Below are 57,671 nucleotides of genomic sequence, written 5' to 3'. Positions count from 1 at the left end.
AACCAAAGTGAGGTTTTTGCACTCGGGCTTTCTAAGTCATTGAAAATCAATGTAAAAAGGCGTTTGGTACGAGTCAAATTTACTGATACTCAGACTAATAAATCCAGAATTGAGAGATTGGAAAATGTGGAAGAAGTTTTTGCTTTGGCTGAGAATTTTCCGGTTTCAGGCCTGAGAATTCTTCTCGTGGATGATGTGATCACCACAGGCGCGACACTTTGTGCTTGCGCAAATGTGCTTTGGGCCAATGGGGCAAAAAACGTAGATTTGGCTACCATCGCTGCGGGTGGTCAATAAATTAATCCCATGAACATTGACATCGAATTTTTGAAATATCCCATCGGGAAATTTCAAGTACCTAATGAAATTAAGGCTGAGGCAATTCAAGAAGCTGTAGAAACGATTAAATCTTTTCCCAAAAACCTTTTTACCGCAGTCAGCCCTATGACTGCTGAGCAATTGGATACACCATACCGTCCTGGGGGATGGACTGTCAGACAATTAGTTCATCATTGTGCCGACAGCCATATGAATGCCTTTGTTCGGTTTAAATTGGCTTTAACTGAGTCTAACCCGACAATCAAACCTTATGAAGAAGCTGAATGGGCTAAATTGGCGGACTATTCCCTCCCAGTTGAGCCAGCATTGGCATTGATCGTAGCGATTCACCTGAAATTGGGAATATTGATGGATTCCATGAGTGAAGGTGACTTCTTAAAGACCTACTACCACCCAGAAAGCAAGCGCAGCCAAAGTCTGGGAGAAGTAACGCTGATGTATGCCTGGCATTCTCAGCACCATCTGGCACATATTCAGCATCTGGCTCTGCGTAATTATGATCAATAAAAACCCACAAACATGAATATTTCACTCAAAAACCAAAGAATTCTGGTCACAGGTGCCTCGAGAGGAATCGGAAGAGCAATAGCGAGACAATTGTCTGAATCGGGTGCAGAAGTGATTATTCATTACAATTCCAATAAAACTGAGGCTGAAAGTTTGTTTAGCCAATTGAAAAATCCAGCCCATTTGGAAGCCTGTGATCTTTCGCAAACCGCCGAGGTGGTGGGCTTTATTCCCAGATTGGTGGAAAAATACGGTCCACTGACTGCTTTGGTAAACAATGCCGGAATTGCCATTTCAGCCTCAGATCAGCTTCCAACAGGAGATTGGCTGAAAATCTGGGAAAAAACCATGACCATTAATGCCACCGCAGTGGGAATTCTGAGCAAGGAGTTTGTCGATCAAGCAAGGCCTCAGGAAAATGGAAGAATTATCATGATTTCTTCCAGGGCTGCTTTCCGAGGCGATACCCCGGATTATTTGGCTTATGCAGCCTCCAAAGGTGCATTGGTCAGTTTAACCCGCTCCATTGCCAGACATTATGGAAAGGAAGGAATCAAGGCATTTTTGATAGCTCCGGGATTTACGCGGACAGATATGGCTGAAGAAATTCTGTCAGAGTATGGAGAGGATTTTGCCCTAAAAGATATTGCCTTGAAGGAATTAACTCTTCCAGAGGATATTGCTCCAATGGTGACTTTGCTTTGTTCTGGTCTTGCCGATCATGCTACAGGTACCTCCATCGATATCAATGCGGGCTCTTATGTAAGGTAATTTTTCTAACAAAAACCTTTCAAAGAGGTATAGAAAGTATGGCCTCTCAAGATAAAGTTCTGACTCCCGAATTGGTGAGGATTCTCAAGATCTTCCTTTTCTCCTCTTTTGGGCTAGTTCTGATATTTTCCTTTTTCAATTCCTATCGGGCAAACAACACTCAAAAAGACAGGACTTTCTTGGTTTCTGATTCAGATAGGCTGTTTTTTCTGAATTTAAGGGCGATTTATTACGACAGGGAAATCCGTCGGGATGCAGGAATGACTCTTTTCCGACACTCTCAACGTTTACAGTCAGCATTAAATCCAAGTTTGGATCCGGCGATTATCCTCAATCCAGTCAAAGAGGAGGCATATATCCTTTGGGAATTGAGAAATGCTGATTTTCCGATTGAAATTGTAGCCACCAAAGATGGGGAATCCCTCCTCTTTCCGTTTTCCAACGGGAATAACCTTGATCATTATGGCCTTTTCCAGCAATTAAAGCCCTTAATTATGGAGGATTATTCCTTCGAGATCCTTGCAAATGGAGAAAGGTCGCCGATTTGGGCGAATGAGAAAGAAAAGGAAATTTTGAAAACTTTAGTGGAAGACTATCTTCGTCTCCTCAATCAACTTGAATAGCTTTTATGGAAAAAAAACCCAGTCCTCAGCTTCTATATTTTAAATCCCAAATAGGGAAAGTCTTGGATAATACACCCTCCATGGCAGGGAATCACCTGGCAGGAGTGCTTTTGGAAGTGGAATCCAATTTTATCAAAGTACAATATACTGTGCGCAAGGAAATGTGTAACCCGGGAAGGATTCTCCATGGAGGCATGGCTTCGTTGATGATGGATGATGTAATCGGGATGGGAAATTTTGTGGCCGGATCAGAATATCTGATGACCAGCATCAACTTGAACGTGGATTTCTTGTCCTCTGCCCAAGTCGGGGAAAAATTGGAAGTCTCCGCAAATTTGGTTCGATTTGGATCTAATGTGAATCATTGGGAAGCCATTATTCGAAACGAGAAAGGAAAGATTGTAGCAAAAGCGAGCTCCAACCTGATCAAAACCCATGTTAAACTCTCTGACTTGGGCTTTTGAAGATTTTACAATTTAATTTTACCCAATTAAAAAAACCTGTCTGAAATCGTTTCAAACAGGTTTTTGTTTTTGGAGAGCTTGTTTATAGCTAAATCAACTTGATTTCTTGAGAAAGTTTGAGGAGTTAAAACTGCTTCATTTTGACCATCAAATCCCAAACAGCAATTCCCAAAGAGACAGAAATATTCAAAGAATGCTTGGTTCCTAACTGTGGGATTTCCAAGACCTTGTCGCATGCTTTCAAAACCTCCTCCTCTACTCCAAAAACCTCATTTCCGAAAATTAGGGCATATTTTTGATTGGACTCCGGGGAAAATTTATCCAGCATAATGGAGTTATCCACTTGTTCTAAGGCACAGATTTTATAGCCCTCCGTTTTAAGCTTATTGACTGCCTCCATGGTATTCAGGCAGTATTCCCATTCTACGGATTCAGTGGCTCCCAAGGCAGTTTTTTGAATATCCCGATGAGGTGGAGTTCCGGTGATTCCGCAAAGAAAAATCTTCTCTATTCGGAAAGCGTCACCTGTCCTAAAGGCAGAGCCAACATTATTTAGGCTCCGAACATTGTCCAGAACCAAGACAAGAGGGGACTTTTTTGTTTCCTTGAACTCTTCGACCGATAGCCGGTCCAATTCTTCCATGCTTAATTTCTTCATCTTTTTTGATCTCGTGCCCTAATCGGCTATTTTCAGGCCTAATTCCCAATTCAAAAGTACCATAATTCCCTTTTTATCCCCATGAGTAGATCCAAAGATGGTCAGGAAACTCCCTTGATGAAACAATACAATGCCATCAAGGCCAAGCATCCAGGAGCACTGTTGTTGTTTCGTGTAGGCGACTTCTATGAGACTTTTGGGGAAGATGCAGTCATTGCGAGCAAGGTTTTGGACATTGTTCTGACCAAAAGAGCCAATGGTGCTGCCTCTCATATCGAATTGGCTGGTTTCCCTCATCATTCTTTGGATAATTACCTTCCCAAACTGGTACGGGCAGGAAACAGAGTAGCCATTTGTGATCAATTGGAAGATCCCAAATCAGTCAAGGGGATTGTCAAAAGAGGTGTAACTGAACTGGTAACTCCGGGCCTTTCCTACAATGATCAAGTGTTGGATACCCGGAAAAACAATTACTTGGCTTCCATCCATTTTGGGAAAGAGAAGCATGGAATTGCCTTTTTGGATGTTTCCACGGGAGAATTCATGTGTGCTGAGGGCAATGCTTCTTATGTGGAAAAACTCCTCCAGAGCTTTGCCCCATCTGAAGTGATTTTTTCAAAAGCCGCCAAAAAAACCGCTGCTGAGCTCCTTAAATCCGAATTTATTACATTTCACTGCGAGGATTGGGTTTACCAATTTGACTTTACCTACGAAAAACTGAAGTCACATTTTGGCACAAATAATCTCAAGGGATTTGGTATTGAAGAATTGGAATCCGGCATAGTGGCCGCAGGAGCAATTCTCTATTATCTGGAGGAAACAGAGCACCGGGAGGTACAGCATATTGCTGCGATTTCGAGAATTGCTGAAGAAAAATACGTCTGGCTGGATAAGTTCACGATCCGAAATCTCGAGTTGGTTTTTCCACAACATGAAGGAGGCGTTCCTTTGATTCAGATTTTGGACCAGACGGTCACTCCTATGGGTTCCAGAATGATGAAAAAGTGGCTGGTATTGCCTTTGAAAGAAAAGCAGCCCATCGAAGAAAGGCTCAACGTGGTGGACTTTTTTCACCAAAAATCCACGTTGATTGAGGAAATAATCGGGCAGCTCAAGCACATCGGAGATTTGGAAAGGTTGATTTCCAAAGTAGTTGTAGGTCGAGCCAATCCCAGAGAAATTAACCAAATCAAGCGTGCCCTAAAATCTACGCTTCCTATCAAGGATTTGCTTAAAAACCAGCAAAATCCTACCCTCAAGCGACTTTCAGATCAGCTTTATCCCTGTGAGTTTTTACTCGAAAAGATCGAAAATGAACTTCAGGAGGATGCTCCCATGCTGATCCATCAGGGAGGAGTGATCAAGGATGGAGTGGACGCGGAATTGGACGAATATCGGGGTTTGGCCAACAAGGGAAAGGATTTTCTGGTCCAGATCCAGCAGCGGGAAATTCAAAATACCGGCATTACCTCTCTTAAAATCTCTTACAACAAGGTTTTTGGATATTATCTGGAGGTAACCCACGCCCACAAAGACAAGGTTCCACAGGAATGGATCCGAAAGCAGACCTTGGTCAATGCCGAACGATATATCACACCAGAGCTCAAGGAGTACGAGGAAAAAATTCTGAATGCTGAGGAACGAATGATCGCTCTAGAGCAGAAATATTTTCAGGAACTGGTGCAGGAAGCTGCTCAGTTTGTCACACAAATCCAGCAGAATGCCCGAGTGTTAGGCACCTTGGACGCCTTGCTTTCCTTCTCCAAAGTTGCACTTTCCAATGGCTATTGCAGACCCAAAATTTCGGATACTGAGACTTTGGAAATAAAGGACGGTCGACATCCAGTCATTGAAAAGCAGCTGCCAGTGGGTGAAAATTATGTCCCCAATGATATCTACCTGGATCATGACAGTCAGCAGATTATGATTATCACTGGCCCCAACATGGCCGGTAAATCTGCCTTGTTGAGACAGACAGCCCTGATTGTCTTAATGGCTCAAATGGGCAGCTTTGTTCCTGCATCTTTTGCAAGGATTGGGATTATTGACAAAGTCTTCACGCGAGTGGGAGCTTCGGATAACCTCTCCAAAGGGGAATCTACATTTATGGTGGAAATGACCGAGACTGCCAGCATTTTGAATAATCTATCCGACCGAAGTTTGGTATTGATGGACGAAATTGGCCGCGGTACTTCCACTTATGACGGAATCTCTATTGCTTGGTCAATCGTGGAATTTTTGCATAATCATCCAAATTTCAAAGCCAAGACACTTTTTGCGACTCATTATCATGAGCTGAATCAATTGACAGAAGATTTCCCAAGAATAAAAAATTTCAATGTTTCCGTAAAGGAAGTGGGAAACAAAGTAATCTTCATGAGGAAGCTGAAAGAGGGAGGAAGTGAGCATAGTTTCGGGATTCATGTGGCCCAAATGGCCGGCATGCCTAACCCAGTGGTGCTGAGAGCTGCAGAAATCATGAGCCATTTGGAAAAAGACAAAGCCCTGAAAGACAAAAAAGAAACCTTTAAATCTGTACCCAAGAATAACTTTCAGTTGAGTCTTTTTGAAATGGACCCTAAATTTACCGAAGCAAAAGCTTTGATTGATGAGATAGACATCAATACCATTTCGCCTATTGAAGCTCTATTGAAATTACATGAGATAAAGAAGAAGATAGAGTGAAAAAATATTAATTCTTAATATCTTCAAAATTGAACTTAACACACAGGGCCAATTTTTATGGATAAGGTATTATTGAAGGATTTAAAAAAGCAGGAAAAGTTTACCCGTTTTTTTAAAGAATGGAAAGAACAAAAATTTTCCGGGGACTTCGATGAACAAAAACTCAAGGATGAGCTGCTTATCCTTAGCAAAACTATTGGTATCCAGGAAGGGCTGGTAATTGCCTGTTTTGATTATCGAAATCTGAATCTTGCCTTTTTCACGGGAAATGTGGAAAAAATCTCAGGCTATCCAGAATCGATGTTTAGAGATAAAGGAATGGAAACTTCCTTTACCATGATCCATCCAGATGATAGACCAGAATTATTTCGCTTCCAAAAAATTGTCTTTGACACCTTTCATTCTTTAAGTATCCCTGAGCGACACACATTTGAATTTTCTTATACCACACGTTGGGTTCATCGAACGACCGGTGAGAGTATTTGGATGACTTCCAAGGTAAGACCCTATGTCATTGACAAAGAAGGAAACTTCATTATGGATCTTCACATCATTATCCAGCTTCCCAACCCTCCGAAGACGAAGAATTACGATTGGAATTATTCCTATATCAAGGACAACGGAACAAAGATTTTTGTAAGCAAAAACTCTCCAGATGACAAAATCGTGAACCTTACTCCCAAAGAGAAAGAGATCGTCAATCTTATTTTGGATGGAAAAGAGTCCAAAGAGATTGCCGAGATCCTGAATATTTCATTCAATACGGTTGCTACCCATCGAAAAAATATTTTGCGGAAGCTTGGAGCCAAAAATGTCGGAGAAATGGTGAAGTATCTTGTCTCTCATGAATTTTAAAATCCGCTGAAAATCAGCAAACTCAAATGTTTTCAAAAAAAATTCTTAAGAAGACTCTTGCATAAATATTTTCTGGACTTACCTTTGCATCCACAATTAGCCAAGACAACGGTCTGGTAAAACAAGCGAGAGTAGCTCAGTTGGTAGAGCACGACCTTGCCAAGGTCGGGGTCGCGAGTTCGAATCTCGTCTCTCGCTCGATTAAGCCCTTGCAAAAGGGCTTTGTTGTTTAAGAGCATTTTGCTCAAAAAGTCTTCCCTCTACTGTAAAGTAGAGCAAGCCGGGATGGTGGAATTGGTAGACACGCAAGACTTAAAATCTTGTGTCCATTTGGACGTGCGGGTTCAAGTCCCGCTCCTGGTACATAAGCCTCGCAGCAATGCGGGGCTTTTTGTTTATTTTTCAGCATGTTCACAGTCTATGCGATATCCAGTACGGTAAGGAAATATGTTTATGTTGGACTGACATCAGATTTAGAACGAAGAATTCATCGCCACAATTCTGGATATGAACGAACAACAAAGCCTTATCGACCATTTGTACTGATTTTCCAGAAAGACTTCCCAAATAGAGCTGAGGTAAGGGAATTTGAGAAGTATTTGAAGACGACTAATGGAAAAAGGGAAATATTGGGTTTATAAAATCTTGTGTCCATTTGGACGTGCGGGCCTGCCTGTTGCAGACAGGTTCAAGTCCCGCTCCTGGTACATAAGCCTCGCAGCAATGCGGGGCTTTTTTGTGGACTAAAAAAAATGCCTGCTGATCCAGCAGGCAGAAATTCTAAATTCATACAGTTTATTTTTCCAAAATCCCCTTTAAATCTGCCGGAGAATAATTTACTGACTTCAGCGTTTTGTGATCTCCCTCTCTGAATACCAGGTATAAATCCCCTTCTTTTTCATAAAAGCAAGGTGTGCCCTTTGCCTCATAATGGGCAACAGTGGCTTTTGCTTCCTCTTCAGTCTTGCAGGCCTTGCTCATATTGGAGCGTTGCACTTCGTCAAAGAGTTCTTTGAACTTTTCCCCCAACCCAAATTCAAGAATTGCTCCCGAGAGTACGTATTGGAGGTCACAAAGCGCATCCGCGATTTCTACTAGATCTTTGTTTTCAATTGCTTCTTCAAGTTCTTTCAATTCTTCAGAAAGCAAGGATACCCGCAGGTTACATCGGGTTTCGGAAGGAATTGTGGGACTTGGGAGTACCGGATGCTTAAAGGTCTGATGAAATAAGGCTACAGAAGTAAGAGACTTTGGATCTTGCATAGAAAGCTACATTGAAATTTGAGCTTTGAATTAAATGAAAAAGGCCGGAACTCCCGGCCTTTTTCTAATCTTATTTGATGGATTGTCTGTTTTTCAAGGAAACTGCAGATTCTAGATTGCTTTCGATTTTGTTAAACAACACTAAGTTGCCATCCGGACTGTTTGGGCTGATTTCAATCCTTCCATCCAGATTGGCGTCTAGAGCAGTATTGAAATCTACTCCAGCAAAAAGCTTATTCAATTCAAAGACCAACACCATCTCGGTATTGTTGTCCACCTCGACTCCAGTGGAGGCTTCTGACATCGCCCGTATTACTTTTTCACTCTCAGTCCAGAAGGTGGTCACCTTACCATTTACCTCTCCGGTAACTACCAAAGATTTCTGGAACAAGGGATTATTGGCGTTTCCTTCAGTGTTTTTGAAAAGCTTAAAGGTAACCTCCTTATAATTTCCTTCAGGTGTACTTCCCTCACCGATTGCTGAAAACTGTGCATTTCCTGAGGAAACCAAAGTGTGAGTTTTCTTGGTAGAAGAGGAAGATTGTAGCGCTGCGCTTGTATTGGATTTCAACTGGAGATTTCCCAAGTTGATACCTGCCAACAAATCAGCTTTTGCAAAATATTTCATTTCTACGCTTTGAGTGCCGACGTAGAAATTGGAAACAGTCATTCCACCTACCACAACTCTGGCGTTTTCTGCTCCTGCATTGGATCCGCTGGAAGCTGTGGTGCTTAATTTCGCTTGGGTCTGTGGATCAGTGATGGCTTGTTCGTCATCATTTGAGCAAGAGCTCAGCGCAATTCCCAATGCGAGCGCAAGGGAAAGTTTTCCAAATAGATTAGGATACTTTTTCATAAGGTGATTGATAATTGGTTTGTTCCGAAAAAGTCAAACCCAATGCCATGGCCCTAAACTTCTCCGGCCTTAGATTTCAAAAACATCTAAATTGACTCAAAAACAGGGTTTTATACAGGCTTCCCGATCAAAAAGAAGAAAAAAATAAGGAAGAGAAGCTCTTCCTTAGTGTTGACCTTTTACACAGCTTGTGAATATCGCTGTGAAATAATTCCCCAATCCAGCACATTCCAAAAGGCTGAAATATACTCTGGTCGTCTGTTTTGGTAATTCAAATAATAAGCATGTTCCCAAACATCTATTCCCATTAGCGGAATTCCTTTGAAATCGGAAATATCCATCAGTGGATTGTCTTGATTTGGTGTGGATCCTACGGCAAGTTTTTTATCTTCTCCAACCACTAACCATGCCCAACCTGAGCCGAATCGGGTTTTTGCGGCTGTTTCAAACTGTTCCACAAAGGCATCATAGCTTCCAAAAGAAGAATTGATAGCTTCTGCCAAAGCACCTTCCGGCATTCCTCCTCCCTGAGGGCTCATGATTTTCCAGAACAGCTCATGGTTATAGTGGCCACCGGCATTATTTCGCATTTTGGTTGAATACTTGGAAATTCCAGCCAAAACATCTTCCAATGGCTTATTGGTATCCACGCTTTCTTCTCCCACCGCCTCGCTCAGGTTTTTGGCATAGCCTGCAGCATGTTTGGTATAGTGAATTTCCATCGTCAAAGAATCGATGTTAGGCTCAAGTGCCGAAAAATCATAGGCTAATGGAGTTTGGGTAAAACTGGTTGCCAAAATCGCTTTGCCATCTCCTTTGGCATCGCCTGAGCAAGCGCTCAAAATTCCGGTACCCACTAGACCTACCGCAAAACTCGCTTTGGAAGTATTGGAGAGGAACTCTCTTCTGGATAATCCATTTTCTAGGCTTTTCATCGTGTAAATAGGATTAATAGTTTTTGATTCAAATTTGAAATTAGCCAATCTAGCGGGGATTAAAAATTGATAATCAGACAATCCGTCCGATTTCCTGACAACTTGGTTATGTTTGTATTGGAATTACTTCTTGGATAAGTTTTTGTCTGAGAATGAAAAATTTTTCCTTCATGGATTTTACTTTCTATAAATATCAAGGGACCGGAAATGACTTCATCATGATGGATGATCGTGTTCAGGCCTTTGATGAAAAAAACCTCGACTTAGTCCGCAAGCTATGCGACCGTAAATTTGGAATAGGCGCTGATGGCCTGATATTGATTCGTAATCATCCCGATTACGATTTTGAGATGGTTTATTTCAATTCCGACGGTAGTCAAAGTATGTGTGGAAACGGAGCGAGATGTGCCGTTGCATTTTCCTCATTTTTGGGAATAGTCTCCGACTCCACTCGCTTCCTGGCTATTGACGGACCTCATGAGGCAATTTTAAGAAATAACCAGGTCGAACTTTTGATGGGTGATGTGAAAGGTATCGAGGACAGACGCTCAGATTTCTTTGTCAATACCGGTTCTCCTCATCATATCCGATTTGTAGAAGAAATTAAAAGTTACCCGGTATTTGATGAGGGTAAATCTGTTCGATACGACAGCCAATATGCTCCCTCCGGGACCAATGTTAATTTCCTACAAGAACTGGCGACAGGAGAAGTATTTGTCAGAACCTACGAGCGTGGAGTTGAAAATGAAACGCTTTCCTGTGGTACTGGCGTGACTGCCGCGGCTTTGGTTTTTGGCTCTCAAAAAAACCTCAATGAGGTTAAAATCAAGACCCTAGGAGGCAATCTGTCCGTAAAATTTGAAGAAAACGGAAAAGGGGGCTATCAGAATATATGGTTGATAGGGCCTGCCGAACAGGTTTTTTCCGGGAAAATATCAATTAAAGAAAATCAACTTTAAGTCCAGAACCATTCCTCTGGTCGATTATCAATTCTAACAAAAAGGGCTTATTTTTAAGCCCCCAAAAAGGGATACAACATAAGTTTATGCTAGATTTTATTGCAAAAGGATTAGCCAAAGTTTTCGGCACCAAATCCGATAGAGATATCAAAGAACTCCTCCCGAAAGTCACTGAAATCAACAAGATTTTTGCGGGATTGAATTCACTTACCGATGATCAACTGAGGGAAAAAACTCAGGAAATCAGGACTAAAATCAACGAGCACCTTCAGTCCATCGATGAGAAAATCACGGAAATCAAGACTCAGATAGAAGCTCTTCCTGCTGATGCTATCCACGAAAAAGACCAGCTTTTCAATCAAATAGATGCCCTTGAAAAAGAAAGGGATTCCGAATTGGAAAAAGTCCTGGAGGAGGTGATGACCACGGCTTTCGCCATTGTCAAGGAAACAGCAAGGCGATTCAAAGAAAACGGAAAGCTGGAAGTCCAGGCAACTATTCGAGATCGTGAGCTTGCGGCGACCAAAGCAAATGTGGAGATCCTAGGAGAGACGGCAGTGTGGCATAACAAGTGGATGGCCGCGGGTACTGAAGTGGTTTGGGACATGGTTCATTACGATGTTCAGCTTATTGGGGGTATGGTCCTCCACAAGGGGAAAATTGCCGAAATGGCTACCGGCGAGGGTAAAACCCTTGTTTCCACCTTGCCTGCGTTTTTGAATGCTCTTTCTGGAAGAGGAGTACATGTCGTTACTGTCAATGATTACCTGGCAAAACGTGACTCTGAATGGAATGCTCCTTTGTTTGAATTTCACGGCCTGACTGTCGATTGTATTGACAAGTATCAGCCGAACTCTTTTGGAAGGAAAAAAGCCTACGGATGTGACATCGTCTATGGTACAAACAATGAGTTTGGCTTTGACTACCTACGGGACAACATGGCCCGGGAGGCCGGCGACTTGGTACAAGGAAAACACCATTTTGCCATGGTCGATGAGGTCGATTCCGTGTTGATTGATGATGCAAGGACTCCTTTGATCATTTCAGGCCCTGTGCCAAGAGGAGATGTGCATGAGTTCGACGAAATGAAGCCGCGCGTTGCTGGCCTAGTGGATGAGCAGCGAAAACTTGTTCAGGGATTTTTGGGCTCAGCCAAGAAATTGATTGCAGATGGAAATGAGAAAGAAGGTGGTTTGGCACTTTTTCGTGCCTTCCGAGGTATGCCAAAATACAAGCCTTTGATCAAATACCTTTCTGAGCCTGGAATTCGAGTAATTCTTCAGAAAACGGAGAACTATTACCTCCAAGACAATAAGCGGAATATGCCTGAGGCAGACGAACCGCTATTTTTTACTATCGATGAAAAAAGCAATGTAGTTGATCTTACTGACCGTGGCATCGAAGCCATGACTTCCAAAAATGAAGATCCGACATTCTTCATTCTTCCAGATATCGGTGTAGTGATCGCCGAATTGGAAAAAGATACTTCTATTGACGACAAGGAAAAATTAATCCGTAAGGAAGAAGTCATCAAGGATTACGGCGTAAAGGCTCAGCGAATCCACACCGTAAACCAGTTGCTCAAAGCTTATTGCATGTTTGAGCGGGATACGGAGTACATCATTGTGGATGGCAAAGTGAAAATCGTTGATGAGCAGACCGGTCGTGTAATGGAGGGAAGACGATATTCCGACGGACTTCATCAGGCGATTGAAGCTAAGGAAAATGTCAAAGTAGAGGATGCTACCCAGACCTACGCGACGATTACTCTTCAAAATTACTTCCGTATGTATCACAAGCTTGCCGGTATGACCGGTACAGCGGAAACGGAAGCCGGAGAATTCTGGGAAATCTACAAGTTGGATGTGGTGGTGATTCCTACCAATAAGCCTATCATCCGTGCAGATCGGGAGGACAAAGTGTACAAAACCGTCCGCGAGAAATTCAATGCCGTTACCGATGAAATCAATGAATTGGTTGCAGCAGGGAGACCGGTCTTGGTTGGTACTACTTCTGTGGAAATTTCCGAGGTATTGAGCAGAATGCTGACCTTGAAGAAGATCCCTCATCAGGTTTTGAATGCCAAGCAACATGCTCGTGAAGCAGAAATTGTTGCTGAGGCAGGAAAGCCAGGAACCGTGACAATTGCAACCAACATGGCGGGTCGAGGTACGGATATCAAACTAACCCCTGAATCCAGAAAAGCCGGTGGTCTGGCCATCATCGGTACAGAAAGACATGAATCCCGACGAGTGGATAGACAGCTTCGTGGTCGTTCTGGTCGACAAGGTGATGTGGGATCCTCTCAATTCTTTGTCTCTTTGGAAGATTCTCTGATGCGACTGTTTGGATCAGACCGAATCGCCAAATTGATGGATAGAATGGGACTGGAAGAAGGAGAAGTGATTCAGCACAGCATGATCACTAAATCCATCGAGAGAGCCCAGAAAAAAGTAGAAGAAAACAACTTCGGAACCCGTAAGCGACTCTTGGAATATGACGACGTCATGAATTCCCAAAGAGAGGTTGTTTATAAGCGAAGAAGAAATGCTCTAAAAGGTGAGCGTCTGGAATTGGATATACTCAATATCCTTTACGATGTATGTGAAAGCTTGATTGACATAGGCAAATCCACTGAAAATGCGGATGACCTACGGATGAATATCTTTACTTCTTTGGGTGTGGATTATCCTATTTCCGAAGGAGATTTGAAGTCAAAGGATGCTATGAAGCTCACTCAGGAGCTTTATGCTGCGGCCATGAACAGCTATAATCAGAAAAATGAGCTGATCTGCCAGACTGCCCTTCCGATTTTCAAAAGAGTATTTGAGGAAAGAGGTGCGACGGTGAAAGACATCATGGTGCCGATTACGGATGGTATCAAGCAGATTGGGGTGGTATGTAACCTCGAAAAAGCTATTGAATCAGAAGGCCGCGAGCTAATCCGATCCATTGAGAAAAATGTCACTTTGGCGATTATTGACCAAAACTGGAAAGAGCATCTCCGGGATATGGATGACTTGAAGCAGTCAGTTCAAAATGCGGTGTACGAACAAAAGGATCCTCTTTTGATTTACAAGTTTGAAGCCTTTGAAATGTTCAAGCGCTTCATCGGTAAGCTCAACGAGGACATGATTTCCTTCTTGACTAGAGCAGATTTACCAAAGCAGGATCCCTCTCAAGTTCAGCAGGCTCAGGCTCCGCGGGCATCTGAACCGAGAGTTCAGGCCTCCAAAGAGGAAGTTGGCTCTACCTTGAATCCTGGCGCAAATCGTGCTGCAGCTGCAGCCGCTGTAGCTGGCCGCCCCGCTCCTCCGCCGGTGGCCCCTAGAAAAACGGACAAAACCTATGGCAGAAATGACAAAGTATCCGTTCAGTACACCAATGGCACTACCAAAACAGACGTAAAATACAAAAGCGTTGAGCAGGATATTGCCGAAGGAAGATGTGTGATCATCGAACATTAACGATATGAACAGAATCTGGATAGCTCTGGTAATTTTGATCATTTGGGGATGTAAATCCACTGGAAGTGTAGTAGAAAGCGACGCCAATTCTTATGCTAACTACCAAGAAAACCTGATGGGCTCTTTGCCAGAATATCCGGATTTCCAGACTCGGGTTGATAACATTCCTTCTGAAGATTCGGAAGTCTCAGTTCAGGCTGTGGATTCACGGCTGGATGTTCTTCAGAGAGGATTATATGAAAAGAATAGATCTGAACTTTACTTCACTGGGTACACGGTTCTTGTTTATTCTGGAGTCAACCGAGACCAAGCCTTCAAAACCCAGAGCGATTTAGCTCAATATTTCCCGGAAATGGAAGCTGAAATGCAATACCAACAGCCGAGATACTTGGTGAAAGTCGGGAAATATGCCTATAAAATTGAAGCCCAAAGCGTGTTTTCGCAAATCAAAGGAGTCTTTCCTTCTGCCAGAATAATCCCCGATAGATTTCAGCGAAAAGAATACGTTTATTCTAACTCTTCAGACTCCAATGCTGAAAGCCAAAATTAAATCTCTAGCCCAAGAGTATAAGGAAGAAGTCATTGCCCTTCGTCGACACCTGCACGCCAATCCTGAACTTTCCTTTCAGGAATTCAAGACGGCAGAGTTTGTGGAGGCCAAACTCCGTGAAATCGGCATCACTGAGTTAGAGAAAAAAGCCACAACTGGCTGGTCTGCCTTAATCAAAGGAAAGAACCCGGACAAAAAAGTCATCGCCCTACGGGCAGACATGGATGCCCTTCCCATAGTAGAAGCCAATGAGGTTTCCTATAAATCCCAAAATCCCGGAGTCATGCATGCCTGCGGCCACGATGCACATACTGCATCTCTCCTTGGTGCGGCAAAAATCCTTCACGGGGTCAAGGATCAGTTTGAAGGGACCATCAAACTTATCTTTCAGCCAGGAGAAGAGCTTGTTCCGGGAGGAGCTTCTTTGATGATTAAAGACAAAGTCCTAGAAAACCCGCGTCCCAATGGAATCATCGGCCAGCATGTGATGCCTTTTATTCCAGCCGGAAAAGTTGGTTTTCGTCCTGGAATCTACATGGCCAGTACGGATGAGATTTATGTGACTGTCAAAGGAAAAGGCGGACACGGTGCCATGCCGGAGACTTTCATCGATCCGGTATTGATGGCTTCTCATATGATTGTGGCTTTGCAGCAGATTGTGAGTCGTGTTGCCAACCCTAAAATCCCCTCTGTTCTTTCCTTTGGAAGAGTGGAAGCTTTAGGAGCAACCAATGTGATCCCTAATGAGGTAAAAATCCAGGGAACTTTTAGGACCCTCGACGAGGAATGGCGAGCTGAGGCTCACCGAAGAATGCTTCAAATTGCCCATGGCATCGTTGAAGGAATGGGAGGACAACTCGATTTTGAGATCCGAAAAGGGTACCCTTTCCTAAAGAATGATCCGGAATTGACGGCTAGATCGATTGAAGCTGCTAAGGATTATTTGGGAGAGGAAAATGTCCTGGATCTGGATATTTGGATGGCCGCGGAAGATTTTGCCTTTTATTCTCAGGAAATTGACGGATGTTTCTATCGTCTTGGGACGCGGAATGAAGCCAAAGGGATCGTTTCCAGTGTGCATACACCCACCTTTGACATTGAAGAGGATGCACTTGAAATCGGCGCAGGCTTGTTGGCTTGGTTGGCGGTATCTGAACTTTCCAAAGCTTAAAATTTCCTTAACCTTCTATTACAAGCGGAGACTTATCTTCGCTTTTTTAGTATAACTCTATGAAAAAAACTTACCTACTGACGCTCACACTGCTTTTGAGCATGCAGGCTACCCAAGCCTTTGCTTGGGGACAACTTGGACACTACCTGATCGGGTATATGGCTGAGAAGCAAATGAAAAAATCCACCCGTAAGAAAGTCGAAAAGGTGCTTTTCCCGATGTCTTTGGGAAGAAGTGGGACTTGGATGGACGAAATACGTTCTGACAAAGCCTATGATTATGCGACCACCTGGCATTACCTGACCAGCAATGCGGGAGAATATGATCCGAGTATTCAGGAAAAAGGTGGCGATGCCTATGAAGCTATTCAGAGGATCAAGGAGGAATTAAAAAAAGGGGGTCTGGATCCTAAAACTGAGGCGGAAAAGCTGAAAATGCTGATCCATATGGTGGAGGACATCCATCAGCCCTTGCATGTCGGAACCGGAAATGACCGAGGAGGCAATGATGTAAAGCTGGAATTTTTTGGCCAACCGACCAACCTTCATGCAGTTTGGGATAGTGGAATGATTGATCGCCAAGGAATGAGCTATACCGAAATTGCCGATGAGTTGTACCGAAGACTTAACAAAGGAACGAAAGCTCAGTACCGTGCCGCAACCATGGAAAATTGGCTGCAGGAAGCGGTAAGTTTTAGACCAATGGTGTACAAACTTCCCGAAAATGGAAAGATAAGCTACCAATACATCTACGACAATTATTCCATTGCTGAGGAAAGAATGATCGCTGCCAGCGTACGATTGGCTCAAATTCTGGAAGAGATTTATTGATTCTTTCTCAATCTGGTGAAAACGGTTTTTTTCTCTTAGGATGAAGGAAGCCGTTTTTTTATTTTAAACATTCAAATCTAAGCCAGAAGATGAAGATCAAACTTGCCATCGCCGAGGACAACTCATTCTTGCTCAAAGCTATAAAGGATAAGTTGAGCCTTTTTGAAGATTTGGAAGTAAAATGGATCGCCGAAAATGGGCTGGATTTACTCGAAAAACTTGCGCAGGATTCCAATGTTCAGATCATTCTCATGGATATTGAGATGCCCAAAATGAACGGAATAGAGGCCGTGGAGCAAGTTTCCCAAAAGTACCCTCAGATCAAAACAATCATGCTGACTGTTTTTGATAATGACGAGAACATCTTTCGGGCTATTCAAGCCGGTGCCAATGGATATTTTTTGAAGGAGGTGGATCCTCCAACTTTGCATCAAGGGATTTTGGACACTTTGGAGGGGGGAGCCGCGATGACTCCAGCGATTGCTTTGAAGACACTAAAACTCCTTCGGAACCCACCAAATTTTGAAGAAACGAAAGAAGACCTTAGCCTTACTCCTCGGGAAATTGAGATTTTGGAGCAAACCGCGAAAGGCCTCAACTACAACCAAATCGGGGAAAACCTATTTATCTCTCCTAAAACGGTAAGGAAGCATCTTGAAAATATCTATGGAAAGCTTCAGGTTCACAATAAAATGGAGGCGGTACAAAAGGCCGTGAAAAACCGGATTATTGAAGGATAAGGGAGTTTAAAGTTGAAAATGAAGAGTTTAAACTTTCAATTTCTAGCTTTAAATTCATTTTTGGCTCCATCCAAAAACTCCACAAACGCTGGAATATTCGTTTCATATCCCCGAGGAGGAGCTAAAAGCTGCTCTTGATGATCCAGAATTACATAATAGGGCTGGGCATTGTTATTAAACCGGGTAATCTGAAAATCGGCGTTTTGCTTCCCCAAGGTCTTTTTTACTTTACCATCATATGAAGAGGTGTACCACTCACTTTCAGGGAGTTCCAGTCGCTCGTCGATGTATAATGCCACCATCACAAAGTCATTTTTCAACCGAGCCAACACCTGAGGATCTGACCAGACATTTTCTTCCATCTTTCGGCAATTGACACATCCATGTCCGGTGAAGTCAATTAACAGCGGTTTTCCCTCTTTTTTCGCCGCAGCAAGAGCTTCCTCATAATCGAAATATCCAGGAATGCCGTAAGGGATTTCCAGTAGATCTCCATATTTGACAGGTGCTCGATCCGATTCAGTGGTTGCGCTGACCTCACCGATTTTAAATTGCTGGGTGGTCAATGGAGGCAAATAACCGCTGAGATACTTGAGCGGAGCTCCAAATAGCCCAGGAATCATATAGACTACAAACATGAAGGTCAGCAAGGCCAAAAGTAATCTTGGCACGTTTATGCTTTCCACAGGACTGTCGTGTGGCAACCGGATTTTTCCTAGTAAATACAGCCCAAGAGCTCCGAAAATGACAATCCAGATGACCAAGAAAATATCCCGGTCCAAAAGACCCCAATGATACACCAAATCCGCGATGGAAAGGAATTTGAAAGCCAAGGCCAGTTCCAAAAATCCCAGAACTACTTTGACGGAATTCAGCCAACCTCCGGATTTAGGCAGGCGGTTCATCCATTCGGGAAAAATTGCAAAGAGAGTAAACGGGATGGCGAAGGCCAGACCAAAGGCAAACATTCCCAATACCGGCTTGACCAGTTCTCCTCCAGCAGAGGAAATCAGGATGGATCCCACGATTGGGCCAGTACAGGAAAAGGAGACCAAAACCAATGTGAAGGCCATGAAGAAAATCCCGGCAAGGCCTCCTTGTTCGGCTTTGGCATCCATTTTATTCACAAAGCTTGTAGGCAAATTGAGTTCAAACATTCCCAAAAAAGCCAAAGCAAAGAAGATAAATACACCAAAGAAAAATAGGTTGGGTACCCAGTGAGTGGCCAGCCAGTTGGCAAATTCCGGCCCTTGGATAGCAGCCACGGCAGTTCCAGCAACGGTATAAATAGCAATGATGGAAATTCCATAAATAAAGGCCTGCCGTATTCCCTGAGTTTTGGATTTGGCCCTTCCGGTAAAGAAGCTTACCGTCATCGGAATCATCGGGAAAACACAAGGTGTCAGCAATGCGGCCAAACCAGCCAAGAATGCCAAGACCATAAATCCCCAAAGTGATTCACCAGCCACCTCAGAAGTGAAAGTTTGGGGTTCATCTTCGGATGAACTGCCCACCTTTTCTTCTAGCTTCTCGACTTCCTCCGAAGTAGTGCTTAATGTGAAAGGGGATTCCTGAGTTACCGAGTCGGAGATTTTTTCAGTGTTATCTCCTAGGCTGGAATTGGAGGCTGCTTCTACGGGAGCTTCAGGGACAGGACCTTCCTTAGCAGTAAACTTAATCTCAATATCTTCTTCATAATTGATGCATTGACCGGTAAGGTCTGAACACATCTGATATTCCAAAGATGCTTTGAGAACACCTGAGGTTTTTTTAAGAATGACAGGCTGTTCAAATCGCCCTTTTCCCATGAAATAAGTCACCTCGCCTTTCCAAACTTCATCAAACTTTTTCTTGGGGTTTATCGCCTTCAGTTTGCCGGCTATGGAATAATCCTCTGAGGGAGCTGGTACAAATTCCGTCAGGAGAGGACCAAGATTCTTGTCAAAATCATTGGAATAAACATACCAACCCATGGGGATCTCCGCTTCCATTACCAAAATGGAAGTCTCTCCTGTCTGAAGGCTTTTGGGCTCCAGGGAATAGGTCCATTTCGGGGGTTTCACGAGCTGGGCCTGAGCGAGGAAAGAGATCAATAGAAAAGCCGGGATCAGAAATCTGCCGAACTTTTGGGCTTGGAATGTCATGTATAAACTGTATTTACGCTGACTCTATGGAATTTAGGAAAGAGGCCTGATTTATAATCTTTAAAGTTTGATTTTGGCAACAAGGATCATTTTTGGTTCAAGGCAGTAAAATGCCTGAAAAAGGCAGCAATGGTCTCGATACCGATGAAATAGTTTTTTACCCCATAATGTTCATTTGGAGAATGCAAAGCATCTGTATCTAAACCAAAACCAAATAGAATCGGGTCCGACCCTAGCTCCTTTTGAAACAAAGCAACAATGGGAATCGAACCTCCTTCACGGGTGGGGATCGGTCTTTTTCCAAAGGTCTCTTGCATGGCTGCCTCTGCTGCTTGGTAGCCTACTGAAGAATCAGACACTACCGCCGGAGCACCTCCGTGATGGGCTTTTACTTTCACCTTTACTCCTGCTGGGGCGATGGATTTGAAATGGTCTTCAAACAGCTTAGCAATTTCCTGCCAGTTTTGATCAGGCACCAGGCGCATGGAGATTTTTGCATAAGCCTTTGAAGGAAGGACTGTTTTAGCTCCTTCTCCGGTATATCCCCCCCAGATTCCATTGACATCCAAGGTTGGTCGGATCCCCACCCGCTCAATGGTGGTGTATCCCTTTTCACCGTGAACAGCCTCGATTTCCAATTTGTCCTGATATTCCTTCAGGTCAAAAGGAGCCTCGTTTAGCCGCTTTCTTTGCGCGTCACTTAATTCTTGGACTTTATCATAAAATCCCGGAATCGTGATATGCTCATTTTCATCTTTGAGTGAAGCGATCATTTTGCAAAGGACATTGATGGGATTTGCTACCGCTCCGCCATAAGTCCCGGAGTGTAGATCGCGGTTGGCTCCCGTCACTTCCACCTCCATGTAGGTCAGCCCTCTCAGTCCAACGGTGATGGACGGGTCTTTCATGGAGATCATGTGTGTATCGGATATTAAAATCACGTCAGACTTCAACTTTTCCTTGTTTGCCAGGACAAAGCCTTCCAAATTATCCGATCCGACTTCTTCTTCACCTTCGATCATGAATTTGACATTACAGGTGAGTTCTCCCGCAGCCATCATCGCTTCGAATGCTTTCACATGCATGTAAAATTGCCCCTTATCATCGGCTGATCCTCGGGCAAAAATTGCCCCTTCTGGATGAATAGCGGTATTTTTGATCACTGGCTCAAATGGAGGAGAGTCCCAAAGCTCATAGGGATCGGCCGGCTGAACATCGTAATGGCCATAGATCAGAACTGTCGGTAGAGAAGGGTCGATGATCTTTTCTCCATATACGATGGGATATCCCGGGGTTTCACAGATTTCGGCCACATCAGCCCCGGCTTTTTCCAAAGATCCTTTCACAAACTGGGCAGCTGCAAAAACATCATTTTTGAATTTTGGGTCTGCGCTCACGGAAGGAATTCGAAGGAGATCCAGGAGTTCGTTTAAAAATCGGTCTTTGTTTTTTTCGATAAATGCAGCTGCTGACATATTTGGGTAAGTTTAGATTCTAAAGGCCTCAAAATTATTCCATTCGGGATGATTTGCCTAGTTTGGAAATGGTTTTTATTGATAATTAAAGGATATACGGAAATGAAGGCGATAATATGCAATGAGTTTGGAATGCCTGAAAAATTGACTTTTGGTGATTTACCTGATCCTATCCCGGCATCCAATCAAGTTTTGATTGCCGTGGAGGCTTGTGGGGTTAATTTTCCCGATGTGTTGATCATCCAAAATAAATATCAGTTTAAGCCTGAACTTCCCTTTTCCCCCGGAGGAGAAGTTGCTGGAAAGATCATTGCCAAGGGAGACCAGGTTTCCCAATTTCGGATTGGGCAGGAAGTTTTGGCTCTTTGTGGTTGGGGAGGATTTGCAGAAAAAGTGGCCGTGGATGCCGACCGGGTATTCCCATTGCCGCCTGGATTGGCTCCCGAAATTGCAGCTACCACCCTTTACACCTATGGCACTTCCTATCATGCGCTGAAAGACCGGGCAAATCTTCAGCCGGGTGAAACCTTGCTTGTCTTGGGTGCCGCCGGAGGTGTGGGTTTAGCAGCCGTGGAACTTGGAAACCTGATGGGAGCAAAAATAATTGCCGCGGCTTCCTCTGAAGAAAAGCTCCAGCTTTGTCGAGAAAAAGGAGCCTCAGAAACCATCAATTACGAATCAGAGGACTTAAAAACACGAATCAAAGAATTGACGGGAGGGAAAGGCGTGAATGTGGTTTATGATCCAGTGGGAGGAAAATTCACCGAACCAGCTCTCCGGGGAATGGCTTGGAAGGGCCGATACTTGATAGTGGGCTTTGCCAATGGGGAAATCCCTCAAATCCCGATGAATCTACCCTTGCTCAAAGGCTGCTCCATCATGGGAGTTTTTTGGGGACAGTTTTCTAAGATGGAGGCCAAAAAAAGCTTCCAGAATATCCAGCAGTTAGTAGCTTGGATTCAGGAAGGAAAAATCCGTCAGCATATCGGGAGAAGTTATACTTTGGAAGATGCTCCGCAAGCCTTGCAGGCTATTTTGGAAAGAAAAATGCTGGGCAAAGGGGTGGTGGTGATTTGATGGTTTTATTTCCCGCAGATTTTCGCAGAAAAACACACAGAAATACGCGGATAAAATCTATGAAGATCAGCGAATCAAATCCGTGTCGATCAGTGGTGAATAGATTTTTTAAAAAAAATACCATGAAAACCGTAAATCAAACTTCCGATTTTCATGGTAAAACGAGAGGAAAATCTTCCCGACTTTGTGCCTTTGTTTATGATATAAAGTCAAATTAAAAAACCCTAAAGGCTATGGGATCCGGTGTAGCATCCTTGTCTCCGGTGACAAAACCTTCTCCTCGGACACCTCCTAATAACAACATCCCAGCTACATGAGGAGTAGCCATAGAAGTGCCGCTTTTGCTTCCATAGGCATCTCCAGGCATGGTGGATTTGACACTTCTTCCAGGTGCTGCAAAATCAATGGGTGGATTTCCAAAGTTTGAGAAGGAGGAAAGTGCGCCATTGCTATCCATAGAGGAAATAGTGTAAATATTGGTTCCATTTACTCGTGCCGGAGAGTACAAGTTTGCATCTGCTGCATTGTTTCCTGCAGCGATTACGAAGAAAATTCCCTTGTTGGCAGCATTTTTTACGGCCTCATCCTGAGCCAAGCTTGCAGAGCCACCCAAACTTAAATTGGCTACATCTCCGGGTTTACCAACGGCTGCCACATGGTCAATTCCTGCAATTACCCAAGATTTTTGACCACTGCCAGTTGGTCCGAGGACTTTGATTGGTACGACAGGAGCACCTGCTGCTACGCCAACTACCCCAAAAGTATTGTTAACAGCGGCAATGGTTCCAGCCACGTGAGTTCCATGGCTGTGCTCATCGTCTAGGGTGGTACTCACCTCATCCGGAACCCCTTTAAAGCCTAAAGCGGTATTCACATTCAAATCCACATGATCCAAATCGATACCGGTGTCTATGACAAAGGCAACGTTAGTTCCTCTGTAAGTTGAAAATCCACCGATTCTCTGGATTCCCCAAGGTACTTCCTGTGTTGGGGCGGAAGTTTCAGGCTCATAGGGAGTAGGTGAGGGATCAGGCGTAGGGTCTGGAGTTGGATCGGGCGTAGGATCTGGAGTTGGTTCAGGCGCAGGCTCGGGGTTTTTATTACCCCCTTTTCCATTTCCTTTTCCTCCTCCCCCATTTTCAGGCTTTCCAAGTGTAATGATTTCATCTTGTTCGATATAATATACTCTGGAGTCTTTTCGAAGCGCATCAACTTGTTCTGGACTCAGTTTGGCCGAAAACCCCTCTAGAGCTGCGGCATAGGTAAGTTGTATCTTGTCCGCAGAAATCTTGTGCGTTGCCAAAATATCTCCGGCAAATTTTCTCATCGAAGCCTGATCTGACGGATAATGATTTGTTTTTCTGAAGTTTAGCGTCAAGGGATTTAATCGGACAATGTATTCCCCTGGGATTGACTCAGAATAGAATTCCAAGGCATTATCCTGTTCTTCCAATACAGGGGACTCCAAATCCTGACAACCTATCAGGAACAAAAGCAGAAATGATCCTTTCAAGAACTTCTTTACCAAGTCAAATTGAGTAGTCGTATTTTTCATAAGACATTATAATTAGGTGATATACAGTTATTTGCTCTTTGATTTTAGAGATAAAAAAACCGCCTCCTTGGGAAGGGAGGCGGTCAATTCCGCGCTAAAAATGCCTGGAGTTTCACAGGCCATTTGAATTCGGACTATATGCATATTGGAGTGATAAACTGACCAAATGTATTTTTTGGAAAGAATAAATCAAAACAAAATTTTATAAATTTTTGAATAACAAAATATAATTCTTGATCTGCTTTTTTTCGTATATGAAAGTACCGACAATGATCGAATAGAAGCTCTATCCCAAGGAGATGACTTCTTCAAAAAGATCAAGGGATTATAAAAAGAGGAGATTCTATTGGTAAGCTATAAGAGTAAAAAAGTGGAATCTAAGGGATTCGAACCCATGACCTCTGCTCTGTCAAAGCAGCGCTCTAAACCAACTGAGCTAAGATTCCAAATTGTTTTGCGAATATAGATAACCCTCCAAGGGTTCGCAACCCTTGGAGGGTTTTTACTTATACAAAACTCTCCCGTAAATACTTCGCGGTGTAATTTCCCTCTTCCTTCGCCAAATCTTCCGGAGTTCCGGCAAAGGTCAAATACCCACCTTTATTTCCTCCTTCGGGACCTAAATCAATCACCCAATCGGCAGATTTGATGACCTCCGTATTGTGCTCGATAATGAGGACCGAGTGTCCTTGGTCAATCAGCGCATTGATGGAATGAAGCAATTTGCTGATGTCATGAAAGTGAAGGCCGGTGGTCGGCTCGTCGAAAATAAAAAGAATATGATCTCCGCTTTTCGTCCCACCTTTTCCCAGGAAGGAGGCCAATTTCACCCGTTGAGCTTCTCCTCCGGAAAGGGTATTCGAACTTTGACCCATGCCGATGTAACCCAATCCTACTTCCTGCAGAGGTTGCAGGCGGTTGATAATCTGGTTTTTTCCCTTGAAAAACTCCAAGGCCTCGTCAATGGTCATAGCCAACACTTCTGAAATATCCTTGTCCTTGTATTTGACCTCCAGAATTTCATTTTTAAATCGCTTGCCTTTGCAGGATTCGCAAGTCAAGTGGATATCAGCCATAAACTGCATTTCCACCGTGGTGGTACCCTCGCCCTGACATCCCTCGCAGCGCCCCCCATCCACATTGAAGGAGAAAAATGCAGGTTTGTACCCTCTTTGTTTACTCAATGGTTGTTCAGCAAATAGATTTCGGATAGCATCGTAGGCCTTGACATAGGTTACAGGATTGGAGCGGGAGGATTTCCCGATAGGATCCTGATCTACAAATTCTACCTGGGTAATTCGTTTGTAATCTCCTTCAATTCGGTCGTATTTTCCTCCTTCATCGATTACTGTTCCCAGCATTTTTCCCAAAGCAGGATAAAGTACCTTTTTGATCAAAGTGGACTTTCCTGAGCCTGATACACCAGTGACTACAGTTAGGGTATTGAGAGGAAATTGGACGGTCAGGTTTTTCAGGTTGTTTTCTCTGGCACCTTTCACGGTGATAGAGTCTTTCCATTTCCTGTTTCCGGATTTTTCAAAAATCTTCTCCTCTCCTCTCAGGTATTTGGCGGTATAAGTTTTTCCCGACAGGATTAAGTCTTCAATTTTACCTTGGAAAAGCAATTCACCTCCATGTATCCCTGCATCCGGACCGATGTCGATGATTTGGTCGGAAGCTTTCATGACTTTTTCCTCATGCTCTACCACAATGACGGTATTGCCGAGCTCTTTGAGACTTTTCAAGACACCTACTAATCTGTCGGTATCTCTTGGGTGAAGACCAATGCTGGGTTCGTCGAGAATATACATGGAGCCCACCAAGGCAGAGCCTAAGGAAGTGGCAAGTTTGATTCGTTGATACTCCCCTCCGGAAAGGGAGGAAGTAAGCCGATTCAGGGTCAAATAACCTAGACCCACCTGATCCATAAATTCCAATCGGCTCGTGATTTCTTTGAGCAGGCGATTGGCAACTTTGGCCTCGTGGGGTCTGAGTTGAAGATTGTTGAAAAAATCCAAGGCCTCTTCGATCGGCATCAATACCAAATCTGTGATTGACTTTTCGCTAATTTTCACGAAAGAGGCATCTTTTCGTAGCCTGGTTCCCCGGCAGTCCGGGCAGGTAGTTCTTCCCCGAAACCTGGAGAGCATCACCCGATATTGGATTTTATACGTTTTGGTTTCCAGATCTTCAAAGAATGCGTTGAGACCTTTGAAGTATTTATTACCAGTCCACAGCAGTTCCTGCTCTTTCTCGGTCAGTTCGTTGTAGGATCGATGTATCGGGAAATCGAACTCAATGCCTTTTTTCAACAAGGGTTCCAGCCATCCTTTGGCACTTTCTCCTCTCCATGGTGCAATGGCCCCTTCATATACCGAAAGATCCTTGTCTGGAATTACCAAGTCTTGATCTATCCCCAGCACATTTCCAAAACCCTCACATCGTTTGCAGGCTCCATAGGGATTGTTGAAGGAGAAGAAGTTTACCGATGGTAATTCAAAGCTAATTCCGTCTAGCTCAAATCGGTCCGAAAACGAACGTGTTTCCAGCTCGGGAATGGTGATTTTACAGTCTCCGTGTCCTTCAAATAGGGCTGTTTGCACAGAATCCGCGATTCGAAACTGGTTGTCTTCGTCGTCTTTTCTTACCGAAGCGCGGTCGATCAGAATTTCATATTTGCCCTTAGGAACTTTCTTTTCACCAATCAAATCCTCCACAAAATAGACCTCTCCATCGATCAGAATCCGGGTGTATCCTTTTTGCAACAAAAGCTCAAGTTCTTGCTCGATTTTTCTCCCTTTTACTATCTGCAAGGGGCAGGAAATCATCACTTTGGTGCCTTCTTCAAAAGAGAGGATATAATCCACGATATCCGTAACCGTATGATGTTTGACTTCCTTTCCGGAGATTGGAGAATAGGTTTTGCCTACTCTTGCGAAAAGCAACTTCAGGTAATCGTAGATTTCTGTGGTGGTGCCGACGGTGGAACGAGGATTTTTGGTGCTGACCTTTTGTTGAATGGCAATGGCAGGAGCTACGCCTTTGATGTATTCCACATCCGGTTTTTCCATTCTGCCCAAAAATTGGCGGGCATAGGAGCTAAGACTTTCCACATACATTCGCTGCCCCTCGGCAAAAAGGGTGTCAAAAGCCAAGGAGGATTTTCCTGAACCTGAAAGTCCCGTCACCACCACAAATTTGTTTCGGGGAATGGCAACACTTAGGCTTTTGAGGTTATTGACCCGGGCGTTTTTGATAATGATATACTCTTTGGGATCGAGGGAATCGAGATCTTGGATAGCTGGTAAAGTGCTCAAAGTCATAGCTGGCAAAGTTAACAATCAAACAGGGGAACTGGTAAGAAAGTTGGAATCTTGTGGGAAATTGTTGGGACAACCTTTTACTTGTTCAGAGAATTTGAGCTTGGGTAATATTTTGAAATCTTTCAATTTTCCAATCTTCAAATTATTATCCTTTTCTTCGCAGCATGGATTTTCAATTTCTTCTGGATGGACTGGCAGAAGGTCTTAAAAACATGACCTGGCTCGAAGCTGTGGCCGTGTTCTTTGGCATAGCCTCGGTCTTTTATTCCATGAAGGAACATATCTGGGTTTACCCGACCGGGATTATTTCTACCCTTATTTATGTTTGGATCTGCCTGCAATACAAGCTATATGCAGATATGGGGATCAATGCCTATTACTTCACTATGTCCATTTACGGCTGGTATGTTTGGACTCATCCCAAAGACAATCAACCTGTCCTGCCTGTGACTTGGCTGAGTCCAAAAGGATGGTTGAGTGCAGGGTTGATTTTTCTGGCTTCTTACATTTCCCTCTCCTTTGTTTTGAGCAATTTCACGGATAGTGATGTTCCCTATTGGGACTCTTTCACCACGGCATCAGCTTTTGTGGGCATGTGGATGATGGCCAAGAAGAAGGTAGAAAACTGGATTTTTTGGATCATTACGGACTTGGTGTCAGTTCCTCTTTATTTCTACAAAGGCCTAATTCTGACTTCATTCCAGTTTATGTTCTTCACCGTTCTGGCATTTATGGGATTATTTGCCTGGATCAAATCCGCCAAAGCCTATGCAAGAGCCTAAGCGAATTTTGATCTTGGGTCCTGAATCCACGGGGAAAAGCACTCTTGCGGAGGATTTGGCAAATTATTTTGGAGAGCCTTGGGTTCCCGAATATGCTAGGGAATATTTGGAAAAACTGGGAAGGGAATACCGCTATGAGGATTTGGCAGAGATCGGAAAAGGACAAATTTTCCAAGAGGACCGGCAAGCTCAAAAAGCAAAGAAACTCCTTTTCTGCGATACGGATTTGCGAGTTATCCACATTTGGTCTGAGCATAAATATGGGAAAACCGATCCATGGGTAATGGATCAAATTTCAAAAAGGAAATACGATTTGATTCTGTTGACAGATACCGATCTGCCATGGGAGCCGGACCCCCTGAGGGAATACCCTGAGCTAGAAATGCGAGAATATTTTTTTGAAAAATATCTCAACCTGGCGCGTGGAAGCGGATTCCCGTTTTTGATCGTGTCAGGAAATAAAGAATCCCGACTCCAATCTTCTGTAGAGGCAATTAAGAATCTGGGGTATTAATCTTTCAATTTTCCAATCTTGTAATCTTACCATCTGCTTACCACTTCCTCAATGCCAGGGTAGCGGCTTCCACTAATTTGATCTGATCTGAATGAGCATTATTGTTTAGGACAATGATGGTTTTGTTCTCTTCCATAAACCGAACGAGGATAGTTTTATACCCTGGGTTGTCACCCGTGTGCATGACCATTTTTCCAAAAGGGCTTTTGGGCTCCAGCTCCCATCCAAATCCGTAAAAACTACGGGTTCCATCATTCAGAATGAAGGGAGAAAAGGCTTCTTCCAACGTCTTTTTGGTCACCAGATTTTCCGTGTAAAGTGCCTGATCCCAAAGCAATAAATCCCGGGCGGTACTGCTGACTCTTCCCGGACCTTTTCTTCCTCCCAGCCAGACGGTGTAGTCGGAAGCATGAAATTTATTGGCGTTGACATAGTTACCGCCATTATCTATTAAATGTCCGGCGGCAAAGTTGGATATCGAAGCCTTTTCCTCCAGAGTCCGGATATCGGTGTTTTTCATCCCTAAAGGCCTGAAAATCCATTCTCTCGAAAGCTCAATAAAATCCCTTCCGCTAGCTTTTTCTGCGATACTGGCCAAAAGCACATAGCCTGTGTTGCTGTACGTGTATTTTTCCCCGGGCTCAAAAAGTTTCGGTGGAGAATATCGATTGAGATACTCCAAAATGTCCTGATTGGTAGCCACCTTGCTTTTGTCCCAGTGAGCGTCCATGATCGCTTGATAGTCCGGTAGTCCACTGGTATGGGTTAATAGATTTCTGATGCTGATCCCAGAATAGGGAATCTTAAGATACTTATCCACTGGGTCATCCAAGTTTAGCAGTCCTTTTTCCATACACTGCAAAATCACCATGGCGGTAAACTGCTTAGAAACCGAAGCCATCTCAAAAATATCCGTTGCCTCAAGCGGAATCATTTCCTCAAAAGACCGTAAGCCGATTGCTCGTTCCATTAAGATTTTTCCATCTTCAGCGACCAAAACGACTCCTGAAAATCCCTGAACTTGCGCCTGTTGAATGGCGGACTCCATGATTTTTTTCTGTCCTAATACCGAGCCTAGGACAAGAAAAAGAAGGAAAAGAAGTGTGGATAACTTTTTCATTTTACAGAAGAATGGCGATGAATAAATTCAAAAGTAGCGCTCAGGGCATTGACCCAATTCCGGTGTAGAAGGAAGAAGTGAACCTCATCCGGAAATACGATTTGCTCTACATGCACTCCCTGCCTCCGAAGCACTTCAGCAAGCTCAACGCTTTCGGAAAAAAGAACATTCCTGTCATCGTCTCCATGAATTAATAGGACGGGGTCCTCCCACTTATCCACATAGGCAATAGGGGATGATTTGAATGCCAATGCTGCCATTTCTGGAAATTTCTCCGGCTCATACCAAGGAGCAAATACCGGAATATCATTGTTCCAATTATGTACCCCATGAATATCCACGCCCACGTGAAATTTCTCCGGTGCTTGGGAAAGCGCATGTGCGGTCATATATCCCCCATAGCTTCCCCCCCAAGGGGCAATTCTGGACTTATCCACATCTGGTCTGGAGGCCAGGTATTCTGCGGCAGCCATCAAATCCTGTACTTCACTGGCTCCTCCGGCTCCGTAATTTTCTGCCTCCCGGAAATCCATCCCATAGCCAATTCCACTTCGGTAATTCAAGGTAAGTGCAATGTAGCCTTGGGAGGCAAAGTATTGCTGGGCAGCATAAGTGTTGGAATAGTATGCTCCATAGTTGTATCCCAGAAGCATTTGTCGTCTGCTGCCTCCATGAATGAAGATCACTGCGGGATATTTTTTGGAAGGCTCATAATCCTTGGGTAAGAAGACTTGTCCAAAGCTTTCGAAGCCATCTTTTGCCTTCAATCGAATCGGGATGGGTTGTGCATGGAATTTTGGAAAGTTATTGGGAAAAAAATCCTGAGCTAATGCCTGAGTTTTACCATTGACCTGGACCATCGGCCAGCCGGGTTTGTTCCAATCGGAAGAGAAGAAAGCAATCCCATTTTCAATCTTTACCGCCCCCCAATTGATGGTTTTTGGGTCACTGAGCAAATTCAAAGAAAATGTGGATAAGTCGAGTTGAGATACCTGTCTTCTGTCAATGTTTCCAATGTTATGCATGACCAGCAGGGAGTTTCCATCTTGGGATTGATGGATCCATTCCACCTGGCCTTCGCCGGGAGTTAGGTGTTTGAGCGCTTTCGTTTCTGGATGGATGGCATACAGGTGCATCCAATTATTTTTTTCCCATGAAAATATCAGGGAACCGTCTTTTGCCCACCAAAGCCTTTCTCCTTGAGCCGGAAGGTCATCCACCATCACGGACCCTCTACCGGGATCAGCTTTCCAAACTTCCTTTCCCTGCCACTTATCCACATCAAACACTCGGATGCTCCATGGGTTAGCCTGGGTGATAGCGGTAAAAGGAAGTAGGTTGTTAATATTGGGAATTCGCAGGTAGGCTAGCTTTTTTCCGTCCGGATTCCAAGCTGGATAGGAATCAAAATCCAAACTGGTTTCTGCATATTTCAATTCTTTTTTTGCCAAATCCCAAAGGCCGACATAGGAGTGATCTCCCCTTTGGGACACAAAACTCAAATACTTCCCATCTGGAGAAAATCCCATCATCGAAGCACTTCCCCTAGCGGTGAAAAGCTGGTTGGTAGAGGACGTGGTGTCCTGAAGAGCCTTGAGATACACGGCCCCTCCGATTAAAAATGCTACCTGATTTCCATCCGGGCTGAATACCGGCGAGGCTCCCGGGGCAAACCAGCGATGCTTACCAGAACTTAGATCCAAGGCAAAAATTTTCTTATCCGTGTTGAACTGCAGCTGGGCTGGATTTGCAGCCTGACCGGAAGAGTTTCTGGAATTCCCACGGACGAATAGAAGTGTTTTTCCATCAGGGGAAAAAGTAAGTGGTCCCAGATCCAAACCTTCATCTCCTTTAAAGTCTGTTAGTTTTTGGGTTGAAAAATCAGGAGCATTAGCTATGAAAATATTTCGCTCACCTTGGTCATTGAACACCCAAGCGATGGTTTTTCCGTCAGGGCTCGCAGTGAGGTAGCTTGGAAAAGGTGCGGAGAGATAATCTGCCATACTTTGGGCCTGCAGGACAAAGGGGCAAATCAGAAGGAGAAAGAGAAAAAGATATTTTTTCATGAGTCGGTGGTTTTGATGAAGTTAAGCATCCCACCGCTCCAGTACAAGTTGGTTTTCACCTTTGATTTGGTCACCCGTTCCATTGGGATAATCTTATTCTCAAAAGCAATAATATTTCTTTAGCTTATTGATTCTTAAACCCTATGACCTATGAAAAAAACCTTCATCCTATTGGTAGGGCTTTTCCTGATTTCAGTGGAAGGCCATTCCCAGCTTTCCCAAGCTCAGCGGGACAGTATCAATCAACTCACGCAGGCGGATCATCGCCTGATGATGGATCGCCTGGGCCTTGAAAGCCTCCGCCCGGGACCCTCCGGGAATCCCCAAGCACCCAATGCTGCCAATACAGATGAGAGCAAGGTTAAGTTGGTCAACCTTCCCGATCCGCTAGTCTTTGAAGATGGAGCTCCAGTGAAAAATGTGGAGGATTGGAAAAAGAGGAAACAGGAGTTGTTCGAATTGTTTGATCGGGAGATGTATGGACGGACGCCGCAAAATTTACCTGAGGTGAATTGGGAAATAGTCTGGGAAAAAGATTCCCTGATTGGTGAGACCTTGACTCGATACCGGAAAATGAAAGGGCTTGTGGATAACTCAGCTTTTCCGGAGATTTCAGTATCCATAGATTTTGAATATGGCGTGCCAAAAAATGTGGATAAGTCTGTGCCCCTTGTTCTGGAATTTGGATGGATCTGGCCTGCCGGCATGCAAAGACCAACATCCCCTCCCGGTCCAAGTTGGCAGGAGCAAGTGTTGGCAGAAGGCTGGGGTTTTGGAGTCATTATCCCCACCAGCTACCAAGCGGACAACGGGGCAGGACTTCGATCTGGAATTATCGGATTGGTCAATAAGGGAAAGCCTAGAAAATTAGAGGATTGGGGCACGCTGAAGGCCTGGGCTTGGGGAGCTAGCCGTGCATTGGATTTTTTGGCAACCGATTCCAAAATAAATGCTCAAAAAGTGGTGATTGAGGGATTGTCCCGATATGGCAAAGCAGCCTTGGTGACCCTTGCTTACGATGATCGATTTTCAATGGGATTGATCGGTTCCTCAGGCGCTGGTGGAGCCAAATTGCTGAAAAGAGTCTTCGGAGAGCAGATTGAAAACTTGGCTTCTTCGGGAGAGTATCATTGGTTTACACCGAACTTTATCCGATATGCGGGGCCAATGACTCAAGATGATTTGCCTATCGACGCACATGAGCTGATAGCCTTGTGTGCTCCTAGGCCAATGTTTATTTCTGTGGGCTCCCCGACTGTGGAGGGACAGTGGATAGACGGAAAAGGAATGTTTGATGCAGCAGTATTGGCCGGGCCGGTTTATGAACTTTTTGGGAAAAAACCATTGCCCGTTCGGGAATTTCCACCTTTGGGCACAAATTTGAATTCAGGGGATTTGGCCTTTCGGCAGCATGAAGGCGGACATACCGTAGGTCCAAATTGGCCGTTTTTCATCGTGTGGGCGGAAAGGTATTTGGGGAAATAAATTAGGAATTAGGAATTAGGAATTAGGAATTAGGAATTAGGAATTAGGAATTAGGAATTAGGAATTTTGATTCTGGAGATCATGAAATAAAGATGATGTTCAATAGGTTTATCTTTTTCTTTCTGATTTGGCTTTACCCTGTTTTTGGGTTTTCTCAGGAAAAAAAGCTCGTTTTTATTATTCTGGACGGGATACCGGCAGAGGAGCTCGAATTGGCTAATACTCCGAATTTGGATCGAATTGCAAAAGCAGGAGGATATGCACGCGCTTTTACCGGAGGTGAAAAGGGAGGCAAAACCGAAACCCCGACCATTTCCGCGGTGGGATACAATTCGCTTTTGACAGGTACGTGGGCTAATAAGCACCAAGTCTGGGATAATGATATCAAGGCTCCTGATTATAGCTATTGGACCATATTTCGACTTTTTAGAGAAGCCAAGCCCTCAGCAAAACTTGGTATTTTCTCTACTTGGGAAGACAACCGAACCAAGCTGCTTGGAGAAGGGCTTAAGGAAACCGGAGGATTTAAATTGGATTTTGTTTTTGATGGTTTTGAAAAAGATACCCTGACTTATCCACATGATTCGGATAAGCAATACATCCAGAAAATTGACAACTTGGTTTCCTACGAGGCAGCTCATATCCTTCAAACGGAGGGACCGGATTTGTCTTGGGTTTATTTGGAATATACCGACGACATGGGACATCGGTTTGGAAAAAGTCCTCAACTGAGTTCGGCCATCGAGCTGGCCGATCAGCAAGTGGGCCGAATTTGGGAAGCGATACAGTTTCGGGAAAAAAATTATAATGAGGAGTGGTTGATCTGGATTACCACGGATCATGGAAGGCGCGCGCCTGATTTTAAGGATCATGGGGGCCAAAGTGATTCGGAGCGTGAGATTTGGATGTTGACTAATTTTTCCAATTTGAATTCCAGGTTCCATTCAGGAAAAGCTTCCATGGTGGATATCCTGCCTACCTTGATTGATTTTTTGGAAGTCTCTGTTCCGGAGGCGCAAAGCAAAAACTGGGATGGGGAAAGTCTTCTAAATAAGAATTAGCATAAAAATGAAAAAAGGCTCGAGATCAAATCCCGAGCCTTTAATGGGTTAATCCATTCCGCCTTTACGGTTGGGTGATCTTGGGGTCGGCCATTCGGTAGGCTCCCCTGTTCTGAAGTTCAATGGAACTCTCTTTTCTCTAGAAACCATTTCTGGTTCCTCGCAAGCCATATAGACCATAATTGCGGCAAGGACAGCATTGCTTCTTACGTCGTCAAATACAATCTTGTCGTAGGTGTCCATATTGGTATGCCAAGTCTGTGTGCCATAATCCCAGCTCAAGGAGCTTAAGTTAAACGCAGGCACTCCTGCTGCTACGAAGGAGGCATAGTCGGATCCCCCTCCGCCGGGGTTACCAGGAAAATCCAAATCGATTTCAGACCTGATTTCTCTAGGAACTTTGTTCAGCCAACGACCTAAGTACTCGTAGCTATGCACAAAGCCCTGGCCGGAAAGGTTTGCAACACGCCCGGTTCCGTTATCCTGGTTGAAAAGAACCTGGATTTTATCCATCATTTCGGGATGATCTTCCACAAAACCTCTAGAGCCATTCAGACCTTGTTCTTCCGATCCCCAATGGCCCACCAAGATGGTTCTTTTTGGGTTTGGATATACTTGCTTCAAAATCCGCATCACTTCCATCATCAGGATGGTTCCGGTTCCGTTGTCAGTGGCTCCGGTTCCCCCGTCCCAAGAGTCAAAATGTGCAGAAAGCATCACGTATTCCTCGGGCTTTTCTGAACCTTTGATTTCGGCAATGGTATTGAACGTAGGCTGGACTCCCGTTTCTTTGGATTGGGCATTCAAATGAATTTGAGGCTTTTTGCCACTTTCAGCCAATCGGAAAAGCATGCCATAATCTTCCAAAGAAAGGTCAACAGTTGGAACCTTCTTGGTGGAAGCAGAGAAAATTTTATTAGCTCCAAAGGCTCTGGACCAATAGGAGGTGATGATACCTGCCGCCCCAGCATTTTCCAATGCAATAGGCAAGTCTCTCCTGTTTTTGCCGGTCTTTTGGAGGCGGGTATTCCAAGCAGACTCCACTTTAGACTGATCAGCTTTGATTTTTTCTTGAGATTCTTTGGTTCCCCATTTTTCCCAGTTGTATTCCGGTCTGCCGGTGAGTTGAGGAGCAGAGATCATCACATACTTTCCTTTCACTGTCGGCAACCACTTCTGAAACGCCAAGGAATCTGCAAACTCCGGTAAAATCACGACTTCTCCGGTTACTCCTCCTTTTGGAGAAGATGGACTCCAGGCCAATTGAGTACCTGCCAAGGACTTGGTCCAAGGAGCAATCATGTCGATGTGGGTGATGCCTCTTTCCCAACCTCTCCATTCTCCCCACTTTTCATTGCGGGCTGGAATTCCCCAAGACTGGTATTTCTGGACTGCCCAATCGTGGGCTTTCTGCATTTGAGGAGAGCCGACCAGTCGAGGTCCCACTCCATCCATTAATTCATGGGCCAAAACCTCCAGCTTGGAGTTTTCATTAGCCTCCTTGATGATGGCATTGATGACTTCCTGGCTTTGAGCCTGAACTTGTCCAGTCAACAAAAGCATCAACCCGAGACCATACAGGTACACTTTTTTCATATTGATTTAGTTTAGAAATTAAAAATAGGCTCACTTCAGATATTTTGCATACCGTTGGTGGAAAGAGGATTTTTTACGGCCCTTTTTTATTCAGAACCAGCACAGTCCAGTACTGATTTTTGTCAGGAAAGGCCCTTTTTCCAACCGACCAAAGCATTTCTGCTTGGCAATTGTCAGAGTTTTGGACTTACTTTAATTCCTTGTTGAAACCCAATGCCTCTATGCAAACCCAAAATAATTCAAATGTCTTTTTATTGAGTCTCCTGGAATCCAGAGCTGAGGCCAAATCCTTGGAATGGCTGAAAAATCAGGCTGAAAAAGTAAGCCAAGATGGTGCTGCTACGAAGTTTTTTCTGGCGTTCTCCCAGGCGTCCCGATTTTTCAAAAAAGAGGCTTTAGCACTCACTGATTCGGAGAGGAAAGCAGCTGCTGAGTTGGGTCCCGGTTTTGACCCGAGTCATTGGGATTGCCTGCAAACTGCCCGAACTTTCATTTTACTTCATTTTCCTCAGGAAAAAGACTCTTGGTTTAAAGCCATCAACCAGCTTTTTGAAACTGGGGATTACCATGAACAGCAGGCTTTGTATGCCGCATTGCCCTTGATGCCATTTCAGGATGATTTGCTCAGCCGGGCTATCGATGGCTGCCGAACCAATATGACCGTGATTTTTGACGCTATCGCTTTGAATAATCCTTATCCGAAAGAGCGATTTCCGGAGGCCAACTGGAATCAGATGGTTTTGAAATCGATCTTTATGCAGCGTCCGATATATCGGATTCAAGGATTGGATGATCGGAGAAACCAAGCCTTAGCCGAAATTGCATCAGATTTTGCCCATGAGAGATGGGCAGCCGGAAGGCCAGTGATGCCGGAATTATGGAGACTGGTGGTTCCTTTTGTGAATGAAAACCTACTTGAAGATTTGAAAAAAGTCGTCTTCTCAGAAAATCAATTGGAGGCCGAAGCCGGAGTTATGGCGATATATCAATGCTCCTATCAGCCCGCAAAAAACCTGCTTCAATCTTTCCCTGAGTTGGTTTCGGCTATTGAGTACGGTGAAATTACCTGGGAAAAAATCGGGAAGGACTTTGAATCTCAAAAAGCCTGATCCTGGTCAAAATTCTTAATTTTAAAATCCTCACGCTTAATAAATCAATGATGGAAATGTACATAGATCCCCATATTCACCTAGTATCCCGTACCACTGATGACTACGAAGCCATGCGAAAAGCTGGAATTGTGGCCACCATCGAGCCTGCGTTTTGGCTGGGGCAGCCTCGGACCGAAGTTGGTTCCTTCAAGGATTATTTCAGCACCTTGGTCGGCTGGGAAAGATTTCGGGCAAGCCAGTTTGGAATTGTACACTATTGCACCATGGGGCTAAATTCCAAAGAAGCCAACAATATCCCTTTGGCAGAACAGGTGATGGAATTACTTCCGCTCTATGCCGGCAAAGAAGGAGTGGTAGCCATCGGAGAGATTGGGTACGATGACCAGACGGAAGCTGAGGACAAATTCTACCGATTACAGTTGGAGCTGGCCAAAGATGTCAATCTGCCGGTTTTGATTCATACCCCTCACCGAGACAAAAAGCGAGGAACTACCCGATCTATGGATGTGGCAGAGGAGCATGGAATGGATCCGGGATGGGTGGTAGTTGACCACAATAATGAGGAGACCGTGAAGGAGGTTTTGGATCGGGGATTTTGGGCAGCATTTACTATTTATCCACATACCAAAATGGGTTCGGAAAGAATGGTAGAGATCGTCAAGCAATATGGGCCAGAGCGGATTATCGTCAATTCTGCGGCAGACTGGGGGATTTCTGATCCTTTGGCCGTACCCAAAACGGCCAACTTGATGCGTAAAATGGGAATTCCCGAAGAGCATGTTCGCATGACGACCTATTCTAATGCCTTGACAGTTTTTGGCCTGAGTGGACAAATGCATGAAGACGACTGGTTGAAAGCACCGCCTATTGATCAAACCAAAAAAATGGGAGGTAACTCCGTACTTCGTGGAGGACAGGTGCCCAGAGTCGAAGGCCCAGCGGATCGTGTGGAGAATTAATCCATGAAGAAAACATCACTCTTCGCCTATTTACAACTTACTCGCCCTGCAAATGTAATTACCGCAATTGCAGATATCTGGGCGGGTTTTGCCATTGCCGGAGCTTGGTCTTTTATGCAGGCTGACCTTCAGCTGGGAACTCAGTCCTTTTGGCAAAATCTTCTCTGGCTTTCATTGAGTACAATTGGATTGTATGCGGGAGGGGTGGCCTTTAACGATATTGCGGATGCCGAACTGGATGCTATTGAGCGTCCCGAACGTCCTATACCCAGCGGTAGGGCATCCAAAAAAGTTGCTTTTGGGATGTCCTCCCTGCTCCTGGTTTTTGGAATTTGCTGTGCTTTTCAGGTCAATCAAGTTGCCGGATTTTTAGCCTTTATCATTGCTGCTTGTGCGGTGCTGTATGATTATTGGGGGAAGCATCAATTTCTTCTGGGGCCAGTGAACATGGGATTATGCCGCATGGGCAATCTGCTTTTAGGAGTGAGTGTGGCTCCTGAGGTATTGAGCAAAGCCTGGCCAGTTGGGTTTTTACCTTTGATTTATGTGGCATCGATCACGATGATCAGTCGAGGAGAAGTGCATGGAAAAAACAGAAAGGCTCTCTACGTCGGAGGAAGTATGTATGCCCTGATTCTCTTTGCGATATTGGTTTTGGCCAACTTGGAAAGGCCAGGAAACTGGGAAGTTATTCCATTCTTAATTTTATTGGGAGGAATGATCTTCCCTCCTTTGGTGAAAGCTATTCGAACCCAAGAGCCCAAATTCATTGGGAAGTCTGTAAAGGCGGCGGTGATTTCCTTGATTTTGGTGAATGCTTCTTTGGCCACTGCTTTTTCTGATTGGACCATTGGAATATTGGTATTGATCCTTCTTCCAATTTCCCTTTGGTTAGCCAAAAAATTTGCCGTAACCTGAGCTAGATTTAAACCAATTTTCCCGCATAATTGTCTTTAGGGTGGGAAAAAGCCCGAATAACCTATTGCCTAATCCTATGAATACGATTCTCGAACAATCCTTTTCGGTTCCATTTCGCTATCCCGTCGCGTTTACAGAGAATCTATTTGATCCCCAAAACCGTATTCTGGCCAATGTATTGCGAGGTCAGCGAGTGCCCAAAGTTTTATTTGTCCTGGATAGTGGAGTTTCAGACTTTCATCCGAATCTGATTCAGGGCATAAAAAATTATGCTTCTGTCCATTCCGAGGTGTTTTCTATGGCTGCAGAGCCGATGGTGGTACCAGGAGGAGAAGCCTGTAAAAATGAGGAGTCCAGCTATCAAAAGATCGTGGAGGCCACTCACCTTTATGGCATAGACCGGCATTCTTACATTGCTGTGATCGGAGGAGGCGCTGTCTTGGATATGGTGGGATTTGCAGCAGCGATTTCCCATCGCGGGATTCGACTAGTCCGTATCCCTACCACTGTTTTGTCCCAAAATGATTCAGCTGTCGGAGTCAAGAACAGCATCAATGCCTTTGGGAAAAAGAATTATCTAGGGACTTTCACACCCCCTACCGCTGTTCTGAATGACTTCAATTTTTTGACTACTCTGGAAGACAGGGACTGGAGAGCGGGGCTTTCGGAGGCGATCAAAGTAGCCTTGATTAAAGACCTAAGCTTCTTCGAATGGTTGGAGGAAAAGGCAGAAGCCTTGGCCAAAAGAGAAATGAAACCGATGCAGGAGCATATCATTCGCTCTGCCAAAATGCACATGGACCACATTGCAGGGAAAGATCCCTTTGAGTTTGGCTCAAGTCGGCCTTTGGATTTTGGTCATTGGGCGGCACATAAGTTGGAAAAGCTCAGTGATTTTCGCATTCGACATGGAGAGGCCGTGGCTATTGGGATTGCCTTGGATTCAGCCTATTCGTATTTGCAAGGAAGGATTTCAAGTGAAGACCTCAATAGGATCTTGGTTTTGATGCGGACTTTGGGTTTTGATTTGTTTGTACCTGAGCTTCAAGGAGAGAATCTTGTTCAGGGGCTAAAAGAATTTCAGGAGCATTTAGGGGGTCAGTTGACGATAATGCTTTTGGAAAAACTGGGGAAAGGCATTGAAGTCCATGAAATGGATCACCAACTCATTCATAAATCTGTAGAATTACTTCGTACTTTGGAGACCAAGTCTGAATTGATCTCCACCTGAATTTTTTGCCTATGAATATCCACGATTTCCACCTGAGTTATTGCAGCAATATCCATCCAGGTGAAAGCTGGAATGCGACTTTTGAAAATCTCAAAATCTACATTCCCGAAGTCAAAAACAGGCTCAAGCACAAAGGTCCCTTTGGGATAGGTTTGCGACTTTCTCACGAGGCCTCTCTTATTTTGGAAAAACCGGAAAAGCTGAAGGAATTTCAGGATTGGCTCAAAAAAGCCAATGCCTATGTTTTTACGCTCAATTGCTTTCCGTATGGGGGGTTTCACCGAACTAAGGTAAAAGAGAAGGTCCATGCTCCGGATTGGACGACGGCTGAGCGCAGAGATTATACCATTCGGTGCTTTCGGATACTCGCCCAATTGCTTCCAGAAGGTATGGAGGGTGGAATTTCTACCTCTCCGATATCCTATCGGCATTGGTTTTCTACTGAAATAAAGAAAACAGAGGCCATGGAAAAAGCTACTCATCATCTATTGGAGGTGGTGGAGGAATTGGCCAAAATCCATCAGGAAACCGGCAAGTTACTTCACTTGGACATTGAGCCGGAGCCGGATGGGATCTTGGAAAACTCCGATGAGCTGGTTTGGCTTTTTGACCAATGGCTGCTTCCAAAAGGGCGTCAAATCCTTTCTGAAAAGTTGAAGATTTCAGCAGATGAATCCGAGGCATTGATCAAAACTCATCTTCAAGCTTGTTATGATGTTTGTCATTTTGCCATTGTTTATGAAACTCCTGCGGATACATTCGCCAAACTGGCCAAGGCGGGTATCAAAATCGGGAAAATTCAAATTTCTGCTGCATTGAAGGCATTGCTTCCTGCTACTCCGAATGGACGCTTCAGCTTAGGGAAGCGTTTACAAGAGTTTGCAGAGTCAACCTATCTTCATCAGGTAGTTGCAAGGAATGAGTCGGGGGGCTATACCTCCTATTCAGATCTACCTCAAGCACTGGAACATCTTCCTAATACTGCTGAAAAAGAATGGAGAATTCATTTTCACGTTCCTGTGTTTTTGGAGAATTATGGGACATTTCAATCTACCCAGGAGGAAATTTCAATTGTGCTCAAGGAAATTTTATCCCATCCAAATCTGACCCGGCATTTGGAAGTGGAAACCTATACTTGGGAAGTTCTTCCCGCAGACACTCATTTGACCTTGGGCGAATCGATTGCCAGGGAATTGAGTTGGGTGATGGAGGAGATAAAGCGAGAGTAGGCACCTCGACAAGCTCGGTGACCAATGAATTTACGAATTCAGATTTACGATTTACGAGGGGCAGAAGGGTTTTAAACTTTTTGTCGAAGCCAAACCTTTTTGAAGGTAAGTGCTGAAGTTCGTTTTCAGGTCGGAGATCGTAAATCAAAAATCGTAATTATGAGAATTACTGAATTTGGGATGACCAAATGATTTAAAAATTATGAAAAAAACTGTCGTTCTAGATATAGTTGCCTTGTCTCCACGAGTGATCGGAGAGCATACCCCATTTTTGAAAAAGTGGATTGAGTCCAAGCAAAAGGCTATCGTGGAACCGGTGTTACCGGCAGTTACTTGCTCTGCTCAATCGGTTTACCTGACCGGAAAATGGCCATCAGAAAATGGCATCGTGGGCAACGGTTGGTATTTTCAGGACGAGTGTGAAATCAAATTTTGGAGACAATCCAACAAATTGGTTCAGGCTGAGAAAGTTTGGGATGTTCTCAAAAAGGAGAATCCGGACTTTACGGTTGCGAATCTGTTTTGGTGGTACAACATGTATTCCACAGCAGATTATGCAGTAACCCCACGGCCACTTTATCCTGCTGATGGACGCAAGCTTCCAGATTGTCATACCCAACCCATGGAGTTGCGTGATCGCCTACAGGCAGAGCTGGGACAGTTTCCCCTCTTCACCTTTTGGGGACCAAATACTACCATTGAGTCCAGTAGATGGATTGCCGAGGCGGCCAAAAAGGTGGAGGAATGGTATCAGCCAACATTGAACCTGATCTACATTCCGCATCTGGATTACAACTTGCAGAAGTACGGCATCGATTTTTCCAAAATCTCCAAAGATCTCCGGGAAGTGGACGGCTTGGCCAAAGATCTGATTACCTTTTTTGAAAATCGCGGGGTTCAAGTGCTTTTGCTTTCGGAATACGGGATCACCTCTGTGAGCAAGCCGGTTCATCTCAACCGGATTTTTCGGGAAAAAGGCTGGATTCAAGTGAAAGACGAATTAGGATTGGAAACCTTAGACGCCGGCACCTCGGCTGTTTTTGCGGTAGCTGATCATCAAGTCGCCCATGTTCACGTTAATGATCCTTCCAAACTTGCCGAGGTCAAAGCAATACTCGAAAAGACTCCCGGTGTGGAAAAAGTGCTGGATGCCCAAGGCAAAAATGACTACCATATCAACCATTCCCGTTCAGGGGATTTGGTGGTAATTGCCGATAAAGATTCCTGGTTTACTTACTATTTCTGGCTGGACGATGCCAAAGCGCCTGACTATGCGCGCTGCGTGGATATCCATCGCAAACCCGGGTACGATCCGGTCGAGTTGGTTCTCGATCCCGCGATTAAGATTCCGATCCTGAAAATCGGTTCTAAGGTGCTGAAGAAAAAGCTAGGGTTCCGTTACCTGATGGATGTGATTCCCTTGGATGCGACCTTGGTAAAGGGGGCGCATGGTAGAATTCCGGAATCAGATCTGGATAAGCCAATTTTTGTCTGTGATCAAAGCCTTAATTCTGCAGATACACTCGCTCCAACCTCCGTGTTTGACGTGATTCTGAAAGCTGTACGAGGTTAAATAAATCTCCAGTATTGTTTTTTAGTTGACAATCGTTTTCTTAGTAGAAAAATTATTTTCTATGAGAAAGCTGTATTTGTTTCTTTTTGCCCCAGTGATTTTTTCAATTGAAGGCAAGCTTTGGTCCTTTGTCAATGTGGACGACGAATTGGGTTTTGCGGTGATCGATTTTAAATTTTAAATCCTAATGAAATGAAAAAATTAATTCTAGCTTTTGTTCTGATTTCTGCAGGGATCGCCGGATGCGATTCTGGATCTACCACAGAGACTTCTTCTGGGTCTTTTGATTTTTCGGTCTCTATGGATACCGTGAAAATTGATGCAGCAGAAGACTTGCTGTTTGTAGGCTGGAACTTGGCATCTTCCGGGGAATCGGCAGACGGAAAATACCTTTACAATTTTAACCGAAACGAGCCCATTTCGCTTGAAATCATCAGTTTGGAAGAGTTGAAATTGGAGAAAATTATACCGATGGAATTGGAGGGGCCTGATGGCGTTGGAAGTGCCTACATGTCCAAAGTGCTGCTTACCAAAGAGGGTAATCTGATTTTAAGTGATGGATATCAGATTTCTGCTTTTGATAAGCAATTCCGAAGAGTCTCCAGTTTTAGAATGGATAAAGACGAATTCATCGTTAAATCTCTACCGGAAGGACGTCGGATCTGGCTGGATCAAGCCTTTTCGCAGGATGGAAAAAAATTGCTTGCCTTCTATGGTGGACCTAACATGGACGATCCAAAAGAAGGGGTAATCAGCATTGATTTTGAATCCCAAACTTCTAAAATCATTCCGATAGAGTGGCTAAGTTCCTGGAAAAAACATCAGATTACCCAGTTGTATGAGGGCCGCCCGATGAATGCTGTTTTTTCTCCATCAAACCTCCTGGTCAAAGGTGATTCCTTGATTTTCTCGGTGGGTGCTGAAAACAAAGTCCATTTCCTGAATCTGAAGACAGATTCTATTTCCACTAAAACTTATCAAAGCCAGTTTACCCCTCAGCGTTCAAGCTTGAATTTCCCGGAAAGTGTGGATTCTGAGGAAAAGTTTAGAGAATTGCTGAAAGAGAAACAGAAGGAGGTTCGCTATCGAAATTTGCTTTATGACTCAAAAAACAAAGTTTATTGGAGGTTTACTACCGAGGAAAGTTCTTCGAAAAAATCCGTTTTGACTGTCTTTTCGGAAGATTTTGAACAATTGGGTGAATTGCTCTTGCCTGAGGGATTCAAGGTGCCTTCCAAAACTTTTGTAAGCAATGGAACCATCTATACTTACCTCAATCAGGATGATGAAGTTTATTTTGTCAGGTTGAAGCCCGAATTTTCAAACTAAGCCAAGCCCAATCTTTTCTTTACCGTCAATAGGTTTTCCTGCTTTTTGGGTTCGCGGTGGATGCGACAATATTCTGTGTGGTAATGGTGCTTTTCCAAAAACACCAGCTGTAGTTCATCCCAGGCTCTTTCTGAAAAAGTAGGGTTGAAGTGCTTGAGTTCTTGGTAAAGTGTGCGGCCGATTTCCTCAAAATGGTCTGTACCTAGGTATTCCAAGTCGGCATCTGCGAGGATTTTTTCCAAATAGTTGTTTGGGCTTTGGGGGATCTTAGTAGCCATGATCATCCCATAAATTTTCTCCCGGTCCTCCAGAGAGTACTCATTAGCTAAATAGCCTTCGGCAATTCTACAGCCTTTTTCTTCATGATCTTTGGGATTATCGATAAAGCCCGTGTCATGGAACAAGGCTGCTAGCTTCAATAGCTCAAGGTCCTTGGCACTGACATCTGATTCAATGGCCAGAAAAATAGCCCGATCCAAGACATACTTGGTATGATCGAGGTTATGATAAGTCAGATAAGAGGGGAGTTTTCCCAAAATATCCTGATAAACAGTATGTCGAATGTCTTCAAAATCCATCAGTTGTGCTTGCTTCCGATTTGTTTGATAATTCCCCCTTTGACTTCCTTGATTGTTTGGACATAGAAGAAGGCTTTTGGGTCTATAAGTTGAATTGCTAATTTGATCCGATGGACTTCCAATCGGGTCACCACGGTCATAATTATATCGCAGGGATGATGGATATGGAAAGTCTCTGGAAGATAGCCTCTTTCCCCCTTGTAGACAGAGATGGCTTTTCCGAATTCTTTCACAATAAGTTCTTTTACCTTTTCATCCTCTTTGGAAATTATGGTCAATGCCGTGTATTCCTCAAAACCTTCTACCACGTAATCTGTCATCTTGATCGCGGTGAAATAGGTCAAAATAGAATACATCGCAGCTTCTATCCCGAAAAACCATGCCGCAAATAGCATGATCAGTGAATTTAAGAAAATGGTAATCTCACTGGCAGACAGGGCAGAGTTCCGTTGAAAGTAGGCCGTAATTACCTCAAAACCATCAATTAGCCCTCCGCCACGAATAATAAGGCCTATTCCCACTCCCATCAAAGCCCCACCAAAAACAGCGATCAGCACCTTGTCCTCTGTGACCGTCGGGATTTCCAGGAAGTGGAGAACTAGAGTTAACAGGAAAATGGACAGAGCAGATTGAACGGTGAAGGTCTTGCCGATTTTTTTCCAGGCAATGGCCAAAAACGGAAAATTGATCAATACCAGAAGCAAATTAAGATCCACGTCATACTTCAGATTGACAATAATGGCAATACCTGTGACCCCTCCATCCAAAAACTTATTGGGAAGCATAAACGCTTCCAAAGCAATGGAAGCACACAAAACTCCAACCATTATTGAGAACAGTGAAATTGGATTAAATACTGCTTTCCAATTGACTGGATCTTTTTTATGACTCATTTATTGAAGAGGGAAAAATTAAGATTAAGGGGATTGTTAAAACCGAATGTCATCATAAAATCACGGAAAACCCAAAAAAAGATCACTTTATTAATTAGGTTAAAGTATTAAAAATCATGCAATCATAAAAATAACAAGCCAAAATCAGCTCAATCCAGTCTTGGCAAACTGAGCTTGTATTTCATAGCGATTAGGCGGATCGAAATAATAATGCTCATCGAAAGTAGCAGATTGTAATTTCGTTCGAGGCCCAAATAATCCAGCACCAAATAGGCAACCGCACCCACCAAGCAGGCAGAAGCATAGATTTCCTTCCGGAAAAGAATCGGGATCTCATTGGTCAGAGTATCACGGATTACTCCTCCCATCACTGCGGAGAACATTCCCATAATTGCCGCTATTTCGACCCTCACTCCCAGATTTAGGGCTTTTTCCACTCCCAATACGGTGAAAAAACCAATACCAAGGGTATCAAACAAAAAGAAAGTCTTTCGAAGGCGGCTCAGTAAATGAGGAAAAAGGAATGCCGCAAGAATCCCCAAAAGAATCGCATAAAGAAAATGGATGTCCCCAATCCACACCAAGGGATAGCTATCCAGTAGAATATCCCGGAGAGTTCCTCCCCCAATGGCCGTAATGAATCCAGTAAACCCAGCACCAAACAGATCGTGTTCTTTTTCCCGAACCGCCAAAGCTCCCGAGATTGCGAAGACAAAGGTTCCGATTAATTCTAAGGCATACTGTAACTCCATCTTATGCTTTTTCTGTGGATAAATTTTCTTTTGGGTGTTTTTCCATCAGGAATACTCCCATTTCCCTTTGATTCAAAACCAAGACAGTTTTGGGGCTTTCCAAAAACCTAAAGCCAATTTCTTCCAATTTATTCGCATACTCTGGAAGAAAGACAAATCTCTCCGAACCATCAGGAAGGTGGAATCTTCCATTTCCGAGAGTTTCCATCTGAGAATTGATTCCTCCGAAAGCCGTGCACATCCTAAACCAAAAAACACCACCGGGTTTGAGAACCCGATGGATTTCTTGGACCATTTGCCAAAAGTTATCCACATTTTCGGCAAAATGAAGCACGGCAGAGCAGATCAAGGCATCAAATGCCTCTGAATGGAAAGGAATTTCCTCAAGCTTACCTTCCTGAAAGCGATGTACGTCAAATCCTGAATTAAGGCTTTTGGCCAAATACCTGCAGTATTGAATGGCAATTTCATTCGGGTCTATACCAAAAATCTGATATCCCTTTTGAATGAAATAGGCAGCGTTTCTCCCTTCCCCACATCCAGCATCCAAGATTTTCATTTCCTTGGAAAATCTGCCTTTGAGTATCTGGTCCAAAAGGTAGATATCCACATTTCCTAATAGCCTATTCAGTTCCTGAATTTCCATTTTCAAATCGGTTGAGGGCTTCAATCGCTTTTTGTCTGCCAATTTCAATCATTTCCGCAGACCGGTGAAATTCTAGGGTACTGGCCTGTTTTCGGGAGATTTTTATGCTGATGTCCACAGGGTATTTTTCTTCCAGCAATTCACAAAAGCGAAATTGAAGCAAATCAAAGGATCTTGTAATCAGATCAATAGAAGAATAGGATTTGGTCTTTTCTTCCTTTTCCTCTGGAAAAAACTGACTCATTTTGCTTCTGAAATCCTTGAGCCAACCCGGTACCCGGATGTATTTATTGCCTTCTTGGTCGTTTTTGGGAGGGGGCATAAAGTGATCCTCAGGGGCATTGACGTCCACCACGATCAAGAGCGTGTCTCCGTGATTTTCCAAGAGTGAAATTGGAACTGGATTGACTACTCCTCCATCGATAAACTCCCGCTCTAGGTATCTTGCGGGCTGAAAGACGGAAGGAATACTTCCTGAAGCCCGAATGGCTGAATAGAGTTTACCTTTTTTGAAAATGTATTCTTTGCCGGTTTTGTAATCCACCGCATTGCAGGAAAAAGGAATGGACAATTCCTCAATATCACAGTCAGGGACTACATTTTTCAGGGCCTTGTAAACTTTTTCCCCTTTGATAAATCCCCGGCTTGAAAAGGTAAAGTCCATCAAGGAGAATACGTCTATCCGGTCCAGGTTGCAAATCCAGTCCTTAAACTCCTGCATTTTTCCACTGGCGTACATTCCTCCGACCAAGGCCCCAGCCGAACAGCCGGCAATTTCCTGAATTTGGTATCCTCTACTTTCCAACTCCTCGATCACTCCTACATGCGCTAATCCCCTCGCTCCACCACTGCTCAAAACCAATGAAACTTTTTTCTTTTTTGACATATCTTTAGCTGGAAAAATCACCTTTATTCACCAAAATTGAACCGAAATTAACCATTATGAGCGAATTTAAACCCTTTCATCTGGCATTCCCGATCCGGGATATCGAAGAAACCCGAGAGTTTTACGGGAATCTCCTGGGCTGCGAAATCGGCCGAAGCACCGACAAGTGGATAGACTTCAACTTTTTCGGGCATCAGCTTTCTGCCCATATCAAACCTGAAGAACTTGCAAACGCAAAAACCAACGAGGTGGACGGAAAAAATGTTCCTGTACGCCATTTTGGGGCTATTCTGGGTTGGGATGAGTGGCATCAGCTCGCCGACAAGCTGAAGGCACACGGAATCAATTTTGTAATTGAGCCTTATATCCGATTCAAAGGCGAAGTTGGAGAACAAGCGACGATGTTTTTTCTGGATCCTTGCGGAAACGCTTTGGAGTTCAAGTCATTTCAAGATCCTTCGCAGATATTTGCCAAATAAGCTGTTTTGAAGACCTATAAGCTCCAAGGAAGGATAGGAAGAAAAATCTCCTATGAAGGTAAAGACTACCTGTATTTTACAGGCACTTCTTATCTGGGAATTGACCAGGTGCCGGAATATGAGGCTTTGCTTCTCGAAAATATCCGAAAATGGGGCTTTAATCATGGTTTGAGTCGGGTAAACACTGTTAGGCTGGATGTTTTTGAGGAGTTTGAAGAGAGGTTTGCACAGGGGGCCAAAGCTGAGGCTGCTGCCGTGGTAAGCTCTGGTTACCTAGCTGGTATCTCCGCTTGGCAGCATTTATTTCCTCAAGTTGAGACCTGTTGGATTGCTCCTGATACTCATCCTGCGATCCTACCAGAAAAAATAAAGCCTGATTTCCAATTGAATTTTATGCAATGGAAAAATCAGTGTTTGGAGCTTTCTTCTAGCCTTACTCCGCAAAAAATTCTCATTCTTGGAAATGCAGTAGATCCTTTGAGTTCAGCAATCCACGATTATTCCTGGGTAAGTGAAATTGCCAAAAAACATGAAGTATTCTTGCTCATTGACGATAGTCATGCTTTTGGAGTTATAGGAGAAGGCTTGTTTGGAACCTATGGAACTCACCTTGATCCTTCGGTCAACCTTATGATCTCCGGTAGTTTGGGGAAAGGTTTGGCCATGCCCGCAGGGATTATTCTAGGGAAGAAAAAAGATGTCGAGGAAATAAAATCCAAAGCGATGTTTATCGGTGCCTCCCCAGGTTCACCTGCTAATCTCCAGACGTTTTGGGATGCGCATACCATATACCAAGAGCAGCACAGGAAAATTAAGGAGCTTTCGGCAACCTTTCATGATCAAATACGAGACTTATCCACAATTCATGGGAACCCGGAATTTCCGGTTTTTATCTACCAAGAATCTACTTGGGCTGAAAAATTGGAGGCAAAAGGCTTTATTACTTCCTCTTTTCCTTATCCTGAACCCAGTAGTCCGAAAATTTACCGGATCGTTCTTTCTGGGTTCCACACCAACCAAGATTTGTTTGACTTAACAGCTGCTCTACATGAAATTATTCAGTAAGAATAGACTTATCCTCGGCTTTTCGGTTCTTTTGATGTGGATAAGTTCCTGCCAAGAGAAAGCCCAAGTCCCGTTTCAAGATGGATTGGAGCAATTTCCTGTGCTGAAGAAAGTGCTTTCAGAGCCTGAGAAATATCAGGTGCAGATTATCTATACCCGGATTGACCGCAACGAGCACGGGAATCCTCTTTTTACGGATTTTTATTTCAGGCTTGACGATGAGCATTATTTCTATCCAGCCTCTACCGTGAAATTGCCCATAGCTCTTTTGGCCCTGGAATGGTTGGAAGAACAGGGCATCGAGGGTCTTGATTTGGATACACCGATGCGGATTGACTCGGTGAGGCCCTCTCAAATCCCGGCCTATGTGGATAAGTCGGCTGAAAACGGCTTACCCAGCATTGGGCATTACATTAAAAAGATTTTGCTGGTCTCAGACAACGATGCCTCCAATCGGCTTTACGAGCTGATGGGGATGGATTATATCAACCGGAAGCTTCGGGAAAAAGGCTTGAATCATACCGTGATCACTCAGAGACTTAGCTTTCCCATATCCCCTGAGGAAAACCGATATTTCAACCCAGTCAGATTTGTGGATAAGTCTGGAAAATCCTTATTGGAACTACCAGGAAGGCATTCGGATAGTGTCTATGTCGTGCCCGGCCTTCCTAAAATAGGAAAGGCTTATTATAGCGGTGATAGTTTGGTTGACGGGCCAATGGATTTTTCATTCAAGAATAAATTTGCCCTTTCAGACCTGCATGGTGTAGTCAAGAGAATCGTATTTCCTTCGGCTTTCTTTGAATCAGAGCAATTCCATATTTCGGAGGATCATCGAAACTTTGTCCTCAAACACATGAGCATGCTTCCCCGAGAAAGCAAGTTTCCAAGCTATGATTCCGAGGAATACTATGATGGATATTCTAAGTTCTTCAAATTCGGAGCAGGTAAAGATTCGATTCCTTCCAATTTTCGGATTTTCAATAAGACGGGTTGGTCTTATGGATACTTGATTGACGGGACCTATTTTGTGGATTTTGAAAACAAAGTAGAATTTTTGGTTTCAGCCGTTGTATATGCCAATGAAGATGAAATCCTAAACGATGACAAATACGAGTATCAGGAATTGGGACTGCCTTTCTTCGCAGAACTCGGAGAATATCTTTATCAAATCGAGTTAAGGAGGAAAAAGCAGATAGACCCTGATTTCTCCTCACTCAAATTTTCTTACTGAGAATCAATACGAAAGTCGGTGAACAGAATCAACAATTGGGTGTGGATAAGTGTGGCCCAGTTGAATCTTTAAGTTCTTGAGATGGGCTGTGGATAAGTCCCAAGGTTGATGAATATCAAAGCCTTGTAAATTCTTTAATTCTGGAATCCAAAGCCTTACAAAATCTCCGTTGGGATCGTAGTTTTTACCTTGACGGAGAATATTGAAGTACCGGCTTTCCCTTGGATCGTTGCCCACTCCGGCCACATACATCCAATTGCCCCAATTGGAGCAGACATCATAGTCGATCAGTTGGCTTTCAAAATAGCTCGCTCCCCATGTCCAATCAATTCCTAAATCATTGACCAGGAAACTGGCCACATTTTGACGGCCTCGATTGGACATAAAGCCCGTGCTTTTCAATTCCCGCATATTGGCATCCACAAAAGGAACTCCTGTTTTCCCTTCTATCCAGCTATGAAAGAGATCTGTATCCCTTCTCCAGGAGTCCTTTTGATGTCGGATGCCTTCTATATGAAAGATTTTATCTCCATGTTTTTTGGAAATAAATCTGAAATAATCCCTCCAAATCAGCTCAAAAATCAACCAGTAGGTGCTATCATTCTTTTTCCGGTCTTTCTCGTATCGCTTTACTTCGTAGTATATTTTCCTGGGAGAAATACACCCCAAAGCCAGCCAAGGGGAGAATTTGGAGCTATAGTCCATCCCAATCAGCCCATTTCGGGTTTTTTTGTAAATCTTCAGGAGATCTCTTTCCCAAAAATAGGACTGGAGTCGCCCTAGCGCAGATGACTCACCACCTTTAATCTCCAACCACGACTTCTCATCCTGCTTGGGTTCATCCAGTCCATAAGATTTGATATTTGGGATTTCCCCTGATGAAGTGAGGAATTCATCTTTTGGGAAATTGATCGTATTCGGGCTTGGTATAAGCTCCCTGATTGGGGAAGACTTTTCAAGTTCTTTTCTGAATTGGGTGAAAACCTCCGGAACCTGCTTGACAGGAAAAGGCAAGTCCTCCAAATGAAATAAGGTGCTCTGCCAGAAACTTTCGCAGGCTATTCCCTGAGAAAAAAGCGCCTTTTCCAAAGACTTTTCCACACTTCTTTCTTCAGAGGTTACTTCCTTAGAAAAGAAGACCGCTTTTATCTGATACTGTACAGCAAAATCTTTCAGGGCTTCTTCAGGCTTTCCATTTAGGATAATAAGGTCCCCACCGATTTTTCTCAGAGAATCTCGAAGATTCTGAATGGCTTCCATGAGGAATTTCGCACGGATCGCTCCGGTTTTAGGAAACCCTAAATCCGTCTGGAAAAACATCCTCGGATCTACGCATACTACAGGAATAATCTCCTCCCCTTGCTGAATAGCTTTGCTCAAAGCTTCATGATCATGGAGCCTTAGATCATTACGAAACCATACTGCAATTCTGCTGAACTTCATGTCTGCCCAACAGGCTGTTCAAGAAAAGTGTTTGAAAACCTCCGCAAATTGTTTTTCTGAAAAGAGCATTTCAAAAGGAAATCGTTTTCCTGTCGAGGAACAAATACTTTTCTTCTTCTGAGTCATGCTTTTAAAATCCCAAGCTTTAATTTCAAGAAAAATACATTTGGCATGATTCAAAGAATATCCCCTCTTCTGTTCTCCTTACTGTTTTTTGCCTGTTACCACCAAGTCAGTCCTGAGCTTGCCATTTTTGAGGATCTGAGTAATCAAGAAGGCCTAAAAGGAAAGGCGGAGTATTTAGCCTCACCATTTGTAGCCGCTGGAGATCGCGTGTATTTGATTGGTCATCAAAACGGGACATTTCCTGATATGGGTTGGCATGTCGAAGGGGAAATGGGAGGAATTTGGCTACATCCGATCAAATTGATGGATGGTTTTACGGCTTCGTTGAGTCTGGAAGGGAAAGTTCACTGTTTGGATCAGGCGGAGTCCTTCACCAATTATCCTTTTTCAAACCTCCTTCAGTTTAAACCCCAAGGATCGGGAGTGGAAGTCGATCGCTTACAATTTGTTCCGGATGGAAGAGAAGGAATGACGGTTTTGTATCGGATCAAAAATGTGGATAAGTCCGAAAAAACCATTCAATTTCAGTTCAATGCCTTCGTAGATTTAAGTCCGGTGTGGTTGGGTGAACGAAGCGGAATGGTGGATCAAGCGGATGTGATCGCTTTTGATGAAGTCACTCAAACCTTCACTGCCAAGGACCAAGGTAACCCTTGGTTTACGGTTTGGGGCACAGCAGAGGGAGTTTCGATTTCTCCTGAAGAAGCTACGTGTATGTATTCCCCAAAAGGGAATGGAGCTTCAGCAGGCTTTACCTTGGAGGTAATTTTGCCGGCAGGGTCTGAAAAAATCATTCCAATCTATATTGCCGGATCTACCGAAAGTGAGCTCAAAGCTTCCCAGACTTTGGTTGATTTAAGGAAAAATCTATCTCAGGATTGGTTTGCTAAAAAGCAGCGTTTTGAGTCTTTCGCTCAGCTTTCTGAGATACAGATCCCGGATAAGGACCTACAACAAACCTTCCAATGGATCAAGTACAATACAGACTGGCTCGTTCGGGAGGTGCCTGGAATCGGCAGAGGGTTTGGAGCGGGCTTACAGGATTATCCCTGGTGGTTTGGTGTGGACACCGAATATACGGTTCAAGGCTTAATAGCAACGGGAAGGAAAGATTTGGTGTATGATGCCTTGGAACTTATCCACAATCTCTCGGAAAAAGAAAATGGCAACGGTCGAATAGTCCATGAGGTGAGCACCAATGGGGTTGTATTTAATCCAGGCAATATCAATGAAACTCCCCAATGGGCTTCCACCGTCTGGGAAGTCTATCGATGGACCGGAGATCGTGATCTCCTTGAAAAGTATTTCCCTTCCATTGAAAAAGGGCTAAAGTGGCTGATGGAGGAAAACGATAAAGACGGAAATCTACTTCCTGATGGCTATGGCATGATGGAAATCCATGGGTTGAAATCGGAAATGATTGATGTAGCCGTTTATACCCAAAAAGCCTTTAGGGATGCGGCTAAAATGGCCGAAATACTCGGAAAAACGCAACTTTCAAAAAGTTATCAACATACTGCGGATCAATTGGCCCAAAAGATCAATGCCGATTTCTGGGTGGAGGAATTTGGGAGTTATGCGGATTTTATAGGCACAGCTGAAGAGGCGATTCATTTAATTGAAGATGCTATGGTTAGGGCAGATACCCTGAATAAGCCGTGGGCCGTAGAAGAATTGAAGGCCACTAAAACCAAGTTATCCACATTTCCCAAGCAAGAAAAAAGAGGTTTTGTAGTCCATCATAATTGGGTGGTGAACACACCCATGGAAACAGGAATCGCCGATCCCGAAAAAGCAAAAAAGGCCTTATCCACCGCCAGAAAATATACCAATCCTTTTGGAATGTTTGTGACAGGAATTGATCGGGATGCCAGTGCTGAGCGGGAAGACGGGTCTTTTTCCGGAAGCAAGGTGTTTTCCTACACCGGAGCGGTGATGACCTTGCCAACTGGAGTTGCAGCAATAGGAGAAAACAAGTATGGAAACCCTGATGGAGCTTTGGATTACCTGCAAAGAATGACCAAAAGCTTTGGTTTTGCATTGCCAGGTTCCATGTACGAGGTCTCTCCTGATTACGGCATGTTCACTCAGGCCTGGAATATGTATAGCTTTGCGGTGCCGATAGTCATGCAGTTTTTTGGAATTCAGCCTGATGCGGGAAATAAAGTTATCCACATTCGCCCGCAAATGCCTACTAAATGGGAGGAGGCGAGTATTCAAAAAGTAAGGGTTGGAGAAAATGAAATCAGCATAAGCTATGTGGATAAGTCAGGCCAAAGGATCATAGAGGTAGAACAAACCCAAGCCAAATGGGGGCTTTCCATTGAATTTCCGGAGGAGTTTTCTCAAGTAAAAGTTCTGGGTAAAGAGGTCAGTTCGGATACTCAGAATGGATTTAGAAGGATCTTAATGACTGGAAAAAAAGTTCGGATAGAAGCTAGTCGAAAAATATGAACATTTTGTTTTTTTTAATTTTTGTGATTTTAAATTTTCCGAATCAGGAAACGGAATGTTCTTGTGATGATAAAGCTGACCTTGAAATTTCTCAATTGGCGAAGTCTGGTTTGGTTTTTAGAGGAGAAGTTCTTGAAAAAAGAACTGAAAATTTCCAGGATTTAGGATATCGAAGAATTGCAATATTTAAAGTCAATGAAGTATTCCTTGGAGATTTGGTTGAAGCCAAAGTTGAAATAGGGTATGTATTTATGGGACCATGCACAGTTGATTTTCATCCAAAGAATGAATATTTGGTCATTGCAGACACTATTCCTGGATTTTCTTGGTTTTCCACAGGATATTGTTCCGGAAGCCGAAGAATTAGGGACATGAGTAAAAAAGACCAGAGCTTGCTGGAGGAGTATTTGAAGGCTAATTAATTACAAATTCAACCAATAATTCAGCTTCAGCACCAAGCTTCTTTGCTTGGGCATAAAATCTCCCGGGAAGTAATTATCCGTATAGACTAGGAAGAAATCCGACACCGGTGCATATCTCCACTGCAATCTGGTGTTGATATTTAGGTTATCAATTTGGTTGTTGTATTGGATGAAGGTGGTCCAGAAGATTTTCTTCGAGACAGTCAGATCAATTCTTGGCCCTACCAAAACCAAATCTGCATCTTTCTGTGGCTCTGGAAGTCGGATTCTGGCATAATTAAAGTTCATGGAAATATTGGCGATATAGCCCATCCGGACGCCCATCTGGCTGGTCAACCTTGCAAAATTTCCGGTGTAATATTCTCCGGCCTCAAAATCCAGATCGATGTTGAAAGTGTTTCTGGGGTTGCTTTTGTATTGGATTTGTACCGTCTGATTCGAATAATCTGTACCCGCCAACAACTGCTCTCCACCCGTTCTCGTAGGGTCAAAATTTCTGAACAAATAGATATATCGGTTCTTTTGGGTGATTTCCAGCTCTGAAAGAGAATTGAATCTCACCAAATATCCAAAATTGATATCCCTGTCGGTTTGTCCGATTTCGTCATTCCAAAAACGCTCGAGCTCCAATTTTGGACCATGACGATTGATGGTTTTGGAGTTCGGATAAAAGAGATAAGCCACGTCCGGATTAATTCTTCTATAATTTACCCTTGGCACAAACCCAACCACCGGGTTAAAATCCGGCCCGATATCCTGGAAGCTGAAGCTCCATCTCCAATGAATGTCAGAAAAAAGGATATAGGCATTCAAAGCATAAGGAGATTCCTTTTTCTCATATTCGAAAGTGCGGTGATAAAAGGCTTTCCCGGTCCACTTTCCATCGGCCGAGTTGAGGTTATAGTCTGCTCCCAAAAGTCTGTTGTAAGCCGTGGGATTAAATACCTGGCGATATTCATCCAAGGCCAAAGACTCCCGGTCCACGAAAATCAATCCGACATTGGAGCGCGTAAAGACCTTTTTTTGCAAGGCAAATACGCTGAAATTCTTGCCTACCACTCCGGCGCTTTCATCCGTTGCGGTTTGCATATTCATGGCGCCTATTCTCCAGTTTTCATTGATTTTACCGCTGACCCTGGCACCGTAGAGAATTTTACTCTGGACATTTTGCCCAGTGGCCGAGTCGATATCCACACCGATTCTTCTGGAAAAGAAAGGTCTGGCCCGAGGATGGCCAAAGCTTTCGAACAAGTCTCCGTTTTCAAGGAAGAACTGTCGTCGTTCTGGGAAGAAAATTTCAAATCTGTCCAGATTGGTCACTTGCTGATCGACTTCTACCTGAGAAAAATCAGGATTGAATGTCAAGTCCAAGTTCATGGCAGGTCCGATTCCCACTTTTGCATCACCACCAAAAGATGGAGACAAAGGCTCTTGAGTGCCTTCCAGGAAATTTTTTGAAGTGCCGGCAGCGGTGTATGGGATTAAAGAAATATTGGCTGAATTTTTCTTCAGGGGTTCTTCAAAAATCAGTTTTTGCAAGAAGGCAGTACTGATAATGGGAAAGTTTCTGGGAATTGGTGCCCAAGTTGACCTTTCGCCCTTATGGCTGTCAATTCTATAAAAATTCACATTCCAGTTTTGAGCCCCTTCATTAAACCGCAAAGTGGACAAAGGAATAATCACCTCCACTTGCCATTGATTTTCCAGGATTTTTGCCTCTGCATACCACTTGTTATCCCAAGCCAAATTCAAATCCTCAGATCGGGTGCCACCATTAGCAAGTAATGCTTCTCGCTGAACTCCATACGGGTTTACGCCAAACTGAAACGCATTGGTTTTATCATTAAAAGTGTCAAACACAAAACTGATCCCGTCATTTTGCTCGCCTCGGTAGTCTCGACGCAGAGACGTGGATACATATTTTCTTGGGCCATTATTTTCCATAATGGCAGCGATATAAAGGTTGTTTTCGTCAAAACCGATTTTCACCCGGGTGTCCATGTCAGCCCGGGAGGTGTCGGATGGAAAATACTGCATAAAACTTCCATTCCAGCCTTCAGCATCTGTCCAGAAAGGTTCGTCTAAAAGACCGTCTAATTGTATAGGCTCTTTGACTTTAAAGGCAAATGCATTCTGCGAGGATTTATTCTGTGCCTTTGCCAAAAATGACATTAGCAAGAACAATAAGAGCGGAGTTATTCGGTAAAGTTTCATGTAAGGTCGTTGCCACAAAAGTAATCCCCTCCTTTCAGAACCAAACCGGAATTTTATCAATGGTTAGGAGACCTTTTTTTGATCCTATTTACTGCCAAAAGCGGTGAGAACCAGATTTCTTGGCCCACCCTGATATCGGAATTCACAGAGATAAACACCCTGCCAAATACCCAAAGCCAATTTCCCGCCCGTTATCGGTATTTGCACACTGCATCCTAAAAAAGCACTTTTTAGATGGGCGGGCATATCGTCCTCCC

Annotated in this window: 50 protein-coding genes and 3 tRNA genes (2 of these 53 only partly in view); 33 read left to right on the top strand and 20 right to left on the bottom strand. The window is 43.9% G+C overall.

The genetic code is table 11. The features are described from left to right. The 5 genes in view from G458_RS0104430 to G458_RS0104410 are tightly spaced (at most 38 nt apart) and all read left to right on the top strand, a layout consistent with a single transcriptional unit that may run on beyond the window. A protein-coding gene (locus G458_RS0104430) for a ComF family protein (protein WP_322786236.1) crosses the window boundary here: on the top strand, positions 1–297 show its 3' portion. Its footprint begins 285 nt before the window's first position; the window shows 297 of its 582 coding nt (coding positions 286–582); the start codon falls outside the window, past its left edge; its stop codon occupies positions 295–297. A gap of 9 nt (positions 298–306) precedes the next feature. Further along, positions 307–846 (top strand): YfiT family bacillithiol transferase, encoded by a 540-nt coding sequence (locus tag G458_RS0104425; protein ID WP_026950837.1) that lies wholly within the window; start codon positions 307–309, stop codon positions 844–846. 12 nt (positions 847–858) lie between these two features. Continuing rightward, on the top strand, positions 859–1,617 hold the full coding sequence (locus tag G458_RS0104420) for an SDR family NAD(P)-dependent oxidoreductase (protein ID WP_026950836.1): 759 nt from the start codon (positions 859–861) through the stop codon (positions 1,615–1,617). A gap of 38 nt (positions 1,618–1,655) precedes the next feature. After that, positions 1,656–2,240: a hypothetical protein gene (locus G458_RS0104415; protein ID WP_051287020.1), complete on the top strand. Its 585-nt coding sequence runs from the start codon at positions 1,656–1,658 to the stop codon at positions 2,238–2,240. A gap of 5 nt (positions 2,241–2,245) precedes the next feature. After that, positions 2,246–2,704, top strand: a complete 459-nt coding sequence (locus G458_RS0104410; RefSeq protein WP_026950834.1) for a PaaI family thioesterase — start codon at positions 2,246–2,248, stop codon at positions 2,702–2,704. A 124-nt stretch (positions 2,705–2,828) separates the two neighbouring features. On the opposite strand, the gene G458_RS0104405 is transcribed toward G458_RS0104410, so the two are convergent. Beyond that, complete coding sequence (locus G458_RS0104405; protein ID WP_026950833.1) at positions 2,829–3,362, bottom strand: RNA methyltransferase; 534 nt, start codon at positions 3,360–3,362, stop codon at positions 2,829–2,831. Between the two features lie 81 nt (positions 3,363–3,443). On the opposite strand from G458_RS0104405, the gene mutS reads away from it, so the two are divergent. From mutS to G458_RS21605, 5 genes are all read left to right on the top strand, one after another. Next, positions 3,444–6,047: a DNA mismatch repair protein MutS gene (gene mutS, locus G458_RS0104400; RefSeq protein WP_026950832.1), complete on the top strand. Its 2,604-nt coding sequence runs from the start codon at positions 3,444–3,446 to the stop codon at positions 6,045–6,047. A gap of 57 nt (positions 6,048–6,104) precedes the next feature. Continuing rightward, positions 6,105–6,902 (top strand): LuxR C-terminal-related transcriptional regulator, encoded by a 798-nt coding sequence (locus tag G458_RS0104395; RefSeq protein WP_026950831.1) that lies wholly within the window; start codon positions 6,105–6,107, stop codon positions 6,900–6,902. A gap of 125 nt (positions 6,903–7,027) precedes the next feature. After that, positions 7,028–7,100 (top strand) — tRNA-Gly (locus G458_RS0104390). Between the two features lie 81 nt (positions 7,101–7,181). Next, positions 7,182–7,265: transfer RNA gene (locus tag G458_RS0104385), tRNA-Leu, on the top strand. Positions 7,266–7,309: 44 nt separating this feature from the next. After that, the gene (locus G458_RS21605; RefSeq protein WP_084438814.1) at positions 7,310–7,543 is read left to right on the top strand and encodes a GIY-YIG nuclease family protein; all 234 of its coding nucleotides are present in this window, start codon (positions 7,310–7,312) and stop codon (positions 7,541–7,543) included. Positions 7,544–7,697: 154 nt separating this feature from the next. Here the strand turns inward: G458_RS21605 and G458_RS0104380 are convergent, their stop codons facing one another. The 3 genes from G458_RS0104380 to G458_RS0104370 all read right to left on the bottom strand — a co-directional run bounded on the left by G458_RS0104380 (position 7,698) and on the right by G458_RS0104370 (position 9,956). Next, positions 7,698–8,165 (bottom strand): pyrophosphohydrolase domain-containing protein, encoded by a 468-nt coding sequence (locus G458_RS0104380; RefSeq protein WP_026950830.1) that lies wholly within the window; start codon positions 8,163–8,165, stop codon positions 7,698–7,700. Positions 8,166–8,235: 70 nt separating this feature from the next. Next, entirely contained in the window at positions 8,236–9,021 is a 786-nt protein-coding gene (locus tag G458_RS0104375; RefSeq protein WP_026950829.1) for a hypothetical protein, read from the bottom strand. A 179-nt stretch (positions 9,022–9,200) separates the two neighbouring features. Beyond that, positions 9,201–9,956 carry a superoxide dismutase gene (locus G458_RS0104370; RefSeq protein ID WP_026950828.1) on the bottom strand — a complete coding sequence of 252 codons (756 nt, stop codon included), beginning with the start codon at positions 9,954–9,956 and terminating at the stop codon, positions 9,201–9,203. Positions 9,957–10,126: 170 nt separating this feature from the next. Between G458_RS0104370 and dapF the strand changes: the two genes are divergently transcribed. The 6 genes from dapF to G458_RS0104340 all read left to right on the top strand — a co-directional run bounded on the left by dapF (position 10,127) and on the right by G458_RS0104340 (position 17,673). Continuing rightward, a complete protein-coding gene (gene dapF, locus G458_RS0104365; RefSeq protein ID WP_026950827.1) occupies positions 10,127–10,915 on the top strand; it encodes a diaminopimelate epimerase in 789 nt (262 codons plus the stop codon). Positions 10,916–11,001: 86 nt separating this feature from the next. Continuing rightward, positions 11,002–14,382 carry a preprotein translocase subunit SecA gene (secA, locus tag G458_RS0104360; protein ID WP_026950826.1) on the top strand — a complete coding sequence of 1,127 codons (3,381 nt, stop codon included), beginning with the start codon at positions 11,002–11,004 and terminating at the stop codon, positions 14,380–14,382. Between the two features lie 4 nt (positions 14,383–14,386). Continuing rightward, on the top strand, positions 14,387–14,932 hold the full coding sequence (locus tag G458_RS0104355) for an SPOR domain-containing protein (RefSeq protein ID WP_026950825.1): 546 nt from the start codon (positions 14,387–14,389) through the stop codon (positions 14,930–14,932). Further along, on the top strand, positions 14,913–16,103 hold the full coding sequence (locus G458_RS0104350; protein WP_026950824.1) for a M20 metallopeptidase family protein: 1,191 nt from the start codon (positions 14,913–14,915) through the stop codon (positions 16,101–16,103). The genes G458_RS0104355 and G458_RS0104350 overlap by 20 nt, the downstream gene beginning before the upstream one ends. Before the next feature lie 59 nt (positions 16,104–16,162). Continuing rightward, positions 16,163–16,933, top strand: a complete 771-nt coding sequence (locus tag G458_RS0104345) for a S1/P1 nuclease (RefSeq protein WP_026950823.1) — start codon at positions 16,163–16,165, stop codon at positions 16,931–16,933. An 89-nt stretch (positions 16,934–17,022) separates the two neighbouring features. Continuing rightward, positions 17,023–17,673 carry a response regulator transcription factor gene (locus tag G458_RS0104340; RefSeq protein WP_026950822.1) on the top strand — a complete coding sequence of 217 codons (651 nt, stop codon included), beginning with the start codon at positions 17,023–17,025 and terminating at the stop codon, positions 17,671–17,673. 35 nt (positions 17,674–17,708) lie between these two features. On the opposite strand, the gene G458_RS0104335 is transcribed toward G458_RS0104340, so the two are convergent. Continuing rightward, positions 17,709–19,817: a protein-disulfide reductase DsbD family protein gene (locus tag G458_RS0104335; RefSeq protein WP_035467712.1), complete on the bottom strand. Its 2,109-nt coding sequence runs from the start codon at positions 19,815–19,817 to the stop codon at positions 17,709–17,711. 86 nt (positions 19,818–19,903) lie between these two features. Then, positions 19,904–21,292, bottom strand: coding sequence for a dipeptidase (locus tag G458_RS0104330; RefSeq protein WP_026950820.1), 1,389 nt, complete (start codon positions 21,290–21,292; stop codon positions 19,904–19,906). A 102-nt stretch (positions 21,293–21,394) separates the two neighbouring features. Between G458_RS0104330 and G458_RS0104325 the strand changes: the two genes are divergently transcribed. Beyond that, positions 21,395–22,369, top strand: coding sequence for an NADPH:quinone oxidoreductase family protein (locus G458_RS0104325; protein ID WP_026950819.1), 975 nt, complete (start codon positions 21,395–21,397; stop codon positions 22,367–22,369). A gap of 214 nt (positions 22,370–22,583) precedes the next feature. On the opposite strand, the gene G458_RS0104315 is transcribed toward G458_RS0104325, so the two are convergent. From G458_RS0104315 to uvrA, 3 genes are all read right to left on the bottom strand, one after another. Beyond that, entirely contained in the window at positions 22,584–23,924 is a 1,341-nt protein-coding gene (locus G458_RS0104315) for a S8 family serine peptidase (protein WP_051287018.1), read from the bottom strand. A gap of 371 nt (positions 23,925–24,295) precedes the next feature. Then, positions 24,296–24,370, bottom strand: a tRNA-Val gene (locus G458_RS0104305). A 60-nt stretch (positions 24,371–24,430) separates the two neighbouring features. Continuing rightward, positions 24,431–27,247 carry an excinuclease ABC subunit UvrA gene (uvrA, locus tag G458_RS0104300; protein ID WP_026950817.1) on the bottom strand — a complete coding sequence of 939 codons (2,817 nt, stop codon included), beginning with the start codon at positions 27,245–27,247 and terminating at the stop codon, positions 24,431–24,433. Positions 27,248–27,411: 164 nt separating this feature from the next. Here uvrA and pnuC point away from each other — a divergent pair, with 164 nt between their 5' ends. Next, positions 27,412–28,029 carry a nicotinamide riboside transporter PnuC gene (gene pnuC, locus G458_RS0104290; protein ID WP_026950816.1) on the top strand — a complete coding sequence of 206 codons (618 nt, stop codon included), beginning with the start codon at positions 27,412–27,414 and terminating at the stop codon, positions 28,027–28,029. Beyond that, positions 28,016–28,543, top strand: a complete 528-nt coding sequence (locus tag G458_RS0104285; protein ID WP_026950815.1) for an AAA family ATPase — start codon at positions 28,016–28,018, stop codon at positions 28,541–28,543. The genes pnuC and G458_RS0104285 overlap by 14 nt, the downstream gene beginning before the upstream one ends. 37 nt (positions 28,544–28,580) lie before the next feature. Here G458_RS0104285 and G458_RS0104280 read toward each other — a convergent pair whose 3' ends face one another. Continuing rightward, complete coding sequence (locus tag G458_RS0104280) at positions 28,581–29,663, bottom strand: serine hydrolase domain-containing protein (RefSeq protein ID WP_026950814.1); 1,083 nt, start codon at positions 29,661–29,663, stop codon at positions 28,581–28,583. Then, complete coding sequence (locus G458_RS0104275; RefSeq protein ID WP_026950813.1) at positions 29,660–31,729, bottom strand: S9 family peptidase; 2,070 nt, start codon at positions 31,727–31,729, stop codon at positions 29,660–29,662. Before G458_RS0104275 ends, G458_RS0104280 begins: the two co-directional genes overlap by 4 nt. A gap of 150 nt (positions 31,730–31,879) precedes the next feature. On the opposite strand from G458_RS0104275, the gene G458_RS0104270 reads away from it, so the two are divergent. Beyond that, complete coding sequence (locus G458_RS0104270; RefSeq protein ID WP_026950812.1) at positions 31,880–33,214, top strand: glucuronyl esterase domain-containing protein; 1,335 nt, start codon at positions 31,880–31,882, stop codon at positions 33,212–33,214. Positions 33,215–33,306: 92 nt separating this feature from the next. After that, on the top strand, positions 33,307–34,275 hold the full coding sequence (locus tag G458_RS20170; RefSeq protein WP_084438813.1) for an alkaline phosphatase family protein: 969 nt from the start codon (positions 33,307–33,309) through the stop codon (positions 34,273–34,275). A 48-nt stretch (positions 34,276–34,323) separates the two neighbouring features. Here the strand turns inward: G458_RS20170 and G458_RS0104260 are convergent, their stop codons facing one another. Beyond that, the gene (locus tag G458_RS0104260; RefSeq protein WP_026950811.1) at positions 34,324–35,871 is read right to left on the bottom strand and encodes a M20/M25/M40 family metallo-hydrolase; all 1,548 of its coding nucleotides are present in this window, start codon (positions 35,869–35,871) and stop codon (positions 34,324–34,326) included. A gap of 221 nt (positions 35,872–36,092) precedes the next feature. Between G458_RS0104260 and G458_RS0104255 the strand changes: the two genes are divergently transcribed. From G458_RS0104255 to G458_RS0104220, 7 genes are all read left to right on the top strand, one after another. Next, on the top strand, positions 36,093–36,980 hold the full coding sequence (locus tag G458_RS0104255; RefSeq protein ID WP_026950810.1) for an EboA domain-containing protein: 888 nt from the start codon (positions 36,093–36,095) through the stop codon (positions 36,978–36,980). Positions 36,981–37,030: 50 nt separating this feature from the next. Next, positions 37,031–37,942: a TatD family hydrolase gene (locus G458_RS0104250; RefSeq protein ID WP_026950809.1), complete on the top strand. Its 912-nt coding sequence runs from the start codon at positions 37,031–37,033 to the stop codon at positions 37,940–37,942. A gap of 3 nt (positions 37,943–37,945) precedes the next feature. Further along, positions 37,946–38,860, top strand: a complete 915-nt coding sequence (eboC, locus tag G458_RS0104245; protein WP_026950808.1) for a UbiA-like protein EboC — start codon at positions 37,946–37,948, stop codon at positions 38,858–38,860. A gap of 76 nt (positions 38,861–38,936) precedes the next feature. Next, positions 38,937–40,091: a 3-dehydroquinate synthase gene (locus G458_RS0104240; RefSeq protein WP_026950807.1), complete on the top strand. Its 1,155-nt coding sequence runs from the start codon at positions 38,937–38,939 to the stop codon at positions 40,089–40,091. Positions 40,092–40,102: 11 nt separating this feature from the next. Continuing rightward, positions 40,103–41,320 (top strand): metabolite traffic protein EboE, encoded by a 1,218-nt coding sequence (eboE, locus tag G458_RS0104235; protein ID WP_026950806.1) that lies wholly within the window; start codon positions 40,103–40,105, stop codon positions 41,318–41,320. A gap of 202 nt (positions 41,321–41,522) precedes the next feature. Then, a complete protein-coding gene (locus tag G458_RS0104230) occupies positions 41,523–42,893 on the top strand; it encodes an alkaline phosphatase family protein (protein ID WP_026950805.1) in 1,371 nt (456 codons plus the stop codon). A 192-nt stretch (positions 42,894–43,085) separates the two neighbouring features. Further along, positions 43,086–44,222, top strand: coding sequence for a DUF4221 family protein (locus tag G458_RS0104220; RefSeq protein ID WP_026950804.1), 1,137 nt, complete (start codon positions 43,086–43,088; stop codon positions 44,220–44,222). Here the strand turns inward: G458_RS0104220 and G458_RS0104215 are convergent. From G458_RS0104215 to G458_RS0104195, 5 genes are all read right to left on the bottom strand, one after another. Beyond that, a complete protein-coding gene (locus G458_RS0104215; protein WP_035467710.1) occupies positions 44,219–44,800 on the bottom strand; it encodes an HD domain-containing protein in 582 nt (193 codons plus the stop codon). The genes G458_RS0104220 and G458_RS0104215 overlap by 4 nt on opposite strands. Next, positions 44,800–45,693 (bottom strand): YitT family protein, encoded by an 894-nt coding sequence (locus G458_RS0104210; RefSeq protein WP_026950802.1) that lies wholly within the window; start codon positions 45,691–45,693, stop codon positions 44,800–44,802. The genes G458_RS0104215 and G458_RS0104210 overlap by 1 nt, the downstream gene beginning before the upstream one ends. Before the next feature lie 149 nt (positions 45,694–45,842). Further along, the gene (locus G458_RS0104205) at positions 45,843–46,445 is read right to left on the bottom strand and encodes a trimeric intracellular cation channel family protein (RefSeq protein WP_026950801.1); all 603 of its coding nucleotides are present in this window, start codon (positions 46,443–46,445) and stop codon (positions 45,843–45,845) included. Position 46,446: 1 nt separating this feature from the next. Continuing rightward, the gene (locus tag G458_RS0104200; RefSeq protein WP_026950800.1) at positions 46,447–47,091 is read right to left on the bottom strand and encodes a class I SAM-dependent methyltransferase; all 645 of its coding nucleotides are present in this window, start codon (positions 47,089–47,091) and stop codon (positions 46,447–46,449) included. Then, on the bottom strand, positions 47,069–47,977 hold the full coding sequence (locus G458_RS0104195) for a patatin-like phospholipase family protein (RefSeq protein WP_026950799.1): 909 nt from the start codon (positions 47,975–47,977) through the stop codon (positions 47,069–47,071). The genes G458_RS0104200 and G458_RS0104195 overlap by 23 nt, the downstream gene beginning before the upstream one ends. A 56-nt stretch (positions 47,978–48,033) precedes the next feature. Between G458_RS0104195 and G458_RS0104190 the strand changes: the two genes are divergently transcribed. From G458_RS0104190 to G458_RS0104180, 3 genes are read left to right on the top strand one after another with little or no spacing between them, the layout of a single operon-like run. Then, on the top strand, positions 48,034–48,456 hold the full coding sequence (locus G458_RS0104190; RefSeq protein WP_026950798.1) for a VOC family protein: 423 nt from the start codon (positions 48,034–48,036) through the stop codon (positions 48,454–48,456). A gap of 6 nt (positions 48,457–48,462) precedes the next feature. Then, positions 48,463–49,521 (top strand): aminotransferase class I/II-fold pyridoxal phosphate-dependent enzyme, encoded by a 1,059-nt coding sequence (locus G458_RS0104185; RefSeq protein WP_026950797.1) that lies wholly within the window; start codon positions 48,463–48,465, stop codon positions 49,519–49,521. Then, on the top strand, positions 49,505–50,755 hold the full coding sequence (locus G458_RS0104180) for a serine hydrolase (protein WP_026950796.1): 1,251 nt from the start codon (positions 49,505–49,507) through the stop codon (positions 50,753–50,755). The genes G458_RS0104185 and G458_RS0104180 overlap by 17 nt, the downstream gene beginning before the upstream one ends. Positions 50,756–50,758: 3 nt before the next feature. Here the strand turns inward: G458_RS0104180 and G458_RS20165 are convergent, their stop codons facing one another. Then, positions 50,759–52,198, bottom strand: coding sequence for a DASH family cryptochrome (locus G458_RS20165; protein WP_035467708.1), 1,440 nt, complete (start codon positions 52,196–52,198; stop codon positions 50,759–50,761). Positions 52,199–52,369: 171 nt separating this feature from the next. On the opposite strand from G458_RS20165, the gene G458_RS0104165 reads away from it, so the two are divergent. Next, positions 52,370–54,778: an alpha-L-rhamnosidase-related protein gene (locus G458_RS0104165; protein WP_051287014.1), complete on the top strand. Its 2,409-nt coding sequence runs from the start codon at positions 52,370–52,372 to the stop codon at positions 54,776–54,778. After that, the gene (locus G458_RS0104160) at positions 54,775–55,200 is read left to right on the top strand and encodes a hypothetical protein (RefSeq protein WP_026950794.1); all 426 of its coding nucleotides are present in this window, start codon (positions 54,775–54,777) and stop codon (positions 55,198–55,200) included. Before G458_RS0104165 ends, G458_RS0104160 begins: the two co-directional genes overlap by 4 nt. Here the strand turns inward: G458_RS0104160 and G458_RS0104155 are convergent, their stop codons facing one another. Together G458_RS0104155 and G458_RS0104150 are read right to left on the bottom strand one after the other, a co-directional pair. Beyond that, positions 55,201–57,414, bottom strand: a complete 2,214-nt coding sequence (locus G458_RS0104155) for a DUF5916 domain-containing protein (RefSeq protein WP_026950793.1) — start codon at positions 57,412–57,414, stop codon at positions 55,201–55,203. A gap of 84 nt (positions 57,415–57,498) precedes the next feature. Continuing rightward, positions 57,499–57,671: the end of a secondary thiamine-phosphate synthase enzyme YjbQ gene (locus tag G458_RS0104150; RefSeq protein WP_026950792.1), read on the bottom strand. 259 nt of this gene lie beyond the right edge of the window; 173 of the gene's 432 nt are visible here — the last part of the coding sequence; its start codon lies off the right edge, out of view; its stop codon occupies positions 57,499–57,501.

Origin of the sequence: Algoriphagus mannitolivorans DSM 15301 (assembly GCF_000429425.1) — a bacterium.
Classification (GTDB): Bacteria; Bacteroidota; Bacteroidia; order Cytophagales; family Cyclobacteriaceae; genus Algoriphagus; species Algoriphagus mannitolivorans.
Note: the sequence above shows the minus strand (reverse complement) of the source record. Positions and strands in the feature narration are given on the sequence as shown.

Bases quoted from the DNA above. Each gene is read 5' to 3' on its own strand.
- G458_RS0104405 (WP_026950833.1), bottom strand. From the start codon at position 3,362: ATGAAGAAATTAAGCATGGAAGAATTGGACCGGCTATCGGTCGAAGAG.
- G458_RS0104330 (WP_026950820.1), bottom strand. From the start codon at position 21,292: ATGTCAGCAGCTGCATTTATCGAAAAAAACAAAGACCGATTTTTAAAC.
- G458_RS0104380 (WP_026950830.1), bottom strand. From the start codon at position 8,165: ATGCAAGATCCAAAGTCTCTTACTTCTGTAGCCTTATTTCATCAGACC.
- eboE (WP_026950806.1), top strand. From the start codon at position 40,103: ATGAATATCCACGATTTCCACCTGAGTTATTGCAGCAATATCCATCCA.
- G458_RS0104200 (WP_026950800.1), bottom strand. From the start codon at position 47,091: ATGGAAATTCAGGAACTGAATAGGCTATTAGGAAATGTGGATATCTAC.
- G458_RS0104355 (WP_026950825.1), top strand. From the start codon at position 14,387: ATGAACAGAATCTGGATAGCTCTGGTAATTTTGATCATTTGGGGATGT.
- G458_RS0104375 (WP_026950829.1), bottom strand. From the start codon at position 9,021: ATGAAAAAGTATCCTAATCTATTTGGAAAACTTTCCCTTGCGCTCGCA.
- G458_RS0104410 (WP_026950834.1), top strand. From the start codon at position 2,246: ATGGAAAAAAAACCCAGTCCTCAGCTTCTATATTTTAAATCCCAAATA.
- uvrA (WP_026950817.1), bottom strand. From the start codon at position 27,247: ATGACTTTGAGCACTTTACCAGCTATCCAAGATCTCGATTCCCTCGAT.
- G458_RS0104215 (WP_035467710.1), bottom strand. From the start codon at position 44,800: ATGGATTTTGAAGACATTCGACATACTGTTTATCAGGATATTTTGGGA.
- G458_RS0104340 (WP_026950822.1), top strand. From the start codon at position 17,023: ATGAAGATCAAACTTGCCATCGCCGAGGACAACTCATTCTTGCTCAAA.
- G458_RS0104415 (WP_051287020.1), top strand. From the start codon at position 1,656: ATGGCCTCTCAAGATAAAGTTCTGACTCCCGAATTGGTGAGGATTCTC.
- G458_RS0104425 (WP_026950837.1), top strand. From the start codon at position 307: ATGAACATTGACATCGAATTTTTGAAATATCCCATCGGGAAATTTCAA.
- G458_RS0104165 (WP_051287014.1), top strand. From the start codon at position 52,370: ATGATTCAAAGAATATCCCCTCTTCTGTTCTCCTTACTGTTTTTTGCC.
- G458_RS0104280 (WP_026950814.1), bottom strand. From the start codon at position 29,663: ATGAAAAAGTTATCCACACTTCTTTTCCTTCTTTTTCTTGTCCTAGGC.
- mutS (WP_026950832.1), top strand. From the start codon at position 3,444: ATGAGTAGATCCAAAGATGGTCAGGAAACTCCCTTGATGAAACAATAC.
- G458_RS0104255 (WP_026950810.1), top strand. From the start codon at position 36,093: ATGCAAACCCAAAATAATTCAAATGTCTTTTTATTGAGTCTCCTGGAA.
- eboC (WP_026950808.1), top strand. From the start codon at position 37,946: ATGAAGAAAACATCACTCTTCGCCTATTTACAACTTACTCGCCCTGCA.
- G458_RS0104275 (WP_026950813.1), bottom strand. From the start codon at position 31,729: ATGAAAAAATATCTTTTTCTCTTTCTCCTTCTGATTTGCCCCTTTGTC.
- G458_RS0104270 (WP_026950812.1), top strand. From the start codon at position 31,880: ATGAAAAAAACCTTCATCCTATTGGTAGGGCTTTTCCTGATTTCAGTG.
- G458_RS0104420 (WP_026950836.1), top strand. From the start codon at position 859: ATGAATATTTCACTCAAAAACCAAAGAATTCTGGTCACAGGTGCCTCG.
- G458_RS0104210 (WP_026950802.1), bottom strand. From the start codon at position 45,693: ATGAGTCATAAAAAAGATCCAGTCAATTGGAAAGCAGTATTTAATCCA.
- G458_RS0104335 (WP_035467712.1), bottom strand. From the start codon at position 19,817: ATGACATTCCAAGCCCAAAAGTTCGGCAGATTTCTGATCCCGGCTTTT.
- G458_RS0104350 (WP_026950824.1), top strand. From the start codon at position 14,913: ATGCTGAAAGCCAAAATTAAATCTCTAGCCCAAGAGTATAAGGAAGAA.
- G458_RS0104370 (WP_026950828.1), bottom strand. From the start codon at position 9,956: ATGAAAAGCCTAGAAAATGGATTATCCAGAAGAGAGTTCCTCTCCAAT.
- G458_RS0104180 (WP_026950796.1), top strand. From the start codon at position 49,505: ATGAAATTATTCAGTAAGAATAGACTTATCCTCGGCTTTTCGGTTCTT.
- G458_RS0104155 (WP_026950793.1), bottom strand. From the start codon at position 57,414: ATGAAACTTTACCGAATAACTCCGCTCTTATTGTTCTTGCTAATGTCA.
- G458_RS21605 (WP_084438814.1), top strand. From the start codon at position 7,310: ATGTTCACAGTCTATGCGATATCCAGTACGGTAAGGAAATATGTTTAT.
- secA (WP_026950826.1), top strand. From the start codon at position 11,002: ATGCTAGATTTTATTGCAAAAGGATTAGCCAAAGTTTTCGGCACCAAA.
- G458_RS0104160 (WP_026950794.1), top strand. From the start codon at position 54,775: ATGAACATTTTGTTTTTTTTAATTTTTGTGATTTTAAATTTTCCGAAT.
- G458_RS0104240 (WP_026950807.1), top strand. From the start codon at position 38,937: ATGAATACGATTCTCGAACAATCCTTTTCGGTTCCATTTCGCTATCCC.
- G458_RS0104190 (WP_026950798.1), top strand. From the start codon at position 48,034: ATGAGCGAATTTAAACCCTTTCATCTGGCATTCCCGATCCGGGATATC.
- dapF (WP_026950827.1), top strand. From the start codon at position 10,127: ATGGATTTTACTTTCTATAAATATCAAGGGACCGGAAATGACTTCATC.
- pnuC (WP_026950816.1), top strand. From the start codon at position 27,412: ATGGATTTTCAATTTCTTCTGGATGGACTGGCAGAAGGTCTTAAAAAC.
- G458_RS0104395 (WP_026950831.1), top strand. From the start codon at position 6,105: ATGGATAAGGTATTATTGAAGGATTTAAAAAAGCAGGAAAAGTTTACC.
- G458_RS0104345 (WP_026950823.1), top strand. From the start codon at position 16,163: ATGAAAAAAACTTACCTACTGACGCTCACACTGCTTTTGAGCATGCAG.
- G458_RS0104195 (WP_026950799.1), bottom strand. From the start codon at position 47,977: ATGTCAAAAAAGAAAAAAGTTTCATTGGTTTTGAGCAGTGGTGGAGCG.
- G458_RS0104260 (WP_026950811.1), bottom strand. From the start codon at position 35,871: ATGAAAAAAGTGTACCTGTATGGTCTCGGGTTGATGCTTTTGTTGACT.
- G458_RS0104325 (WP_026950819.1), top strand. From the start codon at position 21,395: ATGAAGGCGATAATATGCAATGAGTTTGGAATGCCTGAAAAATTGACT.
- G458_RS20170 (WP_084438813.1), top strand. From the start codon at position 33,307: ATGATGTTCAATAGGTTTATCTTTTTCTTTCTGATTTGGCTTTACCCT.
- G458_RS0104220 (WP_026950804.1), top strand. From the start codon at position 43,086: ATGAAAAAATTAATTCTAGCTTTTGTTCTGATTTCTGCAGGGATCGCC.
- G458_RS0104285 (WP_026950815.1), top strand. From the start codon at position 28,016: ATGCAAGAGCCTAAGCGAATTTTGATCTTGGGTCCTGAATCCACGGGG.
- G458_RS0104205 (WP_026950801.1), bottom strand. From the start codon at position 46,445: ATGGAGTTACAGTATGCCTTAGAATTAATCGGAACCTTTGTCTTCGCA.
- G458_RS0104315 (WP_051287018.1), bottom strand. From the start codon at position 23,924: ATGAAAAATACGACTACTCAATTTGACTTGGTAAAGAAGTTCTTGAAA.
- G458_RS0104250 (WP_026950809.1), top strand. From the start codon at position 37,031: ATGGAAATGTACATAGATCCCCATATTCACCTAGTATCCCGTACCACT.
- G458_RS0104230 (WP_026950805.1), top strand. From the start codon at position 41,523: ATGAAAAAAACTGTCGTTCTAGATATAGTTGCCTTGTCTCCACGAGTG.
- G458_RS20165 (WP_035467708.1), bottom strand. From the start codon at position 52,198: ATGAAGTTCAGCAGAATTGCAGTATGGTTTCGTAATGATCTAAGGCTC.